Source organism: Sphingobacterium sp. CZ-UAM, assembly GCF_002000245.1.
Classification (GTDB): Bacteria; Bacteroidota; Bacteroidia; order Sphingobacteriales; family Sphingobacteriaceae; genus Sphingobacterium.
In genome coordinates this window covers 576,716-634,386 of sequence record NZ_MTCM01000002.1, presented here as the reverse complement: position 1 = coordinate 634,386, position 57,671 = coordinate 576,716, and the positions used below count along the sequence as shown (strand labels likewise).

Below are 57,671 nucleotides of genomic sequence, written 5' to 3'. Positions count from 1 at the left end.
TGTTGCAATGCTGTTATTTACAGTATATTACCTTTTCAAATATGACCTAAATATACGCATGAGCAAGGAAAATCATTTTGATGCCATAGTGATCGGTTCGGGCATCTCCGGTGGATGGGCCGCCAAAGAATTTTGCGAGAAAGGATTAAAAACCCTTGTTTTGGAACGGGGTAAAGATGCCAAACATATTCAGGATTACCCGACAGCATATACGGACCCTTGGGAGTTTAAGTATGGGGGGCAGGTGGATCTGCAGACCAGAAATGAGAATCCCATTGCTTCAAAATGTTATGTCTACCGCGAAGATGCCAAACACTTTTTTTTGCCCGATGCTGTACAGCCATATATCCAGGAAAAGCCATTTGACTGGATTCGGGCCGATCAGGTTGGGGGCAAATCGCTTCTTTGGGCCCGTCAGACCCAGCGATGGTCGCAGTACGATTTCGAAGGCCCGGCAAGGGATGGTTTTGCCGTGGATTGGCCTATTCGTTATGACGATATTGCGCCATGGTATTCCTACGTTGAGCACTTTGCTGGCATTTCGGGTAATAAGGATGGAATTGAGGCCATGCCAGATGGAGATTTTCTTCCGGCATGGGAGATGAATGTTGTCGAAAAAACGATACAACAACGTATTCAGTCGCAGTACAAAGATCGCCCGGTGATCCAGGGGCGCTGTGCTCACTTGACCCAGCCCCGGCAGATCCATATTGATCAGGGGCGTAGCCAGTGTCAGGCACGTAGCTTGTGTCATCGTGGATGTCCTTTTGGTGGATATTTCAGCTCCAATGCATCCACTTTACCCTGGGCGGCGAAAACAGGAAAGCTGACCGTTCGTCCGCAGGCAATTGTCGAATCTATACTTTATGACGATCGTTTACAAAAAGCAGTCGGTGTCCGGATTGTGGATACCCTGACTAAGACCAGTCAGGAATTTTTTGCGAAAGTCATCTTTGTGAATGCCTCAGCACTGGCAACAAATTTGATTCTGTTGAATTCCACTTCCGCCCGCTTTCCAAATGGCCTGGGGAATGATAGTGGGCTATTGGGAAAATACGTGGCCTTTCATAATTATTTGGGGACAATAAGCGGTACAATGGAGGGCTACGAAGATAAATATTACTATGGGCGTAGGCCCACCCAACCGATTATTCCCAATTTTAGAAATGTACATCGACAGGAAACCGATTTTTTACGGGGCTATGCATCATTCTTTGGAGCTTACCGTTCAAGAGGCGGGAGTTTTGATGGCCAGTCTGTTGGCGGAGCATACAAAGATAGTTTATCTGAGCTGGGAGGCTGGGGAGTCACCATGATGATGCAGGGGGAGACGATTCCACAGGAAAGCAATCATGTGCGTTTGAGTCCTGATAAGAAAGATCCTTATGGCATCCCACAATTGATTACTGCCGTTGGTTACGGGGAGAATGATTACAAATCCCGCGACGACTTCTTTCAGCAGGGGCAGGAGATGCTCGAGGTAGCAGGGGTCAAGAATCTCAACGTCAGTGACAGCGGGCAAAATCCGGGGCTGGATATCCACGAAATGGGCGGCGTACGCATGGGATTGGATCCAAAAACGTCCTTACTGAATAGGTGGAACCAGCTACACTTGGTAAAAAATGTATTTGTTACCGATGGCGCCTGTATGACCTCAACCGGAACACAAAATCCATCGCTGACCTATATGGCATTAACGGCGAGAGCCGTCGATTATGCCGTTGGTGAAATGAAAAAAGGTAACCTTTAACGCACAGTACGATACGATGATCACTACGATGTTTTTTCGCGCGAGCTTTTAATTCATTGGGACTATAATCAGCTAAGATTGCGTAACTTTGTGGGAGATAAGGATTATTATGAGTCAAAAAGTGGAGCATACTCCAAAAGAATATATTCAGATAAAAGGGGCCAGGGTCAATAATCTAAAGAATATTGATGTTGATATCCCCAAAAATAAATTAGTTGTCATTACCGGAATGTCGGGCTCGGGAAAATCCTCCCTCGCTTTCGACACCCTCTATGCTGAGGGGCAGCGGCGCTATGTGGAGAGTCTTTCTTCCTATGCACGGCAGTTTATGGGCCGGATGAACAAACCCGAGGTGGATTACATCAAAGGTATTGCCCCAGCAATTGCCATTGAGCAGCGTGTTATTACCAGTAATCCCCGGTCTACAGTAGGGACTTCTACCGAAATATATGACTACCTGAAATTACTCTATGCAAGGATCGGTAAGACGATTTCTCCTGTCTCGGGCAGGGAGGTGACCAAAGACAGTGTGAGTTCGGTGGTAGATTTTGCCCTGAAATTGGACGCGGGCGAATCCGTGACACTGTTGGCTCCCTTGGTACCTTCCCATGGGCGAAAGCTCAAGGAAGAGTTGTCCCTTTTGCTGCAAAAGGGATTTGTCCGTGTCGTCTATCAGGATAAAATGCAAAAAATCGAAAGCATTATTGACGATAAGGGCATGGCCAACGAAACCATTCAGGATGGCGAGGTATTGATCGTCGTGGACCGGATACGTATTGAACAGGATGATGATACCATGAATCGATTATCCGATTCCATTCAAACGGGGTTTTTTGAGGGTAAAGGGGAGCTATATATCGAAGAAAACGGTAAAAGACACCATTTTTCACATAAGTTTGAACTCGATGGAATTACCTTCGAAGAACCCAGTCCCAACTTCTTCAGTTTCAATAATCCCTATGGTGCCTGTCGTCGATGCGAAGGCTATGGGAAGATCATTGGTATAGATCCGGATCTTGTTATTCCGGACAAAAGCCGCTCTGTCTATGATGGGGCTATTGCTCCCTGGCGTGGGGAGAAAATGGGCGAATGGTTACAGGTGTTGGTAAAAAACTCTCTAAAGTTTGATTTTCCGATACACCGTGCTTATTCCGATCTGACTGCAGCGCAAAAGGAACTTCTGTGGACAGGAAATAGCTATTTTACTGGACTTAACAAGTTCTTTGAAGAACTCGAAGAGCAGACCTATAAAATTCAATACCGGGTGATGTTGTCCCGTTACCGTGGCAAGACGGACTGTCCGGATTGTCGGGGAACGAGGTTGCGCAAAGATGCGACTTATGTCAAAGTAGGGGGTAAGTCCATCACCGATATCGTATTGATGCCGCTTGAAGAGGCCCTGTCATTTTTTACGGATTTATCGTTGACAGGAAATGAAAAGGTGATCGCCAAACGTTTATTGGCCGAAATTAATAACCGCCTACAATTTTTATGTGATGTTGGTTTAAGTTATCTTACCCTAAACCGCCTGTCGAATACACTATCCGGCGGAGAATCGCAACGGATCAATTTGGCAACTTCACTTGGAAGTTCCCTGGTCGGCTCTATTTACGTGTTGGATGAGCCTAGTATTGGATTGCATCCGCGTGATACACAGCGCCTGATTTCGGTACTGAAATCCCTGCGTGATGTAGGCAATACGGTTGTCGTGGTCGAGCATGAGCAGGAAATGATGGAAGCCGCAGATTACCTGATTGATATCGGTCCCGAAGCCGGGATCAATGGCGGGGAAATGGTATTTGCAGGAACATACGGCGAGATCTTAAAGGACAGCAAGAGTTTGACCGGGCAATACCTGAGTGGCAAAAGCCAGATTGAAGTGCCCAAGAAAAGACGTAAGTGGTCCCATAGCATTACCGTGAAGGGCGCGCATGAGAATAACCTTCAAGGGATCGATGTACAGTTCCCTTTAAATACATTTACTGTTGTATCTGGGGTATCGGGCTCTGGAAAGACCTCCCTGGTAAAACGGATTCTTTATCCGGCATTGCAGAAGTCAATTGGCAATTATTCCGGTGAACAAACGGGCGTATATGATTCCATCGAAGGTGATATAGCACAGGTGGAGCAGATCGAAATGGTGGACCAGAATCCAATCGGTCGTTCTTCGCGGTCCAATCCCGTGACCTATGTGAAAGCCTGGGACGAAATCCGGGCATTGTATGCCAATCAGGCTGCTTCCAAAGCTGCTGGATTGAAACCTGCAGCATTTTCTTTTAATGTAGAGGGTGGCCGTTGTGATGTCTGTCAGGGTGAAGGAGAAGTGAAAATCGAAATGCAATTTATGGCCGATATTGTACTGCCCTGTGAGGCCTGTGGCGGAAAACGTTTCAAACAGTTTGTCCTTGATGTGCAGTATAAAGGTAAATCCGTAGCGGATATACTTGAGCTGAGCGTGGATGAAGCCATTGTATTCTTTGGCGATCAGCCTAAGATATTGGCTAAGTTACAGCCCCTACAGGACGTAGGTCTGGGCTATGTGAAGCTCGGGCAGTCTTCCAGTACACTTTCTGGCGGAGAGGCACAGCGGATTAAACTTGCTTCTTTCCTTATCAAAGGCAATAACAGCAAGAAAACCTTATTTATTTTTGACGAACCGACTACAGGTTTACATTTTCAGGATATCAAAAAGCTCTTAAAATCATTTGATGCGCTGATCGCTCTTGGGAATAGTATTTTGGTCATCGAACATAATATGGACATGATCAAGTCGGCCGATTGGGTGATTGATATTGGGCCTGAAGGAGGTAATAAAGGCGGTAAGTTGGTCTTTGCAGGACTTCCAGAAGATCTGGTACATTGTAAAGATTCTTATACAGGACAATTTTTAAAGGCACATTTAAAAGATTAAGTCCTACATTAGCATGCGTTATTAATGCGATATGCCCGTACTTTGGATAGCAACTAAAATTAAAGAGCAAGGAATGAAAGATCATGTTAGTAAACCAAAGGTTTGCCAAAACTAAAATCTAAATACTCAATACTAAATACTCAATACTATTATGATTAAAAGATTTTTTTTAAGTGTCGTATTTGGAATAGCAGCACTCTCCACCATGGCACAACAACCGGAAAGACCTAAATTGGTCGTCGGTCTGATGGTGGATCAGATGCGTTGGGATTATCTATACCGTTTTGCGGATCGATATGGAAATGATGGTTTCAAGCGACTTTTGAAAGAAGGCTTCTCCTGTGAGAATACCCTGATCAATTATATTCCGACCTATACCGCTATCGGGCACAGTTCGGTATATACCGGTTCTGTCCCGTCGATTCACGGTATTGCAGGGAATGATTGGATCGAAGAACTTACCGGCAAGAATATGTATTGTACCCAGGATGATAATGTTGTCGGCGTAGGTACAACAGAAAAGGAAGGACAACAATCCCCTCGGAATTTGCTGGCTTCTACCGTAACAGATCAATTGAAACTTGCTTCTAATTTCAAATCTAAGGTCATTGGTATTGCCATTAAGGATAGGGGCGGAATATTACCTGCGGGTCATTTTGCGGATGCTGCTTATTGGTTTGAAGCGAAGTCCGGAAATTGGATTACCTCTAATTTCTATATGGACCAATTGCCAAAATGGGTAGTTGACTTCAATAAGAAAAAATTAGCTGAAAAGTATCTTAAGGCAGACTGGAAGCCGATGTACGATGTAAGCACCTATGCAACCAACAGTATTGCGGATGATAATATCTATGAAGGGAAATACCCCGGTGAAGATAAACCGACCTTGCCGCGTGCGACATCTAAGCTGATGAAAGATGAAGGACTTGAATTGATCAAGACAACACCCATGGGCAACCAGTTTACCCTGGATCTGGCAATGGAAGCCATCAAGAATGAGCAGATGGGAAACAATCCGACTAAAAATACCGATTTCCTTTGTGTCAGTCTTTCCGCTACTGATTATGTGGGACACCGTTATTCCTTGACAGCAGTTGAAATTGAAGATATTTATCTGCAATTGGATAAACAGCTGGCAAATTTCTTCACCTACCTGGATAACACAGTTGGTAAAGGCAACTATACTTTCTTCCTGACAGCTGACCATGGTGCTTCTTACAATTCCCGATTCTACATGGACATGAAAGGAAATGGAGGCTATTTCTATTCCCGTCAGATTATCTCCGACCTTAATAAAAAGTTGAAGGAGAAATTTGGGCAGGAAAAAATTGTCAAGAGCATGATGAATTACCAGGTACATTTGAATAATCAACTAATTGATTCCCTTCAATTGGATCGCGATAAAATCAAAGAGACAATTATCCGCGAATTGCGCCACACCGAAGGTGTTGCCTATGTTGCAGATATGGAAAAGAGCGAAGGTCTGATGATTCCACAGCCTGTCCGTGAAAAAATGATCAATGGTTACAATTACAAACGAAGCGGTGCAATCCAGATTGTTTGTGAACCGCAGTGGTATGATGGTACCCCACGTTCTACAGGTACGACCCACGGTACCTGGTCGGGTTATGACTCCCATATTCCATTGGTATTTATGGGCTGGGGTATTAAGCCCGGCGTATCCAATACCGAGGTACACATTGTTGATATCGCACCTACAATTTCATCGCTATTGCATATTACCGAACCGAATGGCAGTATAGGCAAACCCATTACCGCAGTACTGGGCCAATAGCAATTAGGTTTTAAATCATATTCGCCCTTAGCACAAGGATATCCCGGCGATAAATTGTGCTAAGGGCTCTTCTTTTACAGGGCAGGTTTATGTGTTTTATTCTATTGAATAAAAAACGTAAATTTGCAATTCAACAGGGGGTTAACAAATTATGCTTTCCAAAAAGACAAAATATGCAATAAAGGCACTTATGGTGCTCGGTCGTAATTACGGAAATGAACCTATGCAGATCGTTAAGATCGCACAGGAAGAAAATATTCCAAAAAAATTCTTGGAACAGATTCTCCTTGAAATGCGCAACGCAGGGATTCTCTATAGTAAAAAAGGTGCCGGTGGTGGCTATAGTCTAAATAAAGCGCCCGAAGATGTATTTTTATCGCAGGTAATGCGTCTGATCGATGGGCCGATTGCCTTATTGCCTTGTGTCAGTCTAAATTTCTACCGTTCCTGTGAAGAGTGTACCGAGGAACATGCCTGTGGCATCCGTGATACCTTTGTGGAAGTGCGGAATGCGATGCTGCAAATTTTGAATGACACCAGCATTGCACATTTAATTAATAAAGAAAAAGAGTTGAATCTAAATGTAGACGACACCAAATAACATACTTGATTAGGAGCGGGGCTGTCCATTTTTTGGATAGCCCCGTTTTTTATGCAATGTTACATGTTATGCAATTTTATAGTTCGTCCCCGTAACCCCATTTTAGATACTCAATACTCAAAAGGATTTGATTTGACTTTTTGGCGGCCTTTTTTCTGTTTTATCCAAAAGAAAAAAATAGCGAAACTATATTTCTTTCTAAGTTAACAAAGCTGTTTTGTCGGGAAATGAAAGCCCCGCTAAGGCATGTTTTACTTCGTTATATTTTTCAATAAATTTTAATTATCTGTATTTTAGGTGTTTATCGTATATTTTTTAATTTGCCAATTATTTAACATTATTTTACGAATTTTCCGTAGCAACATTAATATCTTTATTGCGACAATATATAAACGGAAATTTTATGAAATTAGCCTATTCCTTAGTTCTGTTGCTTGTGCTTTCGGCTCTAAGTTCTATTTCCTATGCCCAGCATAGGCTTATAGGTACTGTCGTGGATGCCAAAGACCAAGCCAAGCTCCATCAAGCGTCTGTTGCTTTACTTAACCCAAAAGATTCTATTTTAATTAAATTTGATCGATCAAAAGAAAATGGAACTTTCCAAATTGCCAATCTGGATACAGGCAGGTATAAAATGGTCGTGTCCTATCCGCAATATGCCGACCTCGTGAAGGATATCCATATTACCTCGCAGGGGCTTGATCTTGGACCAATAGCGCTGTCAAAGGCGGCATTGCTTTTGGAAGAGGTACAGGTGAACGGAAGAATTCCGGTTGTTATCAAAGGGGATACCATAGAATACGATGCCGGGAGTTTTAAGGTCGAGAAAGATGCCAAAGTTGAGGATTTGCTCAAAGTGCTTCCGGGTATAACCATCGACGGGACGGGAAAGATCACAGCGCAGGGCAAAGAAGTGAAAAAGGTACTGCTTGATGGCGAGGAGTTTTTTGGGGACGATCCAACCCTGATCACCAAGAATATCCGGTCGGATATGGTGAGCAAGGTGCAGGTCTACGAGAAGAAGTCGGACCTGGCCGTGCGGACGGGCGTGGACGATGGCGAGCGCACACAGACCATTGATATCAAGCTGAAAGAAGATAAAAAGAAAGGAATGTTTGGTCAGGCCATTGCCGGTGCCGGAACCGATAGCTACTACGGCGGAAAAGCCATGCTCAATAAGTTTAAAGGTTCCCAAAAAATTGCCGCCTACGGTATTCTGGCCAATGATGGCATGGTAGGATTGGGCTTTGAAGATAGCCAGAAATATGGTGTGGGTGGGAGCAGCAATATCCAGGTGATGGATGGTGGCGGTATTATGATTTCTTCCAGTGGTGACGACACTGATGGCGGATGGGATGGACAATACAGGGGTGGAGGTATACCTAAAGCGCTGAATATGGGGGTGAGTTATTCCGATAAATCCAAAAATGACAAGCATAAAATTAATGTCAATTACAAACGGAGTCAGATCAATGTGGATAATACCAGTACCTATAATGCACAGAATAACCTGCCTGAGCGGGCACAAATAGATAGTAACATCACCCGGACGGAAAATGAAAACCGAACAAATGTCGCCAATTTGAGGTACGATTCTAAATTGGATTCATTGGCTGATTTGACCATTAATATGGGCTTTAATAAATCCAGCAGGGATAATAGCTCCGAAGCGGAAGCTTATCAGAAAACCCTGAATGGGGATCCGATTACAAGCACCAATTCACGGACTGATCGGGAGAGCGATCAGGATAAATTCAATGTGAATGCTATCCTAACGCGACGGTTTAAAAAAGAACGTCGCTCCATCACATTCAATGTCAACGCCAATACGGACCGGAACCTTTCGAATACACGGTATTTTTCGGAAAATTATTTTGAAAATAGCCGGCGTACCGACACCATCGATCAATTTAAAAAAGATGAATTCAGAAATAATACGTATGGCGCTTCGGTAACCTTTACAGAACCCCTTTCTAAAAAAATTACAGGATCAGTCGGCTACGCCTTTTCCAGCAATAAATCAGAGACGCTCAATCAATCCTTCAATCGAGATTCGATCACAGGCGAATACACGGTATTGGATCAGCGTATATTAAATGATTTTAACTTTTCCAGCTTAAAAAATAATATCAACACTTCACTGAATTATAAGAGCAATGCCTTGACAATCAATGTAAGCAATCAGACTGAGTTTGAGGCGGTAAAGAGAACGTATAATAATTTGAATACCGTATTGCAACGCGATCAGATCTCTTTAAGACCATCACTTTCGGTCAATTATAAAATCTCTAAAAGCAAGAGCTTATGGCTGAATTATAGCGGGCGCACCACTCAACCTTCATTGACGCAGATTGAGCCGCTCAAACAAAATGCCCAGCCCTTAGTGGAATATCTGGACAACCCGGACCTGAAGGCTGGATTTAACAACTATTATTCGATCAATTACAACTCATATAAGCAGCTCAAAGACCAAAGCTTCTATTTTTACGCTAGTGCCGATCAGGGGCGACGCAGCATCAATAATAGTATCCGTTACAATCTCGAAGATGGTACCCGACAAATTTCCTTCGTAAATATTGATAAAGACAATTGGCGTCTGTTTGCAAGTGGATCCTATGGCTTTATGTTGCAAAAAAAATGGGGATTAAGGATGAACATGGGTATGAATGCAAGCTATAATAGCCAATATAGCTACTTATCGTTGTTGAATGAGGAACCCAAGCTCAACCGGAATCAAAGTTGGAACCTTAATCCTCAGATTGGCTTTAGCAGGTATAAGGCCAATAAATTGGATTTTAATATCAATTTAAGCCCCGGTTTAGAAAAAATGGATTCCTATTTACAGCCCGAGCTGAATCAAACCACCTTTAAATTCGGTTCCTATTCGCAAGTCACTTATTACTTTCCCAAAGACTTTAAAATTTCGCTATCCATGCAACAGAATTATCAGGCAGCAACAAAGACATTGCAATCCATTAACATGATGAACATGAATGGTTATATCTCTAAAAAGTTCCTGAAGGATAAATCCTTGGAAGCACAACTATTTGTCAACGATATATTAAATAAAAATATTGGAGTGCGTCGCTACCAGGATGGTACTGCATTTATCCAGACAAGCAACGATGTATTGCGTCGTTACGGGATGTTAAAAGTGATCTATAATTTTACAACAATGAACCGTCCATGATTAAATTATCAATTTTATTGTCCAAGATTAAGGTGAATTTTAATCATGGTAAGCTCCATCTGGCCGATGGAAGAAAAAATTATTTACAGATGAAAGGAGATGCCAAATGAAAAAGCAAATACTAGTAATGATCGTGCTTTTATGCTTGTCCATCACAGCGATACAGGCACAGCACGCATACTTTCCGAGCAGTGGTACGGTTACTTTTGAACGAAAATTCCATGTGCAGAACTACTTGAAACGAAATTTTCTGAACAAACCCGATCTGGATACTTGGGACAAACTGAGTGTGGAAAATGCGGTCAAAAATGGGCCTGTTGAGGTGATCACACATCATACGTTGAAGTTTTACGATACCGAGACTTTATTTGAAACCGTGCAGGAAGACTATCCCGCTAATTATCGCAATGTTTCATGGTATAATCCAGCAGTGGCCGATTCAAAAACATATATGGATTTTAAGAATAAAGAATTCATCAAATTATTGCCTTTTGGCGACGAACAACTGCTGATGAAGGACTCGCTGCCTACAGTGAAATGGAAATATACAGATGAATATCGCAATATTGCAGGCTATGATTGCCGGCGTGCAAATGGCATTATACAAGATTCGATCTATGTTGTCGCATTTTTTGCCGGGCAGATCCCGATATCGGGTGGGCCCGAATTAATCCATGGCCTGCCAGGGCTGATCCTTGGCATTTCTGTTCCCGTTTTGAATATCAATATGTTTGCGACGAAGGTCGAGATCACGAATACGCCTGTGTCCAATGTGCTTACCAAAAAGAAAAAAGTTGTCGCCGAATCTAAAGCAGAGATTATCAAAAAGCTAAAAGATACCGTCTATGATTGGATGGATGAGAAAGATTTTAAAAAGCGGCTGCAAAGCGTCTTATTCTAACGCTTTACCCGCGTATATGTCGCTAAAATTACCCCAAAAGGAAATATCGCTACGGCAATCCCATGGAAACAAAAATGCCTGTCCAAATGTAGTGAACCCCAAAAGTTGGACAAAACTTTTGGGGTTCACTATTTATGGCAAAACACACATTTGAGGAGAAACTAGATATAGTTTCTCAAGTAAAAAACGGGAAGCCGATATTACGCATATCGCGCGAACGCCATATAGGCGAACGGATGATCTTGGATTGGGTTCGGAAGTATAATCTTTATGGTGAAAATGGGCTACTCAAGCGCCCTAATACCAGGACTACAACTGATTTCAGAGAAGAAATGGTAAGGACTGTTATAGAAAAAAAAGTATCTTTAGGACAAGTTGTTTTGCAATATGGCGTAAGCAGAACCGCTTTAGAGCGCTGGGTAAAATCAGTACGAATTGAGGGGTATGGTGCACTACACCAACAAAAAAAACGTGGACGACCACCTAAAGATATGAGTAGATCAAAGAAGCACGAGCCTGAAACAGAATTAGAAAAACTCCAGGCAGAGAATGCCCGTTTGCGAGCCGAGAACGCACTATTAAAAAAAGTCACGGCCTTAGTCAAGGAAAGAGAAGCCCGCGAACGAATGAGTGGGCGAAAGCCATCGAAGAGCTAAGGCCTGCACATGATGTTGCAATTCTATTGGATTGCAAACAGATGGCTCGTTCGGTATTTTATTATCATCTCAAACGCCTGAATAATAGAGATAAATACAAGAATGAAAAGGAAGAGATTATACGCATATATCACTTGCATAAGGGCAGATATGGGTATCGACGGGTAACGGCCGAAATGAAGAACTTGGGTTATCATATAAATCATAAGACTGTTCAAAGATTAATGGGAACATTGAACCTAAAATGTAATATCAGGAAAGTTCGCTATCGCTCATACAAAGGCGAAGTTGGTAGAATTGCCCCCAATGTACTTGAAAGGAATTTCAAGGCAAGTTTGCCTAATCAGAAATGGGCTACGGATGTCACTCAGGTAAACATCAAAGGTGAGAAGATCTACCTATCTCCAATACTTGACCTATTCAATGGAGAAGTTATCTCCTATAGTATCTCTAAAAGTCCGAATATGCAGATGATAGACGAAATGTTACATAAGGCTTTTGATAAAGTAAAGGACACAAAAGGGCTTATTTTTCATTCTGATCAAGGCTGGCAATATCAACATTATGGATATAGAGAGACTTTAGAGAAACAAGGAATTATACAGAGCATGTCCAGGAAGGGGAATTGCTTAGACAATGCAGTGGCTGAAAACTTTTTTGGAATCTTAAAGACAGAATTACTATACTCGCAAAGATTTGAGACAGCAGAAGAGTTTATCCTTTCCCTGGAAGAATACATTCACTACTACAACAATAAAAGAATAAAAAATAGATTAAATGGAAAGAGCCCGGTGGAATACCGAGCTCTCGTACAAAAAACTTAATTTTGTTAATCCGTCCAACTTTTTGGGGTCACATCAATCATGTACAGGCCTTCCTATTATTAATCGCTTGTCAGGCGCCGCTACTGTGCTTTGCGATTACATTAGCGAGCGGTGCTCCGTCCAGTTATCTGTGTAAATCAAAACGATCCAACTCCATCACTTTATTCCAGGCAGCGACAAAATCCTTAGCGAATTTCTCTTTCGCATCAGCACTACCATAGATTTCAGCAACAGCCCTTAATTCGGCGTTAGAACCAAATACCAGATCTGCGCGTCCAGCAACCCATTTCTTTGCGCCCGTTTTACGGTCTGTCCCTTCAAAGAGTTCCCGATCCTGCGAAATGGCTGCCCAAGCTGTTCCCATGTCCAATAGGTTCACAAAAAAGTCATTGGTCAACTGTCCAGGACGTTCGGTCAGCACACCCGTCTGAGAACCATCAAAATTAGCTTGTAGTACACGCATACCACCGATTAAAACTGTCAATTCCGGAACAGATAGAGTCAATAATTGCGCTTTATCAATCAATAATGATTCTGTGGAAACTGTGTAGGAACCCTTTCGGTAGTTTCTAAAGCCATCAGCAATAGGTTCGAGATAACCCATTGATTCTACATCCGTCTGTTCTTGGGAAGCATCCATACGTCCCGGATTAAACGGAACCTTTAGCGTGTGTCCACCAGCTCTTGCCCCCTGTTCGATCGCTGCTGCTCCGGCAAGGACAATTAAATCGGCTAGAGATATTTTTTTACCCCCCTGTTGCTTACCATTAAAGTCCTGTTGGATCTGTTCGAGCACAGTTAGCACTTTTTGTAATTGCGTTGGATTATTAACCTGCCAATAACGTTGTGGCGCTAACCGAATTCGAGCTCCATTTGCTCCACCACGCATATCAGATCCCCGGAATGTTGAAGCCGAAGCCCATGCCGTCGTCACCAACTCAGCGATACTAAGCCCTGAAGCCAAAATAGTGGTTTTTAAATCTTCGACATCGTGTTCGTCGACCAATACATGATCTACGGCTGGAATGGGGTCTTGCCATAACAATTCTTCGCTAGGTACTTCAGCTCCAAGATAACGTTCACGCGGACCTAGATCACGGTGTGTCAATTTGAACCATGCACGGGCGAAAGCATCGGCGAAAGCATCCTGATCCTCATAGAATTTACGCGAAATCTTCTCGTAAACAGGATCAAAGCGCAGTGACAGATCTGTTGTCAACATCGTCGGTCTACGTTTTTTATTTGGGTCAAAAGGATCGGGAACAGTGGCTTCCACTCCCTTGGCTACCCATTGATGTGCGCCAGCGGGACTTTTTGTAAGCTCCCATTCATTTTCAAAAAGATTTTTAAAGAAAAGGTTCGTCCATTCTGTGGGTTTCTGGGTCCAGATAACTTCCAGACCACTGGTAATGGCATCTGTACCGACCCCAGTACCGTAACTGCTTTTCCATCCGAGCCCTTGCTGTTCAATCCCAGCAGCTTCAGGTTCCTTACCAACATTATCGGCTGGTCCGGCACCATGTGTTTTTCCAAAAGTATGTCCTCCGGCTATTAGCGCAACAGTTTCCTCATCATCCATCGCCATACGACCAAATGTATCCCTGATATCCTTTGCCGCTGCAATAGGATCAGGATTTCCATCCGGTCCTTCTGGATTCACATAGATCAATCCCATCTGGACGGCTGCCAAAGGTTTTTCGAGATTGCGGGAATGTTGTTTGCCATCTGCGTCATCATCGGCCGATAAAACACCATGCGATTCAACCACACCTTCAGAGCCATGTGCATAACGGATATCACCACCTAACCAGGTCTTTTCTGATCCCCAGTATACATCCAATTCCGGTTCAAAAGCATCCACACGTCCCCCCGAAAAACCAAAGGTTTTAAATCCCATTGATTCGAGTGCAACATTTCCCGTTAGGATCAATAAGTCTGCCCAGGAAATATTCTTACCATATTTTTGTTTGATCGGCCACAATAGTCGACGTGCCTTATCCAAGCTCACATTGTCTGGCCAACTATTTAAAGGAGCAAAACGCTGCTGTCCGGTACTAGCACCACCACGGCCATCGCTTACACGATAGGTTCCTGCGCTGTGCCAGGCCATCCGAATAAATAAGGGGCCATAATGTCCAAAATCTGCGGGCCACCAATCCTGTGAATCTGTCATCAATGTATGCAAATCTCTCTTAACGGCTTCCAGATCCAACTGCTTGAAAGCTTCAGCATAATCAAAACCTTCATCCATTGGATTTGATTTTGTCGCATGTTGTCTCAAAAGATCCACACGAAGTCTATTTGGCCACCAATCTTGATTTTGGGTTCCCCCTCCCGCAACGGAGTTGCGCATCGTTCCATTGTGAAATGGGCATTTGCTAATGTCTTTTTCGTTGTTGTCCATATGAAAAGAAAGTTTATTTATATAATACCTTAAATCATCAAATTGTTTGACTTTTACTTTCATAAAATTAAACAAATACAGTATCCACTGCTCATCGAATGATTCGATACAATATAATCAAAATCTATAAATAGAGCTAAACATTATAAAAAACAAACATTTACAACGCACACGAGACGCCATCTATTCCGACCGTTCACAATAATTTTAAAAACAAAAAACACTCTTTTTTTATTCTACTAATAGATAGAACTAAGCATCCATTTGTCATGGGGGAATTATCCACATATCTGGTCAGTGCATTTATTGGCATTAGTCTGGCTGCGGCAACAGGTTTCCGAATTTTTATGCCCTTGTTTTTGCTCAGCCTGGGCTGTCGTCTGGAATTATTTCAGGTGGGTAATGAATGGGCTTGGGCAGGTTCCAACTTGGTACTGATCACCACAAGCATCGCGATGGTTATCGAAGTTGCCGCTTACTACATACCCGTTGTTGACAATATTCTGGATACCATTTCCATTCCTTTGGCAACGATTGCGGGAACATTGCTGTTTGCGGTGCAGTTTACAGATATTTCCCCATTTTTCCGCTGGTCAGCGGCCATTATCGCCGGAGGGGGAACTGCAGCGACGATCAGTACAGTGCTAGCTGGTACAAGAGCCGCTTCGTCCATCGGTACCGCGGGTCTTGGCAATTTTATTATTTCGACCATGGAGACCATTGGTTCCTCCGTCTTAACAATTCTAGCCATATTCGTTCCTTTTATGGCTGTTTTGGTCGTTTTCGCCTTATTCTATTTCTTCGGGAAGTTTGGAAGAAAACAACTGCAAAAGAAGCTCAGAAAGACCTAAGATCGAACTATATGCAAAAGGTCGTGTTTCTTGGCAAATCGGACCTTACTTGCGGCCGTTATCAGCCCGTTACACCATATTCATTCACCTAGTCAATGATAACTTCTTGTGGTCTTTTTACCTTGTCAGGTTTCTGTTTTGAATGCAGATCTCATTAATTCTTGTTCAGCTCTCGAAATACCTATTTCTTTCGCTAAAACTTCCCATTTTTTTACAGAAGCTAATACTTCTGCTATGATATTATTCATTTGACTTTCATTCAGCCTAAAATGTTCACCGACAGTCTTCGCTAGATCATAATCTAAAGCATTATTATGCATATCGATATTCAAAGCTAATCCATCTTTATCAATAGAAGGATTAAGATCATAAGCTGGAGATAATTTCCATCCTTCTTTATCCAAAATAAATCCGTGATTACGAAGATGGTCATCGGTATTCGAAACTGCGATATTAAATATCATTCTTCGCCACAATTGTGCTAGATTTTCATCAACCTGAAATCCGTTATCCTGTATGAATTCGACGATGTCTAAATAGCTCGCTGGATTGTCCTTTATTGTATCTTCATTATTTCCTGTCATGGTCATGGCTGATGAAAAATGAATTCGATCAGCTCCAACTCTATCAAAACGCTTAGTAAAAAATGTATGATAATGACCATTAACATTCTCCAATCGACATTCAGCCATTTCTATACCTGCATTAATGGCTAATTTATAGGTTAAATATTCCCATGCAGCCTTATCAATGGTATCATTCTTAGAAGGAACCTTCGCTATCCATAATTCATTGTTTTCATCCAAAATATTAGCTTTTGGTCTTGCTCCTCCTAGAGAAGAGCCTGGGGCAATAAGTAATTTCAACCATTTATTAATAGCTTCATCATCCTTATCGTTCTCATAATGAACAACGGCTTGTTGTAATTCACGGATAGTCGACCATGGAGGAGTTGATTTTTCTATATTGTTATCCAAAAAATCCCCATTAATATTAAGTTTGAATCGAAAAGCCCCCATTCTGGTTTCATCAAACACACCTAATAAGAAATCAATATCGTATAAGGTTTTGGCTTTTGTCCCACTAGTTTTGGCAAGGTGGGCTTCTCTACGTTTCATCAGTGTACGTCCCCAAGTATCAGGCATACTATCTAAAAAAACACCAAAATTCTCTTTATTATTTGGGAATTGTTGTCCAGAATAAAACTGAATATCAGGATCGATTAAACGTTGTTCCTTAGTCTTCAACCATTCTTTATTATATTCAAAGCTAAAAGCTTTACGACCCTTTGCTTGATGGGCAGATAATATACCGATAAAAGTTGGCTGTGGTAAACCAAACCAATCGGCATAAACATATATATCAATTTTATTAACCGCCATCCTACAATAAATCTAAATCTTGAAGCTTACGTCCAAAAACGTCATCTGATGCTAATTTCAAGAAATCATCCTGCAAACCTAGGACCCGTAGCACATTAAAATATGCTCCCATTGCGACACTAGCATCACCTTTTTCAACGAGGTATAAAGTAGAGCGAGCAATACCAGCACGTTCAGCCACCTGTACAGCTGTTAGTTTTCTCCTTTTACGAGCAAGTTTAATATTCTCTCCCATTTGTTCCAATAACATCTGGAACTTAGGTAAAACAGATTGCTTTTTCATATAACGTCTGTTATTTCAAACAAAAATAATAAATATGTATGAAATAACGAACATAATTACCTAATACACATTTCACCCTTCCCATTATCTATCTTTCCAAGTACCAAAATCTTTATCAGCTAGAATTTGGAAGAAAACAACTGCAAAAGAAGCTCAAAAAAACATAAAAAAGAAAAGCCTCCAAAAAGAAAAGCCCCCCCTTAGCATTGAAACTATGGGGAGGGCGCGAGCTATAACCGCACTGCAATCCGTCAAACCTAGTCTATAATAACTTCTTGTGGTCTTTTTACCTTGTCAAGGTCCTTGGGAAGAATGACGGTTAGTACACCATCTTCAAAACTGGCATGTACGTTATCTGTAAGCACTTGTTCGCTTAATTGAAACTCACGCTCAAATGCAGTACCCAAATGCTCCTTATAGATATAGGCTGTCGCATCGTTTGTATTTTCTGTACAGGAAATCGTTAAGATTCCTTCATTTATACTCACCTGAAATTGCTCTTTCTTTCGGCCGGCAGCAAATACCTGCACTTCGTAGAACTCAGAATTTTCAGAAATATTTACAGGAACAAATTGCTGTCCCTCTCCGCGCTGTCCTGCTTCGCCTTCAAAAAAATGCTGTTGAAATTTTTCAAAGCGGTCTTTGAAATGTTGACCGCAAAATCTATTTTGATTTGAATGTCCGTTGGAATAATGATCTCTTTTAAACATGTCTTTATTTTTTTAGTAATGAATATTGTGTATTGCGCAATGAGCAGTCCAAGGGACTTCACTATTGCCGCTATTTATGTTATTTGGTTTTCTACCAAGTCCTGCTATTAATATACCGGAACAATTGTTGCATTCTTAACCCGTTGTTGTTTGTGTAAAGGAACGATTGCACTATTCGTCCTCGAAGCACTGTACATTCCGGGATGGTCCGGAGCCTTGTCCATTTTAAATGAACGCATTTCTCTCCTGCGCATTTTGGACATTGCAAAGCTTCCTATTCCGAATAAGATCGTTGCAACCAACAACAGCTTAAAGATCGCTCCCATAATCAAGCTGGCTAAACCCACTATTACCGTCAATGCGATCAAGCGGGGTAATATAAATCGAATTTTATTTTTCATTTTTTCTTTAATTAAATTGTTCTTCAAAACCAAAATCTGTCAATCCACTTATTGGTAATCCTATTCGATATACTTTTTTCGTTGTCAATTTCTCAACCCATATAATTGTTGTATATCGCTAGTAACAGATCATCGCGTCCTGTCATTCCCTTTACAGTGTTTCTTCAGCTCTTGGCATAAAAAAAGGCGCCTTTATAGAAGAAGACGCCTGTATCAGGTTTTTACTTTATTTTTTTTAAAAAATTTCTGATTTAAAAATAGTTTTGCATAAATGTTTACCATCCTTTTCCGACTCTGCACAAATTTAAGGGGTATGAAACGTCCGTCTCTTTGAAGATTTGTACGTTAAAAAATGAGGATTTTTTTTTGCTATCATCGTTATACAAGCAATACCTAAGGAAATGAATTTTGAAAAATTAGCTTTCTGTATACAACAAACCAACGAGCTTTTACAACAAAATGCTGTAAAAGCTGTAAACATACATATCACATTAAGAAATTGGCTTACGGGGTTTTATCACACCTACCCTCAGATTTTTGGGTTGATAACCCAAGAATTTAAAACAATAGCTACTTAAAATGAAGTGGTAATCACATATTTTTACTTTTTTTTCAGAATCCGCATCGTCCACTGAAACGACGTTTCCATTCCTCACGCAAACGCTCCCTTTCCTCCTCTGAAAGATCTTCATGGCGGCCCATATCAGGGGGAAAATTTTTGCGGAACCCGCCTCTTCCCGGCTTACCAAACCCACGTCCAAATAGAATACGTGATAGCACAAACAGTCCAAACGCCTGCCAATACGTGATTGCCTTCAAACTGAAAATATCACACATCAATGTATTCCACAGATATTGCAACAAGGCTACCAGCAAGAAAACTCCAATGATAATAGCAACAAACACAAAAGCAAATTTACCTTTTCCCTGTCTTCTCATTCTTCTATTCATAGCTATATTTTTAAAATTTTAATTCTTCATACAAGTTCCGCAAACGTAAACGCAGATGTTTTACAGCATAGCCCTTTCTGCTTATGATCGTTTTCAGATTTTCATTTTCCATGTCGGCAATCTCCTGCAAGGTTTTATCTTCAATTTCATTGAGCATAAAAACCCGACGTTGTTTTTCGGGCAATTCTTCGAGGGCTTTCATCAATTCATCCCAAAAAATGTCTTTGAATAATTTAAGTTCAGGATTGTTCGAATCATCGGCCAGTAGAAACTGACGTATCGGAAAGGCTGTATCAACTTCCTCTCCATCCGCCATTAAATCATCAAGTGACTCATCTTTCTTTTTTCGATAACTATCCGTAATCTTGTTTCGCGTAACAGCATACAACCATGCCCCAGCATTTTCCAGTTCGTCCATATTGGTCAAACGACTGAATTGATACCAGACTTCCTGCAAGATATCCTCGGCATCTTCCGTCTTTTTGACCTTTCCTTTTACAAAACGCAGCAATTGACTCCCATAGGTCTTGACGATGTCTGTAAATGATCTGGAGTTTTTTTCTGCCATATGATTTTGGTATGCAATGTCCATAATTACATAGACGAACCAACAACGCTTTTACTCTAAATTATTTGCATCTGCCTAATTTTTTATTCATGAATCAATTTTCTCCTTAAGGCCTTCATGCTACTTATGGCGGTTGCATCTGTAATGCAGCTATCTGATTTATTCATCTGTTGTAAGTTTTAAACCACATTCATGGGTCGTTCGGTTCATCCAGCGTAAAGAAATCATGCTGGTTACATAAACATACAGGTTGTTGTTTAATAGGATTACTTGCGTTTATCCCGGACAACCTTTCCTTTGTCTGTAATAAAGATAAAACGATATTTTGGGAAATTACGGATTAATTTCTTTCCTTCTTTTTCCCCCAGCACCATAATGGAAGTGCTCAGTGCATTAGCTATTTCTGCCGACGGTCCATAGATTGTTACCGAAGTCAGTCCCGTAGCTGGATATCCGGTGATGGGATTAATAATATGGGAATAACGTTTTCCATTGATTTCGGCATATTTTTCATAGCTGCCTGAGGTAGCGACAGCCATTTCATTCAAGCGAAGAACCCGAACCATCTGATGTGATTTGAAGGGGTTATTCACCCCAATCTTCCAGGGGTCACCATCTGGTTGGCTACCCCAGGTAGATAGATCCCCGGAAGCATTGACGATTCCAGCAGTGATTCCACGGGCTTTCATGATTTCCCTTCCCCGATCGGCGGCATAGCCCTTCCCGATCGAGCCAAAGCCAATTTTCATGCCCGGAAGTTCCAAGAAAATAGTCGAAGCAGCACTATCCAAAACAATATGTTTATAGCCAACTTTGGCAACCGAATTCCGGATCGCATCGGCAGAAGGCATTGTATCCATACTGCCATCAAACTTCCATATTTTATCTAAAGCGACAATGCTAATATCAAAGGCTCCTTCTGAATTCCGGCTATATTGAATTGCCCTTTTGGTCAGGTCAAATACTTCGCGGTCAACTTGAACAGGTTTAATCCCTGCATTGCGGTTGACCTCCGAAATCTGCGTATATGGACGCCACTCCGAAATCAGGTTTTCGATACGTTCAATCTCTGCAATGACTTCGACAATATGCTGGTTAGCCTGTACGCTATCCTGATCAACCAGGGTGATCTCAAAAACAGAGCCCATAAGGGTCACCTGTTTTTTTAGCAATACCTGTGAAAAACCGTTAGCGACGGCTATCAACCAAAATATTGAAATCAGTAGATACTGCTTATAATAATTCATCACACATTGTCAAAATAAATGATAGCATAAGATCGTCGTGTTTAATAACAATCTGTCAGGATCTGACCATTTTCTTTGTAGATGCTGATCGATTTACCTGTACTTACCAGCAGTATCTCGTTTAAGGTTGCTTCGACATCCTGTTGCATTCGGAGTGAACCACACAATAAGATACAGCCCTGTTGTTCGAGCAATTCAACAAAGTACGTACCATCCTGACGGATCAGATCCATCACATACTGCCCCTGCTGTTCCCGTGAAAAAGCCAGCTGTACATCGTTCAGTTGTCCCAGTTTTTTTTGTTCATCGGTAAATTCCAAATATTGTGCCGTCATCTCATTGTTCTTGCGGAAGCCTGCATAGAGTTTGACAGGTATTTTATGCTGATTTTCTGCAATCATACCCAAAAACGGTGCAATACCGGTTCCATTTGCAATCAAGGCCACAGCAGGTGCTGCCTTTGGAAAATGAAAACTTGGATTGGCCATGACACGTGCCTCCAGAACCTGATCAGCTTTTAGTTGGTATAGAAATCCCGAGCCAAAACCATCAGGAAATAGCTTGACGACCAATTGAACCATTCCATCTTTGCATCCAATGGAATAGAAACGTTCCCGTTGATCCTGCGCCGGATAGATGGCCAACAAATCTCCGGACTGTACTTTCATTTTTCCAAGTGGTTTCAATAAAAGTGTAAAGGTGCTGTTGCTCTCTGAAACAGTTGATCTGGCCATCACTTTAAATTTCTTCAATCCAACAACTTTGGAACTGTATATCGCTGGAGCAGAAGCCAAGGCAATATTGGTATGTTCACTCCAATGATGTACCCATGAAATCAGATCATCAACACTTTTGTCATTTACCGTATGTGGGTCTATCAGTCGGGAGGCCCATGCTTGCTCACTGAGCAACTTGTCTATCGCATACGCATAAGCACAAAAATCAGGGTATGCTTTCGATCCAAAACCGAGAACAGAGAAATTAATCAACTGCTGCTGTGGATAGGCCAACAGCTTTTTCTCAAACTGAGTCGCATTGGAAGGCGCTGTTCCCAGACCGTAGGTGGACGTAAACAGCAAAAGATGTTTTGCTTTTGGAAAATACTGATAGTGGTTCATGCCAAGCAAAAGTGATTTTTTACCGTCCGCCAACAGCTGTTTGTGAATCTGATTGGCAAAAAACAAGGTACTTCCATTTTCAGTACCTACCAGAATAACAATTTCGGCATCGGCTGCCTTATACTTATTCCTGATCTTTGTTCGCGTACGTTTGAAGGTAATGACAAAACCTGTATAAATAAAAAACACAATATTCAATGATGCAAGCCCCAAAATGATGGCCCATATCATATTGGTTTTACCGGTGTGAAGATCGAGTGAAAATTGCTCTGCAAGTGCAGTAAAGGGATACTTGACTTCTTTATGTACGGCACCGTTCAATTGATTTACTGTCAACTCACGGTCTTTCAGTTTGAGGACATAATATTCGTCAGGATCTCCTTCCATAAAAGGAAACTCCACCTTCACGACATCGTTAAGCTTCGTTTTTTTGAAGATCGAAAAATCCGCTATCGTCCGTTCCTCGGTCTCATTTTCTTTCACTGGATATTCAACCGTTTGGTTTGTCTTCTTCAACAGTTCGATTCGGACCATAAATAAATAGGTCCCCGTCAAAGCCAAAATTAAAATGGGTATCAGAAACAAGCGCCCTGAAACAACATGAAAATATTGTGCGAAGAAATCCCGATTGATCTTGGCAAAGAAATGTCGAACGCCTTGTTGACGTTTGATAATCAGCACCAAACCTGAAATTGTAATCAAAAATAGTAGAAAAGAAGCGATGCCAATAATAATTCGGCCTGTCACCTTTAAGAATAGGGAACGATGCAGGGCCGTAGTCCATTGAACAAACTGTGTTTTGTTCTTTTGCGCACCCAGATATTTGCCGGTTTGCGGGTCAATATATCCTTTTACAGTATTTCCCTCAGCATCTATGGCATCAATGCTCACAAATTCATTGTGGTCAACCGAAATTTCAATAATTTCGGGATAAACCTTTCGCAGACCAGTAATAGTCTGCGAAAGATTCAAAGAATCTATATTTTCTATTCGATAGGGTGGTATTTTTTCATTGACGGCGTCAATGGCTAAAATTACTCCGGTGACCGATAATAATAGTAAAAAAACAGAAGAAACAAGAGCTAAGGCTAAATGTGCATACCTCCAGACAGATACCAACATTTTTTCTTATTGTACTTTATTTAATTTGACAAGCTTAATGTATCCCTTACCATTTGCTTTTTCAGTGATAGCCTCTTTTGTTAATGGGATTTCTACATCTGCAGTATGATATTTCTGTTCTTCGACAGCGGATTCAAAGCGAAGTTTATACCCTTTGTTGAATTTAGACTCATCTATTTCCAATGTACGCATCGCACGGTCACCTCCACCAACGGAAGCACCGGTCACTGCACTCAGCTTTTCTTTGGTTTTAGCCTGAAATTTATACCATTCTTTCAATGTATTATACCATTGTTTATCCGGCCCCAATACAGCAAGTGTTTTTTCGTATGCTCCCTTCGGGTTTATGAGTGAAATAACAACATAAGCTCCCTCCCCTTGATAAGCATTCATTTGGATCATACATTTATACTTACCCGTTTGGGCAAATGTGCTAACAGAAATTGCAGAAAACAAAAGTGTGATTAGCGCGATCTTAATTATAGTATTCATCTTATTATTTTAAAAAGTCCAACTGTACATTTCCTTTTGACAAAAAGTCATTTTCTTTTGCCAAATCGTATGCGGTTTCATCAAATTCGGTTTTCAGTTCTTTTTTTGCGCCCAAAGCAAGCAGTGTTTTCAATAAAGAATCGTTTTTGGCAATCAAAGCGGCTTTATGTAATGCAGTAGTGCCCTCTTTATCCTGAGCATTGATATCTACTCCCAGTTCACTTGCTTTCTGAATGAGGTTTGTGCTTTCTTTAGCAACGGCAAGATGATAGAGTGTGCTACCGTTTTTCTGTGGTGCGACCACATCCAGTCCACCCGCTTTAAGCACAGCTAATTTTTCTTTAAAATCATCTACCTGTGGGCTATTAGATTGCGTAGCCTGTTGCGGACGTCCACCCTGCGGAGCCTCCCTAAAAGAATTGAACCAGTAAACAGCTAAGTTGTTACCATCCTTGTCCAATAATTTGGCATCCGCACCGTTTTTAATCAAGAGTGCTGCGATCTCAGCTGTACCATTACCCACCGCCTTGGTCATTGCAGATTCACCTTTTTCATTCACAGCATTCACATTCTTTGCTTTGGAAAGTAGCAATTCCACTAATTTTACGTCTTTGCCATTCGCCGCAACCATAAGCGCTGTATTGCCTTCATTATCCGCTTTTGCAACATCAACTCCCTTATTTAAAAAGTAATCGATCACCGCCATATCTGGACGGCGTACAAGCGCATGTAATAAAGTCGCACCGTCTTTATTGATATATTTAGGGTCCAATTTAAGTTTCTCCACCAAATAGGTATAAGTCTCCAGTCCATTTGATGCTTGTCTAGATCCTTGTGTAGCAAAAAACAAGGCATTATTTGTCGGTTTTACACCACGGGCGATAAATTTTTCGACCAACGGCATGTTACCTAATTTCGCTGCATAATCCGTAACGACACGGCCGTACTCATCTTTATCTTGAATAGAAAGTCCCTTCTTGATAAAGTAATCAGTCAATGCAAGATCTTTATCCGCAGAAGCCGCCAGCATCATTAACGTAGCTCCACCTTCATATTTTTGTTTTGGGTCTACTCCAGCTTTAAATAAAGCATCATAAACAGCAGTATTGGTATTTCCTGTCGACGCAGCATAGGCAATGATCGGGTAGCCATGGCTATCTTGGTAGTTGACATCTGAACCTTTTGCAATGAGATAATCCACCAACTCAACATTACCACTTGAAGCAGCCCAGTGTAGATAGCTCCGGCTATGGTGTGTTTTCTTCGTTACACTGTTCCCTTCCTGTTCAATCATGAATTTGACAACATCTGTCGGAGCTCCATTTAGGATTGCCATCGTTACGGGATCAAAAGATGCCGCATTGGGTTGTGAAGGGCTATTTCCTTTTGTAATTTCCTCCTTAACGGTAGCCAAAGTAGGTTTACCTTTCCAAAACTCACCATTCATCAATGAGTTTGTTTGTGCTTGGGCATAAGATGCCGCTAAAAGTAAAGCTGCTAAAAGTGTCTTTTTCATTAGAACGTATTTTTTATTGATAATGAAGTCATCGTGAACGATCGCTATTCTTGCTAGCTGTTTGTGAATATCGTATGGCTCTTGCTAACCTCAGCTGAATACAAATATTAAACCGAAGAACTAATTGCTTATTTAAATTAATTCTAAATTACTGCAAATCTAAAAAATATTCTGATACTAAAAAATTAATACGGACTAAATTTGCTCATTATACCCCTCTTTAGAATTTTTTATCCAAACCCCACAAGCCCGGCTTGCAAATCCAACAAAATTATCTTAGTTTACACTAATACTAAGGAAGCGGCATAATGAATACGGTATCGTCCAATCTTTTTCCAATAAATTCTTTTGAAGGTAAACCAGCCCATAAACTCTTCTACACTATATTTAAACCTGTGAACCAAAAGGTATTAGCGACAATATTGATTGTTCATGGCATGCAGGAACATAGTGGCCGGTATCAAATGCTTGCCAATCATCTGGCTGACCGTGGTTTTGCTGTACTCAGCTATGATCAGTTGGGACATGGGAAGACGGCCGTTAATACAGATGGATTAGGGTATTTTCAACAATCTGATCCAGCGGAACAATTGGTACAGGATGCCTTAACAATGAGCTCTGTCTTGCAACAAGGCTATCCCGATCAACCCCATTTTATCTTAGGACATTCAATGGGATCTTTTGTTACCCGTTGTGCTTTACAACAGGCAGGAGATCGTTTTAAAGGGGCAATAATCATTGGTACGGGCGCACGGCAAAAAGGATCCACCGCTTTTCGTATGCTATTGGCTGTGCTCAACTCCTTTGCACCTAAAAAACGAAGCCGATTGATTAACAGCATATTTGATCAGCGTAATAATGCCGGATTTAAAAATGAACCCAATCAAAATAATAGCAATTGGCTGAGTGTCAACAAAGCCAACCGCATTGCTTTTATCGAAGATCCTTTATGTGGTGGTTTATTTACAAACAATGGATTTTATACCGTATTGAGTTTATCGCTACGCGCGACAGATAAAGAACTCACAAAACGCATTCCGAAAGGTTTACCGCTATTATTTATTAGTGGACAAGATGACCCCATCGGAGACTTCGGGAAGGGAGTGGAAGATACTGCCGCCCAATTACGTATGCAGGGACAGGCCGATATTACTGTAAAACTGTACGAAGGCATGCGTCACGAAATACTCAACGAAGATTGCAAGGAAGAAGTCTTTCAGTTCATTGATCATTGGCTTGACGAGCATTTAAGCTAATCGTCGACCAAAGTATCTGCGTATTGGTCCATCGACATATTTTAGCAGCAAATACGAAAAAATAATCAGGTTAACAATATCCTTGCATTTGATTCAGCATGTATATTTTCTGAGGGAAACTGCAATGGGGACGAAGTCTTTGCCCAATTACGGTTATAAGGTTAATCAACTATTACTTTAAGATCTATTTAAATATCGGAGCCTTTTTCGCGATGACACTGCTTGTCTCGCCTTCAATCATCGGCCAATCTTCTTTCCAAATTACCTGATCCAATAATAGCATGCGACGATTACCCCCTGTTGAAACGCGTGGTCGTTTAGGGTCCATAGCATGATACAGCAACCAGTCATTCCCCTTATCATCGGTTATAATCCTGGAGGTATGCCCTGTCCCAACAAACTTATCATTTCCCTTGAGCAATAAGGTTCCATTTCCTCTCTGGCCTAAATCACGGCCTTCCCGATCCAAATAAGGTCCCGTTAATTGTTTCGATCGGCCAACGAGTACGTGGTAACTACTTTTTTCACCTTCGCAACAGGAGCCCTTCGAACCGATAAAGTAATAATAGTTTTTTCTTTTATGGATCACCACAGCTTCAAAATCGCCAGCCGCAACTTTAAATTTCTTATTCAAATCTGGTACTTGCGTTCCATCGTTATCCAGAGGTACTCCATAAGTTCCTTGTGTAGCGGCATCGCTAAAACTTCCCCAGAAGAGGTAGTTATGGTTCTTTTCCCTAAAAAAATAGGGATCGATCGAATTAGGCACATCGATCGATTTACTATCGAACAGTTTGCCCCTATCTATAAATGGACCTTCGGGTTTGTCCGCTACAGCTACTCCGATACCTGGATTAGGATCACCCCAGGTGGAGTACGCATAGTACATTACATATTTTCCATTCAATAATACCACATCAGGTGCCCAGATCCCACCTGCTGGCTTCCAGTTTGGTTTGGCCGAAAATGCTGTCCCGATCCAGGTCCAATGCGCCAAATCTTTGGATTGCAAAATAGAAACTAGACGCTGCCCTTTGCCATCACCCCAGTTGTCCGCTGTTCCATAAGCATAAAATAATTTATTCTGCGGATTACATACCACCGTGGGATCTGCAAGTATCGGTTCAAAAACAGGATTTATGTAGGTTGTCTTCTCTACGGATGCCCCTGTAGTCTTTACAGCTTGTGCACCTGAACCTGAAGAACTTCTGCAGGAGTTCAACAGGCACAGGCACAAAACTCCACTCCAATATTTTAGCAACATTGACTGCAACATTTTATTATTTTTATTTTAACCTGATACTTCCACACATTGTATCCAGAAAATTATTTCTAAGCCGCTACAGTCTCCATTAATGGAATTGATGGAGTACAAGCATTGACTGACTTACTTCGTTGGCGCTTGATATAAGGCCTGATGGGCAGTATTTAATTCCGCTTCGGGCATTTTTACCACCTTACGATCATAAGTCATTAAACCATTGGTCTCCACTTCCACATCTGTCGTCTGTGTATAAACTGCAGCTGACAGTCCCATTGGAATAAGTCGTGTCAGATCACGGATGAGTTGCTTATATCGTTCGAGAAGTTCTTTTTTATTTTTAAAGCTCTGGTAGCCCCAGTTATCTTTTTGCTGCCAGGAATGGCCATCGATCGGCAGCCCCAGTCCACCAAATTCACCCAGTGCCAACACCTGGTTTGCACCAAATATTTTTGGATCCGGCATCGCTGCATCCGGGTAATTGTGTATATCCAGTATATGACCTGTTTCCATAAAATTACCACCACTGGCACTGTTTACCAATCGGGAAGGATCATTGGCCATTGTCCATTCGGTAATCTCCTTTGTCTTAAACTGACCCCAGGCTTCATTAAAAGGTACCCAGATCACAATGCTCGGGTAATTGTGCAGCACGTCCATAATGGTCTTCCATTCTTTTCTGTAGTATCCTTCTGACTCCTGCGAACGTGTTTTATCCCGATTTCCACCTGATATTTTTCCAGGTTGCATATCCCAATGATTTCCTCCCAGGTCACCACTTGGCATATCCTGCCACACAAGCATACCGATACTATCACAATAGCGATACCAGCGTGCAGGCTCAACCTTGATATGCTTACGGATCATATTGAAACCCATTTCCTTTGTCTTGATCACATCAAATTTTAAAGCTTCATCCGTAGGAGCAGTATGCAGGCCATCAGGCCACCAGCCCTGATCAAGTGGCCCATATTGAAAGGTAAACTTGTTGTTCAACAGCATACGCTGTATCCCATTTTCGTCTTTTTCCATTGAAATCTTTCGCATGGCAAAATAGCTTTTTGCCTGATCAATGACCTTACCCTTACGAAGTAACTGAATTTCCAGGTCATAAAGTTTTGGATTACTTGGTGACCAGGCTTCTAAATTGGGGACAGAAAGTTCAAAATCTGCATTTGGTTGGCCCACTTGCTCTTTAATCACTTGCGTTCCATTTAATGCGCGAACTTTAATTTCATCACCCGCTTGACTACCTGCTACTGTGGCCTGAAAAGCAAGTACACCTTCATCTAATTTTGGCGTCTGTTTTGTTTTCACAATGTAAGCCTTCGGTACGCTTTCTAACCATACCGTTTGCCATATCCCTGTAACCGGTGTATACCAGATACCATTGGGACGGTTAACCTGTTTACCGCGTGGTTGTGGCCCATCATCGGTAGGATCCCATACGCGAAGGGCAATTTCCTGCTTGGCTCCTTTTTTGAGATAAGAGGTCACATCCATCGTAAAAGGATCGAAACCACCTTCATGTCTTCCGACCAGTTGATTATTTACGTAGACATCACATTGCCAATCCACCGCGCCAAAATGGAGCAACACATTGTTTTTGTTGACAGACTTGTCCAAGGTAATCGTATTCGTATACCAAAGGGCCTTATCCTTGCCAACTTCTTTACCTACCCCAGAAAGCGCCGATTCTATGGCATAAGGAACCAGGATACTTCCATCCCACTGCTGAGGAATTTCTTTTGTATTTACTGGGGTAATGGCATATTTCCATAAGCCATTTAAATTTTGCCAGTTATTGCTTCTCACCAGCTGTGGTCTTGGGTATTCTGGATGGGGCTTTTCAGCTGTTACTTTTTCACCCCAAGGCGTCAGAATGCGCGAACCAACAGGTTTCCACTCCTGCGCAAAATTCAGTTGAGCAGCCATCATCAGACTGGTAAAAAATAAGGTTTTCTTCATCATAAAAATCGTTATGTCATTTATATCTTTAATTACTTTACTGTTGGAAACGCCGCAATACGTAAACGGGCGGCACCCATAGGAATCAATTCTACTTCCTGTACCGCAGCTTGACTCGCTACAGGGCTCAATGGCAATACCCCTGTCAATCCATTTTCATCTATTTTCCAACCATCAATTTTTTTTGCTTTGACCATAATGGAAATCGGTACTGCGTCCGCTTCGAACGGGAAGGCATCTTTAGGCCAAGCCCGCTTGACCACCTTCAATTGATCCGGTGCTGTTAACTGATTTTGAACAAGACCATAATTCCAATCACTTGCCGGAAGGATCTCATAGGAAGGCCATTTTGTCGGATCAGCTGTTTCCTGCCATTTTGAGTCTCCAATGGCAGAAGCTTTACTATCCTTCTGCACATAATTCTCCTTGATTTTCAAAGCGTAGGTCAATGGTCCCCTCTGGATACTCACCGCATTTTTATTCGCTGTCCAGTTATTCAATACAATGGACATCGGCAGCGAAAGTTCAACCTGATCGTTATCTTTCCATTTTCGATCAATCCGGATATACTTTGCCCCCGATTCAACCTTTTCTATCTTTCCATTAATTTTGATCTGCGCCTGTTTTGCCCAAGCCGGAATCCGTAAGTAAAATGGGAAATCGATTGTCTTTCCATTTGTTCCGATGACAAAACGAATAGACTCTTCAAATGGGTAATTAGAGCTTTGTTGAATTCGGATCTTCTGATTATTTCCGACCTTAACATCCGCGTTGGATGCAGCATATAATACCGCGGCAACACCATTATCGTTTGTTGCCATATAGAGATGCTCCGCATAATACGGCCACCCCTGACTATGGTTGTGCTGGCAACAACGTGAACTAAAGGGATTCATCATCAAAAATGGACCATTGTTATCAATGCCCGGAGCATGATTATGACTATCGCTAATGCTCATATTGGGGCTGGTGATATAGCGTAGAGCCTTAAAATCTGCCGTTACGGCTGCTGGATATGTATTGAAGGCCACATCTTCGGCATGATCCGCCCAAAAAGGGTCTCCTGTTATTTCTAGCAGGATCTCATTGGAAGCCATTTGTTCAACCATACCACAGGTTTCGACACCCTGCCGTGGATCGGTATACCCTGGGCGGGCATTTTCATCAGCACCAAACATGCCTCCCGGCACCTGGCCGAATACCTGTCTGACAAATTGAAAATTAGCGTAGGTCGCCTTCAGGTCGTCACTTGATTGGCTCTTAAGATAGTAGGTAGCCGGCTCCCTGAAACACTGTGCGATATTGACATTGTGCCAATTGGGTAAATCATCCTTCTGTCGCCAATTTGCTGTATTGCGATGGATTTTATCGGCCAAATCCATCAACCATTCATTCCCTTGCGTTCTATTATAAAGCCAATAGACTGACAATAAATTGTCTCCACCACGACTGTTCTCCCAATAATCTTTTAGAAAAAAACTATCCGGTAAACTTGCCTGCCACTTGAAATAATTGGTCATTAAGGTCAGGACACGCGGATCAGCGCTATATTCGTAATACGATTGCAGACACCAAAGCATAATCATATTACCCCATAAATCCGGTTTATTGTTGCGCAAGATCAGGGGGCCAAAGTAGCCATCCGGCCGCTGGCTTTTAATTGCTGCTTCCAACCATATTTTTGATTCAGCTATTATTTTAGGATCTTTCAGAATATAGCCTAGGTTTGCATAACCTTTCAACCAATAGGGAACTTCCTCCCAGCCATAGTCTCCTTTTCCATCTGAACTCAACCAAGCATTATTTTTTTTGGATAACCAGGCGCTAATCTCTCCCAAATGTCCCGTAAGGCCATTTTTCTGTAATTCCAAATATTTCCCCAACCAACCTTGAGGAACAATGCTACCGACAGGCAGTTTCAGCAGCGCATTCTGTTTTAGCGGTAAACGGTTATTAATATAATTTAGATTCTTCCCTTCAACCGGCAACTGATCAACAGCGATTACAGCATTGTTTTGTGCCGAACTCAGAAAACAAATTCCAATTAAATAAGATAATAGACCTATTTTTTTTGTCATTATTGGCTTGATTAGTTTTATAACTGATTATCCAAATTTAAGTTTTAATCAATGAGTTGGATGATTGATTTTTCTCAAAACACTGCCTATTTGTATCAATAGAAGAAAGCACATCCCTATCGAGATGTACTTCCAAAACCAATCATTATTAATATGTATTATTTTACCGAAAAACGATACAGGGATTTCGTTTGATAAACCTGTCCGGGACTTACAACTGTTGTTGGAAAGCTGGATTGATTTGGTGCATCTGGAAAATGCTGTGGTTCGAGACAGAAAGCTGTTCGGAATGAATCCTTTTTCCCATTTTTCAACTGCACTTGCTCGTTCATAAAATTGCCACTATAAAATTGGATCCCCGGTTCACTCGTCAAAATATCCATGACAATACCGGACTTATCGCCTACAACATGTGCGGCTTTATACCATTCACCCTCTTTGTCTTTGTTCAATACAAAATTATGGTCATAACCTTTTCCATAACTGAGTTGCTGATCATTGGTATTGATATCTTTTCCGATCGCCTTGGGCGCAGTAAAATCGAAAGGAGTCCCTTTCACTGCTACCAATTGGCCAGTAGGTATCAATGTACTGTCAACAGGTGTATATTGATTGGCAAACAATTGAAGTTGATGGTCGAGTATTGTACCGCTTCCCTCACCATTCAGATTAAAGTAAGCGTGATTTGTTAAGTTAATGACTGTTTTTTTATCGGTTTCGGCACGATAAGCAATCATCAATTCATTATTGTCATTCAGCGAATAGGTCACTTCCATCTGAATATTACCCGGAAACCCTTCTTGACCATCCGGCAATGTATAGGTGAAAGTAAGGGATGACTGATCGGCCTTCTTTAAGATCCAATGCGCAAAATGTACGCCCTTAAAACCGCCATGTAATGTATTCGGACCATTATTCACAGCCAATGTATAGCTCTTGTCGTCCAATTTAAATTTTCCTTTTGCAATCCGATTCCCAAAAGGCCCTACAATTGTTCCAAAAAATGGTTCTTTCGGATTATTATAATCGCTGGCTTTCGAGAACCCCAAAACCACATCACACAATTTCCCCTTGTTATCGGGCACCCAAAGACCAACTAGACGCGCTCCATAATTCGTAAAATAGGCCTGTACACCATTCTTATTGGTCAATTCGTATAAATAGACTTTTTTCGTGTCAATCGTTGTGCGAAATGATGAAGTGTCCATCAAGGCTGCGACAGTGTCGTTTGGGCTGGTTTTTGAACTATTCGTTTGCTGACAAGACAGGCAACAATAGCTAAGTATACCAGAAATACCCAGCAACATCAATTTTCCTTTCATTTGTTATGGTTTAATAGTTTATAATCTTTATTGAATGACAACCCTGTTGTTTTCTATATTTTTTATAATTTTATTGGTTACAATACAAATACTAAAATCCTATTTTTTTTATTTTTTTGGGGATTAAATTGTTTCAATTTTAAGCTATTTTGTATCAATAACCAAATGATCATGATCAACCTAAAGCCGGTCCGTTTTATATTTTTCTTGTTGCTGTTTCCTTTTCTGATCCAGGCACAGCCCTATTACTTCAACCATTATCAGATTAATGAAGGGCTTTCAAATAATGCAGTGATCTGTAGTATGCAAGATAGCTATGGTTTTCTCTGGTTTGGCACAAAGGACGGCCTAAATCGCTTTGATGGAAATAGTTTCAAACATTTTGATGCCTCGGTCTCTGGCAAGAATAGTTTAGGAGGCAATAATATCATCTCCCTGAAAGAGGATTTCAAAAAAAGAATCTGGATTGGCACCGATCAGGGGATCTATTGTTACAATCCTGTCGACGAACAGTTTAAGTTATTAGACAAACAGTTTGAGCATGCAGATGTACCCGTTATCATTACGGACCAAAGAAAAAGGATCTGGTTTATATCCAATGGGATGCTCTACTACCACAATCTGATCAACAATGAAATCAAACAGATTACCACATCTGATCTTTATATTACTGCTGTAAGCTGCACAAAAAATGGAACCATCTTCTATGGTACTCCAGAAGGTAAAATCTTTCAGATCAATCGTGCGGACAAGTCCTCACTCCTATTGGATTTTCAGGTAAAATATGGTTCAAAAGATTGGTTCAGCATAGAAAAAATCACGGAGAACCGTAAGGGGGAGCTCATGATCGGCACCTCCAAATCTGGCGTTTACGTTTACGATTTTAAGGGAAAAACTTTAAAATCTATGCTAGGTCCGGACCGACTCAAGCAATTTCTTTATGTCCGCGATATCCTCCAACCGAATGATACTGAATATTGGTTTGCGACCGAATCAGGATTATTTATTTACCAAATTGCTGACCAGAGCTTTATCAATATTCAAAAAGAACAGGAAAATCCATGGGGTATTTCCGACAACGCGGTTTACAATATCCTGCAGGACAAAGATCAAGGAATCTGGATCGGCACGTACTTTGGTGGAGTCAACTACTATCACAAGAACAACAGCATTATCGAAAAGTTTTTACCTCAGGACAAACCCGGTAGCTTAAAAGGTTCTGTTGTACGTATCATTACCAAAGATCCGACAGGCAAGATCTGGATCGGAACCGAAAACGGTGGTTTGTCCAAGCTAGATCCCAGTTCGGGACAGATTCAAAATTTCTCTGAGAAAAAGGGAAATCTGGCAAACAATAATATTCATGGCATCCTACCCTTTGACAATAAATTATTGGTCGGTACTTTCGTCAATGGCTTAGATATTTTCGATCCGATACAGGAAAAAGTTGTTTACCATATCGATCGAAATAGTTCTCCGAATCCCGATCTACAGAGTAATTTTCTCTTTTACCTGTATAAAACTACAAAGGGCGAAATTCTGGCAGCTTCCACCCGAGGTTTATATCGTTTTGATTTCGCCAATAAATCCTTTCATTTGATACGGAACGTTCCGGAATATATGTTTTATACGACCGTGCTTGAAGATAAACAGGGAAATATCTGGCTGGGTACCTGGCGAGATGGCTTATATTGCTATAATCCCAATAATGGAGATCTCAAGCATTATACGCATCAAAAGGACAATCCGAGCTCTCTACCCAACAACCGCATCAATAGTCTATTTGAAGATTCTAAAAAACAGATCTGGATTGCCACAGAAGGAGGTATGGCAAAAAAACTTCCCACAGGTGAAGGTTTTGAAAAGATTGGTATAAAAGAAGGAATGCCCAGTAATGTGATCTTGGCGATTCTAGAAGACCAGCAAAACAATCTTTGGGTAAGTACTTCCAAAGGGCTCGTCCGTTATCATTTATCGAATGGAAAAAAAAGGATTTTCAACCTGGAATCTGGCCTACCTTCCATTCAATTTAATTACAATTCTGCATTTGACGATGGCGAAGGTCGTTTTTACTTTGGCACAATCAATGGTTTGATCCGTTTCGATCCAAAAAAACTCAATCAGATCAATTACAATACCCGGATCCCGATCTATGTCACCAACCTTTACATCAATAACAGAGCAATCAATCAGTATACAGACGGGCATATCCTTTCGAAATCCATTTTATTTACGGATAAGATTCAATTGAAACATGATGAATCGTCGTTTAGTCTCGATGTGGCGGCACTTCATTATCAGGCCCCCCATTCTGTCCATTACAGCTATAAGATGGAAGGTCTTGATAACAATTGGGTTGATATCACCGGTAATCAACGGGTGTATTTCACTAAGCTTGCACCGGGAAGTTATGTTTTTACCGTCAAAGCTGAAGATCCCAATGGAAATGTCATCCCCACTGCTGCAAGTCTTAAAATTGTTATTCTGCCGCCTATCTGGGCAAGCATACCAGCGTATATCTGTTATGCGCTCATTCTCATTGGCCTGATTATATTTATTATTTATCATTTTAATGAAAAGATAAAACAACGTAACCGACAACATTTGCTCACGGTGCAGAATCTTCGGGAACAGGAGCTCTATCGAGCGAAAATCAATTTTTATACGGATGTAGTCCATGAGATACGTACACCATTAACATTGATTAAAGCACCTTTGGAAAAACTCATGGACAAAGTCGAACACAATCCGGTAACAGATAAGCTGCTTTTGACCATGCAGAACAATACGGAAAAACTAATTGCACTCAGTAATGAGTTACTGGATTTTAGACAGGTCGAAACCGAAGGTTTTAAATTACATTTTGAGCTGGCAAATATTAGCCAGACGGTGCAAAAAATCAGCAACGATTTTGGCGTCACCATTCAGGCGCAAGGAAAAAGTATGCAGGTTTTCATTACTCCTGACATCATTGGATCCGTTGCGATAGATGCTTTCGAAAAGATCTGTTATAACCTGTTCAATAACGCCCTAAAATACTCATCACAGGTCATTGAAGTGAATTTAGAGCTGGATAAACAGAAAAATATTGCTATATTGACGGTGAAAAACGACGGTGGATTAATTCCTTCGGAGGAAAGGGAAAGAATTTTCGAACCATTCAATCGCTTAAAACAAAACAAGAACATTCCAGGAAGTGGTTTAGGCCTGGCGTTAACAAGATCCCTGGTCTTAAAACATCAGGGTAGTTTAGTGTATGATGTTGAAAATTTTCAATGGAATGTATTCCGCCTAACTTTACCGCTAAACCACAACTCAAACCAATAATTATGAATGCAAAAGCCAATTTATTAGTGGTAGATGACCATGCTGAATTACTTGAATTTATTGCAGACGACCTCAATGAAGATTACCATATCACCACCAGTACAAATGGAAATGAGGCCTTGGATCTACTTGCATCTGAATACTTTGATTTGATCATAAGCGACGTGATGATGCCCGAGATGGATGGCTATGAACTCTGCCAAAAAATTAAAGAAAATATCGCTTACGCACATATTCCTGTTATTCTATTAACAGCAAAAAACAGCATCGAATCAAAGATTCAAGGATTAGAATATGGCGCTGATGCGTACATCGAAAAACCCTTTTCGCCTGCATTTTTACGGGCACAAATTGCCAGCTTGCTAAAAAACAGGATTAAAGTCAAGGAATTTTTCATCAAGAATCCGATGTCTCAAATCCAGCAAATCGGACAGAACCAAAACGATCAGGATTTCCTGCTCAAGATAGAGGAAATCATTATGCAACATTTGGACGACCCGCAATTTAATGTCGATAGAATGGCGGATATACTCTGCATGAGTAGACCAACACTGTATCGAAAAATCAATATGGTGTCGAGCCTTTCGCCAAATGAGCTAATCAATCTTACCCGGCTCCGCAAAGCGGCGGAACTGCTTAGTTTACGACAATACAAGGTCTACGAAATTTCCAATTTATTAGGCTATAGCTCGGCGACACATTTTTCCCGAAATTTCCAAAAACAATTTGGACTAAGCCCAACAGAATTCCAGGAATCGCAATCGAAATAATATTCTTTTCGGATGATAGCTCCGGTTAGAATCTCGATTTCCGTTAAAGATGTACTCTCCTTCGAACTTAAAATTTTAACCGCGGATCATTGTAGCTATCTGATTGAAACAATCGCAAAGAACCTGCCTTGAAAAAGGTTCAGACTGGTATTCTGAATTCAGTTGTTCACAAAAAAACCAGATTAGAGTGAATCTGGTTTTTTTGAAATCTAATATGGGAACTAAGGCTTATTTCGTCCCAAGTTTACCGCATCGCGTTTTATATCCTCCTTTTTAAATGGACAGCACACGCTCTTTCATCATACTAAAATTCAAGCGATCTAACATGCTACCATTTGATATCCACGTATACACCCTCGGGGCTATTTTCAAATTCCAGCAGATAGGTTTTTGTTTTCGTATCCCAATTTGCTTCTGCAAAAACTTCCTTTTTATCCACGACAAGACTCTTGGGTTTGCCGGGTAATAATATCCGCGAAATGTTTGTAGTATTGATGGGGCTTTTGGCTGTAAATGAGTATTGATGGCCGCTCGATTTTTCATCGTAAATACGACTTGCCGATGCCAATACCTGCGGTTTTTGTTTATTTGCAACACGATCTATATTGACAAACAGGCACTGTTCATTCGGTTGGATATTTTTGGAAGTAACAATCGGTAGAGTCGGATCAAAAAGATCGATTAAATTCCCCTTTACCTGATAAGGCTGATTGCTTACACTCTCATCCAATACAGCGATCAGGTCATAAATACCTCTTGTCAACGTAAAATAGTTTTTAAATTGAAGTTTCCCGGAGTTGCCCTTAGCTTCGTAAAGACTTTTAGTCAGGTTCAACAGCTTCTGACTGTTGCTCGGCTTGACAACAAATTCTTTGGGATCTGAACGCAAAACATAGAAAGTGCCTTTCCCGTAGTTATATTGCCCCTCCTTAGCCATTCCGTCCCGCAAGCCCATTTTTTCAAATAAATGATCTGATGGTCTTTGATATTGGTTGCGATTTGTATTCCACCATTCCTGTACAGATTGAAAGGGATCGAGATCCGTCGCACAATATATAAGTACGCCCCCATTTTTTACCCAATCCGCAAGATACTGATGGGCCTCGGGAGCCAAGGGCTTCATGTTAGAATACGACATCAACAGCACCTTTGTCTCAGCTAAGGCATTTTTGACAGCCAAATTCTCCAGGTGAACTGTTTTAACGGGAACACCACGTTTTAAGAAAGGAAGAGCAAGTCCGTAAAAATTGGCCAATTGTGGATCGTCGTATCCGGCATGTGTCGGGAAACGCTGGAACATCAGTGAATTTGCCAACAGGACACTTATCCCTGTCGACCCAGACACTTTACTGGTCGTTTTGGGCATGCTGTTCAGACTATTGATCATCACCTGCATCTGGGTCGAATAATGTCGTGGTATTTTTTCTTTTTGGTCACTCTTGGCACTTGTTTTATACAATCCCTCATAGATACGTTCCGGCCAGGGCATGACTTCATAATCGGCAATATTCGGATATAAAAGCTGCGCGGTAAAAGTCGCTTGGTAATTTTTCTTGTAATCTGCCCAGTCACGAGGCCAATCTTCGATCGGATCCGTCAGAAAAAACATCTTTCTTCCGGTCGGTGCGGTCATGGATTCCATTGCGCCGTACTCTAAAAATGCCGTTTCGAAAACACGTTCTTTCGCCACACCATTAAAATAATTGGGTTCACGTGAAGTCCCCGTCCATACCTGTGCGATATATCCATCGACACAGGGTAGCGAGGCCAAGCTTGCCTCAGGACTGACAATCATCCATTGTGAATAATTGATCAACGAGTGTGTGGGCACATAACATTTTACATCCATCCCTTTGGTTTTCCCATAGGCTTTGGCGTAAGTAAAGACTTCATTCAGTGCATTGAGGTACAAAGCGTACTTTAATTTATTGGATAAGTAGGTATTCTCAGGCGATTCGTGCTGTGGGCGCCAATCAAAACCGTAATACTTTTTCCATTCCTTCTTAAATGATTCGCTATAACCTGCCCTTGCCCAGAATTCGGGTTCCTCCATAAAAATGGCATCAATTCCCGCATCAATAACACGTTTGACATGCATCTCCTTGATGTATTTCAAATAATTTTCAGTCGGGACAATATAGGGAACCATGTGACCATGCCAGATGGTATCACCTTTTACATCAACTTGTCCCTCATCCAGGTGCATTTTTCCATCCCATTTTCCCGTAAAATAATCCTGATACTCCCCCCAGGCAATACCCGTCATAAAATGTGTAATATATCCCCTATCACGCCAGGATTTTACCCGTTCCTCAAACGGAATTTTTCGGGATTTGTCGGAAGGGTTTCCCCCTGTTCCATATATCATGACAGCATCTGCACGGTTGTCAATTGTCGGACGCCATTCTCGGGAGCTCTGAAAGGTCGTCTTTACAGGATCTCCTTTTTGGGCGGTCGCTGTGAACGTTGCCAGCAACAATAAAGCGAGTATATTCGTTTTTATCATAATCTATTGTTTATTTTTCACCTAGAAATAATTATTGATTGAGCATCCGTAATTGTTATTTTAAATAAGCGGATTGGTTCCTTTTATGATTTGCTCAAATGGAGCCGTCCTTGTTTAAGATTCATTTTCATCCATGAGGCCTTAAACAGGACGGTTCAACATGTGTATTGATTCTCTTATGGGATATCCACCCGTTTGGCTGCATTGTAGTTCCACCTACGATTGCCCGTTCCACGCGGAGTATCATAGTTGATACGGGAGGCTGCACGAACAAAGACCGTACGTCCTTTCGGAATTTCGCCAGTGGACACAATATCAATAACCTGCCCTAACTTAGTCTTAAAGCTGTCGCCATTGTATTCGATTTTGCTTGACCAGCGTTCATCTCGTGCGCGATACCCAACCGTAGCGGAATAGCTAACAAAGAGCTGTATATCTGTAACATTTAAAAAATCTGGATTGTAATTTCCCAGTGGCTCGATCTTATCGCGGAAAAACTGCTCAGTTACGGCACGGGTAACCTTGACTTTCGCTTTTATCTTTCCATTTTCAACCACTGGATCACCCACCCATTCCACTTTAAGAAAAGGGTGAACTTCCATTTTTATGTCATGTGAACCATTCAGCTCCATATTTTTGCTATCGTCTGACAGTACCTTACCGTCTCCGTCTGTGCGTACCAAAGGAATAAATGGACCATCTACGGTGATATTATAATTCCCCTTAAACAATTTTGTATTTTGGAATGTTCCATCGGGCATGCAATAGAAGTCAGGATTGTGCTCCACATTATCTCCCCAACTAAGCTCGGTCAATCGAACACGGATACCTTCACTTCCCTGATCTGTCAATACAGGTTCGCCCGTTTGCGCGTTGACTACTATACCCTTCAATTCAACAGAGGGGGCTTCGTAGTTATCTGCCTCAAAAAGACTACACGAACTCAACATACTTAGTATGCCCAGTGCGCTTAAAATGCTATTTTTCATTTATTATACGTTTAGTGGTGGCCCGGACTTTTGGGATTTATTTCCACCTCCGATACTTTCGTTTTTTCCACCAGTTATTGTTTTATTAAATTTCACTCCTTCCCGACAAGCTGTGCTGGGACATTAATATGCTCAGCACAATTTCTTGTCTATCGATTAGGCTGCTGATCTATTACCTGACTTTTAGCCACTTCGTCGCCTGGTATTTCAAAATAATAGTCTACAGGTGTGTATCGAAATGTTTTGGTACTTACCCATTGGAAGCGTGCATCAAAGAAGTATTTCCCTGTTGCTGTGGAAAAAAACGGATACAGTCCCCTGAACCTAAAGTTCTCGTTGTTACTATATAGATTTTTATCCTTTTGTGTTCCCCAGAAACCGTCGCGTCCTTCAAAATGCAGTACGCGCCAACGGCGCAAATCCCATTTCGCTTTATGTTCAAATGCTAGTTCCTTGCGACGTTCTTTTCGAACAATATCTCGGCCTGTATTATCTCCTGAAATCGTACCTACCAAAAGATCTGCTCCTGCACGAGTACGAATTTCATTGACCGCAGTCGTCGCTGTTTGCAGCAGGTCGCTTCCATCTGCCGGACTAGCGCCCAACATTTTGAGTTCAACGGCTGCTTCGGCGGCATTCAATAATACCTCCGCGTAACGCATCAAAATAAAAGGTTGGTCAGATTTTCCTTCTCCAACTTCTTTGGCTGGATTTGTATTGAGCCATTTACGTACATAAAAGCCTGTTAAGGTTGCTTCACCATTATCAAAGAATGGTCCTTCGTTGCCAGCGGCATTCATTTTTTGTCCATTGTAATCCACTGTTTGTTGTCCGCTACCATCTCTTGGGCTCAGATACAAGTTTTTTGGTGATCCTGTGTAGGCCCCCAACTGTTGATAGCGCGTGTCAGCTGTTGCATAAGAATAATCTGTAAACAGAGGCTTTATAGGAGTTTGACCAGTATAAACCCCTGCTCGTATATCCATTTTTCTTTGCTTGAAGATATCATCCGGGAAAATAACATAGGCACGTAATCTAGGCTCCGCATTTTTAAAGAAATCCATTGGTTTGTCATACAGCTTATATTCCCCTTCCCTGTTGCTTTGTCCAGTAGTCACTTTGACTGTTCCATCCGGATACTTGTCAAATCCATCAAACAACTCCATAAAATCTACGGTAGGACAGGTACCCGCAGAAAGTGGAGATCTGAATGTGAAAGGTGAGCTAAAGGCATCAAAACTATGTGTCAACGTTGGATAGACATATTCTTTGACGTAGATATTTTCAGGACTACTGAGATCACTAAACATATCCACCATATTTTGATATTGTGCTTCTTTATCGTTCGCTGCCCATTTCTTTTTATAAAGTGAATAGCCCCCTGCTGTCATCACCTGCCGTGCAGCCGAATAAGCTTCTGCAAAATACTTTTGCGAAGCTGTTTTTGCTCTAGCGGCATCGAAACCGATAACCCGTACACCAGTTTTTCTTCCGAGGCCTGTCAAGCGACCAGAAACAGTTTCGTTGTATTTGGCCACACTTCCTGCGTAGAGCATAGCTTCGGATTTAAAAGAAAGGGCTACGAACTTATTGGAATATCCTGTTTTGGGACTCTTTGCCATGAGTAACTTAATGGCTTCATCATAATCTTTCAAGATCTGATTCCAGGTGTCTTCCTCACTGGAACGAGGTATTTCCAGATTATCCAAGGTATTCGGATATTGTAGTTCTTTCGTCACCAAAGGTATCCCTCCAAAACGTCGCGCCATGGCGTAAAATACTGTTGCCCGAACGTAATATCCTTCGCCCAGATAATGATTATAAAGTTCTTCTGAAAATTTATCCTTGTAATTGGGCAGGGTTTCAATTAGATGATTTGCATCGCGAAGTAATTCGAATGCTCTTCCCCAATAAGCAGTCCTTTCACCTGTAAAAGATGTACTAATGCCATCCCTGGTCACAGCTTCTCCCGTTCCTTCAATGCCAATGGCAGCCAGCCAGCCGTTGAATTCAATCCCCCATTGTGCCATGTATTTGAAATCTTCAAAAGGCATTAAACTGTACATCCTGGCCATATAAATATCCATACCTGCTGGTGTATTCAATAGGTCTTGATCCGTTACAATATTTTTAGGTGTAATATCTAGATCAGCGCAACCTGTAAATCCGATTGAGCCAACTAATGATAGTATAATGAGTATTTTTTTCATTGTAATAGTTTTTAATGAATGCTAAAAAGTAAGTGATAAACCCAGTGAATAAGTCTTATTCAATGGATACATACGACCTAGGTTATCATCCGGATGCTCCGGGTCTACAAATCGCACACCTGTAATCGTGAATAAATTATAGGCATTGGCATAAACACGGAGACGCATGGATGACGAAGGTTTTAAATTTGAAAAGGTATAGCCCAATTCGATACTTTTTAAGCGCAAATACGCTGTACTGACGCGATTGAATTCAGAATTTGATTTTGGATATCTACCCGTAAATCCATAGTAGCCTTTCACCCATTCTGTCGCTGGATCATAAGGATCAGCCATGGGATTTACAGGATGCCAACGATCAAGGTACTGCTCTAAGGTTCCGCCACCATTGGATCCCCAGATCGCATAAAGCGGTTCTTTGTATTCCATCGAACCCAAAGCCGATCCCTGAAACAATATATTCATATCGAAATTCTTATAAGCTGTTTCGAGATTCATGCTATAGTTAAGCCATGGAGTCTGATCAAAGGCAAAAGGATGTTCATCTTGACCATTTATTTCGCCATCACCATTCCAGTCCAGGTATTTATAGTCTCCGGGTAACACATCACGTTCCTTATAAATCGGATAGCTCCAGATATCTTCCCAATTCTCAAATCTTCCAGCCGATTCATAACCAAATTGAATCCCTTGATATCTATTGTTGAAATTGTCATTGCGCCAACGGTCGTACGAATTTCTATAGGGGCCATTTTGAACAGCAGTCAAGTACTTATTTCTGGTCACAGTAGCTATAGCTCGAACATTATATGAGAAATCATTGATTTTATTGCGATGTTTCAATTCCAATTCCAATCCCATGTGGCGATCACTATTGGCATTTTCCATCGGAGCCGTAGCGCCAATTACGGTTGGAAATTCACTCGTACGACGTTGAAATAGTCCCGATCGCGTGCGTTCAAAATAATCCAATGTAAAACCAAACAGTCCATTCCATCCTTCGAAATCTAAACCAACATTGAAGGTTTTCGCTTTATACCAAGTAATTAATTCATTGGCAATGGCTTTTCGACTTACCCCGGTAATGTATTTATCCCCGAAAATGTATCCTGGCGCATATTGATTATTGTAGCCATTTTCAGCATTTCCGCTCGTCGCAGGATAAACATAGCCGGGTACCCAACCAAAATCCCAAGAAGAGGATAAGTCATCCCCTAGCACACCATAGCTACCTCGAAATTTTAGTTGATTGACAAAGGAAAGCGCCTCAATAGATTTGAAAAATGGTTCCTCGGATATCCGCCACCCCAAAGAAGCCGAGGGAAAAAATCCCCATTGGTGCCCTTTAGCAAAACGGGAGGAGCCGTCATATCTAAATTGGAATTCGGCAATATATCTGCCTGCAAAATCATAATTAACCCGTCCGAATAGCGCTGACTTGGCTTCATTGTAATAGTCACTGATACCACCATACATGGAAGTCATCTGACCATCTTCTACACCAGCGAGCAATTGATCGGAACCGAAGGCAAGATTTTTCAGCCCATAAAAGTTATCGCCATCGTTCTTTTGTGATTCCCATCCCACAAGTCCTGATACTTTATGCTGATCGCCAAAGGTGCGATCGTAATTCAATATCAATTGACCTAAAACCTGTTGTTTATCAAAAAACTCCCGTTTCATTTGATTTGGGCTACTCAAATTATAGAGTTTCTGATCATATTTATTGGTCGTTTTATTGAAGGCATATTGATAATATTCCTTTCTGAACATGGAATTGTTATCTGCACGGTAATCATAACCAATCAATGCCTTTGCCGAAAACCCTTGAAGAATCGGAGATAAATTACTCAGGTCATAATTCAATGCAGCTGAGGACTGAAAGGTTTTCTTTTTGAATTTGCGATAACCAGAAATATCCGCGTCCATCATCGCTACGGTATTTTGCTCCAAATCCAACCCTTCATAATTTAACAGGGTATTTTCGGGATCAGCATACGCGGCAAACAACATGCCCTGTTTCCAATAGTTTCTAATAATGTCAACCGAACTTGTGTAAGGGCTATTTTGCTGATCGGCCATCCCACTGATGTTCAGATCCAATTTCAATCCCTTGGCCAATTCTGCTGAGATATTCGAACGCAAATTGTATTTATTGTAGTTGAGATCACCCGATTTAAAGAAGCCTTGTTGATAGGAATAGCCACCACCAATGTAGTACTGCACCTTATTGCTTCCCCCCGAAAAACTGACGTCATGTTGTGTCTGCGGCGCATATTTTGAAAAGACCAATGAGGTCCAATCCGACGAGCGTCTTGTTCCATTTCTAAAATCTTCAAAATCTTTTTCGGTATACACGGGACTTCCTCCATTAATGTTGTTCATGGATTTCTCATTGTAAATCGTCATAGCACTAATCGCATCGGCCAATACCGGCATACCGGAAGGCTTTTGGAAAGTATAGGAGCCATTATAGCTGACTGTGGTCTTCCCTTCTTTTCCCTTTTTGGTTGTAACCAATACCACACCATTTGCGGATCGTACACCATAGATGGCAGCTGAAGCATCTTTTAATACCGAAACATCTTCAATATCGCTGGGATTCAGGCGCTGAAAATCTTCGCTTGTCCGTGGTACGCCGTCGATCACGACCAATGGAGCGCCAAGCCCACGAATGTCGAAATTTGCACTATAGGTACCTGGTTCTGCACTTTTCTGCCATACGCGTACACCAGCCACACGGCCAGTCAGCATATTTTGTGGATTTTCATTCTTTGTCTGCCTCATTTCAGTTCCCTTTACGGATGCAATAGCACCAGTCAGCGATTGCTTCCGCTGTGTACCGTAACCGACGACAACAACAGTCTCCAATTGTGTATCATCGTTTTCAAGAACAACATTAATTGTGGTTTTCCCATCTGTAATCTCTTCCTTCGCACTAAAACCTAACGATTTAAATAAAAGCTTCTTCCCTTCCGGAACTACGATCGTATAACTACCATCTGCGTTGGTTGTGGTTTCTATACGTGTGCCCGCATTCTGAACAGAAACCGTCACCCCAGCGATAGGCTTATTGTTACTATCCAGCACTTTTCCGCTGACATTTTTCTGCTGCGCCCAACTTATGGACGGAATACCCAGCGCCATCAGCACAAGCAGTGTGCTCAGTCGCCGCCTTGATTTCCCTAAATCCTTTTTCATCTTTATAATTTGGTTTTAAATAGTGATTAAGCTATCTGATGTATTTTTTAGGCTCGCAAGCCTGGTTTTATTGGTATTTTTTTTGGTATCACAATTGTTGACGTCGATCTCGCTATTTTTCGATCTGGTATTGGGACAACATTGCATACTGTGCCGCATAAGTGAACATGAACATTCCCTCCAGGTTATTTTTGTCTTTGTCTATATGCCATCCACCAAGAAGATCTGGCGGCAATAAACCGGAACGTAAAAAATGGGCATATCCGTAATCCAAATTCTGCTGGAATGAGTCCATATAATGTCCAGCTTTGTCGAAGACTGGAGAAATCTGAAAAAATCCTCTTAGTAATACGCCGTTAAACCAATTATTGAACCCATCGGAAGCATAAGTGTAATGTGCCGGTACCTGTGAACCTAATTTGGCAAAGTATTGAAAACTGGCATCGCTCAGCTTCTTTCCATCCTCCAAATAGACCTTAGATCGGGTCGCCCGGTACAGATCAGCGGCGCCAGAAATCATGGTTCCACTGTTATAGGAAAATGAGGTTCCAACGGCTTTCTTTAATTGGGTATTTTTGCGATACTTTATACCATTGACGATTTCATAGACAATACTGCAATCGGGATAACAGTCCCCCATCATATCATCGTAAACACCTTTACTGTTCAATAAATGATCTTTTTGCCAATCATAAATCCTTTTAGCAAAATCCAAATAAAAATCAGCTTTTTGCAGCATTTTAGAACGACGCGACTGCCTATCTCCGGCATCAATATAGTTGTATGTGATCTGATCGTTCTTTTTCTTATAGATTTCATGTAGCCACACCAATGAACTGATCATGGGCGCATTGCTACAGGCATGTTTGGTCACGTAGCCTGGTCCCCAGGGAATTCCACCATTTTCATTGCCCTGATCATCTAGTGTGCAGTCCCAGCCATCCAATACATAGGTGGTTAGGTATTCTGCCTCCTTTAAATAGCGCTCTTTTCCTGTCAGGTGATAGGCTTCAATCAGTTCCCGAATTAGCCACATTTGATCGTCATAAACATTTAATACCCCAGTTACATTTGCGGCCCCCTTTGCCTTAGCACGATCCACAGCATAAACTGTCCAGTCTCTGGTCTGTGTAAAAGAAACAAGATTAAATGTTCCTAAATAATAAGCGGCATTTTCGTGAAGCTGGACCAATAAATCTGCGTAACGCTTGTAATGTTTGTCAAATAGGTTATGATTTCCTCTTTCCTTTTGAGCTTTAAGTCCATGTAAGATTGCATTGACAGCCTCTATCGAAGCAGAGTACATCCACACACTTGCCTTTTCCTCCGAGCGCACCTCCGTATCGGGATTGTAGAAACGATGCATAGACTTTCCGTCTGCGGAGAAATAAACTTCCATTGACCGGTCCAAGAGCGCCATCGCACGCACCAGGTTTTGCACCTGCAGAGCTTGATCGCTTTTGATATTGTCAACGGAAAAAGGAATTTGGGTTTCAGCTTGAACCTGCCGTACCATTACCATGGTTACGGAAGCAACAAAAATAAATTGCAGCTTTTTAAAGACTTTCATAAGTAAGATTTCGATTTATAATTAGTTCGAATCTCTACCGAAAATATCGGCAGGAATTCTAACGCAAGGTAAAGCTGACTGATTAATTTTTGGGTTAAAATTGGGTTAAAATGCAAAAATAAAACGATAACCCGCTACTTTATTTCCTCAGTTCCCATTGTTTGTGAAATCAATACAGACAGCAATTGTAACACAGCTTTTATTTTACTGAGCGCTTTTTTTTGCATACTTTTAAGTCCTGTAAGATATTTGATAAGGGATATACTAACCGTTACTATATTTCATAAAAAGCCGGCAGCTGACAAATTATTGTGAATAGGTCTTTGTCGATAACTATTGGTTTAAGTTTTTTGATTGCGCTATGCGACCCTGTATATTATATATTATTTTTTTGCTTTTAATTCCTCGACTTTCCCAATCCCAGGGTCTCAAATTTAGAGGTGGACATGAGCCTATAGACAAACGCAGCTCCTACGAGTTATTTGACAAAAGGGCAATTTCGTTTGAACAGGAGTTTACGCTAAAATTTCAGCTTTCTATTTATTCATCAAATTCGTTAGGCAATATTTTCCGTGTCAAGAATAAAGACAATAACACAGTTTACAATTTATTTTACGATGAGGAGGCCGGTAATTGTATTTTCCGTCTGAATGAAGAAGGTAAAAGCAGTCTAATCATCGCAAAAATAAATCAACAGCAATTATTCAAGGAGGAATGGATCACGATTCAGTTGACTTTTGACCTGCAAAAGGAATTATTTAAGCTTCAGATACAAAACCAGATTTTTCAATCGCCAAAAGTGAAACTGCCCTCTCAGTATAGTCCTCAAGTGATTTTTGGAAAAAGTGACTATCTGATCGATGTTCCGGCCATGTCTATCAAAAATGTACAGATTGGAAATACAGCTAAAAGCTATTTATTCCCATTAAAAGAAAGCAAAGGTAATGTCGTACATGATGAAAATGGGGTTGCTTATGGTTCCGCTACAAACCCTAACTGGCTCATTGTGGATTCTTACAAATGGAAAAATCTCTTTGCAAGCAGTTCCTTCTCACAAGCTGGTTCCAACTACAATCAACAGACCAAAGAGATCTATTATTTCAATCAGGATTCCATAACCATATACAACATAAAGACGAATCAGACAAACAAACGAGCATTTCAGAAACCATGTCCCGTAAAATTGGTTTTAGCAAACAATTTTATAGACGCTACGACAAATAAACTGTATGTCTATGAACTTTTCTATACCCAGCCCTATCAAGGTCCTACGGTAGCCAGCCTTGATCTGGAAACTTTCGAATGGACGGTGGAAAGTGACGAGCTGATGAAGAAAGAACTGAATCATCACGGTTCTTTTTATGATGCACAACAGCGACAACTCTATATTTTCGGTGGCTATGGAAACATGGCCTATAGTGGGCAGTTTAATAGATACGATTTAGATTCCGGCAAATGGCAAATCGTTGACGGATGGAAAGGCGATAAAATTTTGCCACGCTATTTTCTTTCGGCTGGCCAAGGGAGCAATAATCGAATCGCTTATATCTTTGGAGGTATGGGAAATGAATCCGGGGAGCATATTGTAGGCCGAAAATACCTCTATGATTTCTACCAGATAAATTTGGACACCAAGGAAATTACAAAAAAATGGGATGTTCTTTGGAAGGATAAGCATATCGTACCTGCCCGTGGTTTGGTGTTCGCCGATAGCAGCCACTTTTACGCCTTATGTTATCCGGAATATCTAACCAAGTCCAATATTCAATTGTATCGCTTTTCTGTCAAAGATGGAAGTTTTGATATCCTAGGGGACTCTGTTCCGATCTATTCAGATAAAATAAGTACCCATGCCCAACTTTATTATGATCAACAATTAGGTAGGCTTCTGGTACTGGTACAAGAATCAAAGGATGATATACAGTCGACATTAAAGGTTTATTCCTTAAATATGATACCAGTAAGTTCTGATGATTTAAATAGCTTCCCTTCATCCGGACCAAACCGCAGACTATTATTTATACTATTGGCATCTGCTACCTGTGGAATCGGTATATATTTCTTTTGGCAGCGAGGCAGGCAAAAGCGAAAAATAGCAAGCATAACTGAAAAAGGAGCCCTCGAGGTTCCAGCGATAGCAGATACTGGAATCCTACAAACAATACAAAAAGACGAGTTTGTACATGCCAACGCTATTTTTCTATTTGGTGAATTCCGCGCTTTTGACCGCAACAAACGTGATATCTCCCATTTGTTCAGTACAAAACTGAAACAGGCATTTTGTCTTATTCTGTCGAACAGTGCCGGTATTAGTTCACCATATTTCAGTCAGATCATGTGGCCCGACAAATCAGAAGATAAGGTAAAGAACTCAAGAGGTGTCACTATCAATCATTTACGAAAAGTATTGAGTGAATTTGCTGGAATTGAACTCGTATACAAGCAGGGAAGATTCCTTATTGAACATAGCGATGAATTTTATTGTGATTATGTAGATTATATACAGTTGCTGGCAAACCCTTCGACTGCTTATGAAAGTAGGTTAATTCAGATTATTCAAAGGGGTAAATTCTTACAGGGGCTGGATCTGCCTGTGTTTGATACATTGAAGACTGAGGTTGAACAGAATTTATTACCCATTTTACTGACGGAACTTCATAAGGCTGACCTCTTACACCTGCATAAAAAAAGCATTGAGATCGCGCATACGATATTCTTATTGGATCCGCTGAATGAGCAAGCATTATTCTCCGAAATGAGAGCGATGTTTGCTTTAAATCTGCACAACGAAGCCCGCATTAAATTTCAGCAGTTTTGTCTGAACTATAGACAGCTGATGGACGAGGACTTCCCCTACAACCTGGATAAAATGATATAAATAAGCCCCACCATAACAGCGTATGGTGGGGCTTGTTTTATTATCGTCAAGAGAGTTAGGCAACCAACTCCTCGCGATGACGTTTTACAAATTGTTTTTTAAGCAGATATAGTTTATAATGATCATATAAACCTATGATAAGCAAAACAAAACAAACTACATAAAATGTTTTATTAGACAAGTAATTAAAGGATATTCCACTGAGTAGTCCTCCCATTAAATAACTTGTGACAATGGTCAGTAACAAATGAAACTTATCCACTAAATCTTTATTGCTTCTATTGGCTTCTTTTGTGAACATGGATATTAGTATCGCTAGATCGGTCGTCAATCCAGTCAAATGGGTGGTTTTCACAACAGAATTGGATATACTTGCAGTAAGTCCATTTTGTAAGCCCATCGCAAATAATAATGCCCCAACCAATATTTCAGTCTCCTTAAGTGAATCTTCGTAGAACACGTCGAGATATATCCCGACAAACAAAATACTTAATATCTCCAGCACCAAGGGTATAGAATGGGTCAGGTATGCGCTGAACTTTCCCTTACCATGAATGATAATCAGGTTGGAAAACATGCTTCCAATGAGGAACAACAATATCCAAAACAAAACGACAGCACCTTGATACCAGTTTCCTTTCGCGATCTCCTGTGCAAAAACAGCATAATATCCTGTTACATTAGATGTAAAGGAAAAAAATACAATAACTGAAGCGACGTTGACCATACCGGCAGAAAATGCCGTTAGTCCGCCTAGTTTTATATTGTCTTGAATTGTCCTATGATTGCTATATTTTCTTAGCATATTCTTCCTTTCCTCCTTTTTTCAGTACGATACGTGCTATTCCCTTGGTCTGCATATCCAGATTGAGATGTAGAACCAGCTGATTTTTGTTCAGTTTCTGTATAACAAAACTTTCCACGAGTTCATTATTTTTTCGCAGCTCAAGGATATGTCCCCTTCCTTTCAAAAACCAGTTATACTGCTTATCCTTGTGGTGGGCCACCAAATTCTTTTGGCCCAATTTTTCAAAATGCCATAGGCCATCCTGTAATGGCGGCAAATGCGCGATGGCGGCATCTTTGATCCCTTCATGGATAATCGCCTGTTTTTTAAAGGTTGGCGATTTCTCCACCTTTTCAAAGTACCAGCCCTGTTCTTCCCACTCTCCTTCCAAAAGTCGTTCGGGGTTTTCATAAAACATGACCATCGCTGATGCCCCAAAAAGCAACAATGCTAAAAAGACAAAGTTGAATCTTGCCAGTATTTTTCTTTTAATAGTTAACATCCCATTGTTTGTTAAAAAATAAATCCGCTAAGACATTTCCTCCTGTTTTGTGCGTTGCCGGTTTTTCAACAATGGCTACATGCCTACGTTTACTTTCGTTGAGGTCCAACAAAGCCTGTCCAACATCAAAAAAATGTCTTGTTCTTTTTTCAAATTGATAATCTGTTGGAATCTTGACCTCGTCAATTCGCGCTCCACGCAGATAATGATGTAAATAATTGGGATTGTCGGCACCGATAATATCTGCATAGATATTCAGTTTACGGTTTTCATATCGGTGGCAGATCATTTGGCAAGCTTTCAAAAAATCCTCTGACTGAAGGTCATTGAGTTGATCCTCTAGTGTGATTCCCAATAATTCACTGATTGAAGTGCTACTTTTATTTCCATAAACCAAAATGACGTCAAGCTGCTCAGCTGTTGATTGCTCAATACTATGGATTACAAAAAAAAGTGAATCAATTGTAAAATCACTTGGAATCAATATTCGTGTCGCTTTTGCCATGCCCAATTATTTTTTTAACAAAGTTAATGGGCACACATGGCAAAGGAATGAAGCTAGAATTAGCTTTTCATTAGAATTTTAAGAGACTTATTAAAATGGGATTAAAAATAACAAGGAAATTAAAATGGGATTAAAACCGAATGTAGGTTGGCAATTCAATCTCTACCGTTGTGCCTTCCCCAACGACGGAATTGACTTTCAATGTCCCACCGTGGAGCTTAATAATATTTCTTGCTAAGGGCAGGCCAATGCCGTATCCATCTATTCCATTGGTATTGGAGGCTCGAAAATAAGGATCATAAATATATCCCAATTCTTTTGACGGGATCCCAATACCTTTATCTTTTATAAGGATAAACACTTTATTGTTTAATGCGCCCAAGGCAATATATGCAGTCCTATTGGAGGAATACTTACAGGCATTACTAATAATGTTGGATAATGCAAGCTGGAGTAAAATAGCATTTCCATTGACTTTGAGTCGCATACTGTCATCGGGCAGCAAACTAAAATCTGTCGTAATTTTAAATTTGTCATTGATGGCTTTAACAGTCAACTCAGCATCCATAACAATCTGGTCTATACGAACAGGATTAAATGTTGTCGAATTACTTACAAAACCAGTTCGGGCCAACATCAAAAGCGCCTTGGTCTTTTTTTCTAAATGTTCCGCAGATTCTATAATTTTACATAAGGTACGTTGATATTCCTCAACTGTTCTTTCTTTGGACAGCGCTAAATCAGCCTGTCCTATAATTGAGGTCAGGGGAGTATTCAATTCGTGTGAAGCATTGCTGATAAAATTTTTCTGGGTTTCAAAAGAGGTTTCTAAACGTGTCAACATGCTGTTGAATGTAAACGCAAGATCATGAAGTTCACCCTTATATTTTTCTTCATCCAGGCGTTTATCGAGATTCTCAGAACCAATCTGTTGAACCTCCTTCATCATGGTCAGAATAGGTTTTAGAAATGAACGTTTCATAAAGACAGAAACCACCAAAATAAAAAGAATACCCAAAATCAGACTAATAATAAGCAGATTACGCAAATAGGCCAGATGATGGGTATAGAAATAATTTTCCGCCGATGCACCGACGATATAATGCTTGTTGTTTTTTGTAAAATACTTTGTCGAATAAAATTGGTGACCTGCTTTAAAATTTGATGTTCCGGTCTTGTTTATTTTATCCCACAATTCAGTATAGAACCCCTGGCTCTGAACAATTTTTCCATTCTTATCAAATTCAACCAAAAATTCATGCTGATTGTTCAGATTTTCTATAAAATCCAGGCTCCATTGATCTGTTTGCGAAGCAGATTTGCTATTAAGGAACTTTTCTGCTGCAATATTTCTTCGCAGATCCAGCCGTTTATAAAAATCGGTGAATGCAAAGTTTGTGATGGAGTAAAAGATAAAGCCTACGAAACAGCTGACATATATTACTAAAATTGTTATGAGATAGATGAGCTTCCTATTGTAATTATTCATTTTAACCTATTCAGTATTCTTAATCTATTCAATCTTCGATTTTTAACACATAACCCATTCCAATAACGGTATGAATGGCTTTTTTGCTCGTTACCTTCTCGATCTTCTTCCGCAGGTAATTAACATATACATCAACGACATTTGATCCGATATCAAAATTAATTCCCCATATTTTATCCAATAATTCACTGCGCTCAAATACTTTCTTGGGGCTTTGGATAAATAATAAAAGTAACCGATACTCCGTGCTGGTCAGGTTAAGTTCCTCACCTTCACAATAGGCAACTTTCTTATAATCATCAATGGCTAGAAATCCATAACTGAATGTATCTTTTGGAGGTTGTGCTTCACGTTGGGCCGCCTGAACAATGGATTGCTGTCTACGGATCAATGAACGTATTCTGGCTTTGAGTTCGATTAATTTAAATGGTTTAGAAAGGTAATCATCAGCGCCATTGTCAAGACCAAGAACAACGTTTTCAGGGGTTCCGAGTGCAGTAAGCATCATAACAGGTAGATCAGTATAGCCCCATTGTCTGATCTGTTTACAGATGTCTAGTCCATTGGTCCCGGGCAAAAGAATATCCAAAAGAACAAGCGCTACATCTTGTTTGGCCAATAGTTGCTCAAGTCCTTCGGCACGCCCCAAATGAATGACCTTATAACCCTCTTCGCCCAATCCCTGTAAGATCAAATCCGCAACGTCTTGCTCATCTTCAACCAGAATAATTTTATGCTCCTCCATATTCATCATAATGTGTATTTCCCGTTATCGCGCATCGCCAAAGCATAAAAATACTGTTTTGATCCTACAGACACAAATCTCCGGTCTACGATAAACAGAATATATGCCAGATAAATCCGGATATCATAGGGGTCATGCAGGTCGGATAAACTAGCTGTATGTCTTTTTTAATTTACTTGGTGGAAATCCAAATTTCCGCCTAAAAGCATCTGAAAAATGACGCTGATTTTTATACCCAATGGCATCAGAGACTTCACCAATGGTCATGTTTTTGTCTAAAATGAGTTTTTTGGCATGTTCCATTTTTGCATCATTCCAAAAACCGAAAACTGTCGTACCAAACAACTCCTTAAAACCCTTCTTTAATGTAAACTCATTTGTTCCGACCAGATGGGCCAGGTTGACAAGCGTATTGTTTGAATCCATATTATCCAATAAAAATTCACGGACCGCATAGATTTTATCAACATCAGGCTTTCTGAGGGTCGTGTTCGAAACGCTATTGTCAGCTAACTGCTCCAACTGAAGCAGCAATAACTCCATGATCTTGGCTTCAAGATATATTTTTTTAAAAACACCCTTCCGTTCACAATGCATGATACTATCAATAAGAGCATACATTTCGGGGGTAATTCTTCTATTACTTTCCGCCATTAGGCCAGATTTCCCCTTTTCAATACTATTTCTAAAGTCATTAAATAAGATGAAATTATCGGGTAGAAATTTCTTAAAAAAATCTGGTGATAAATTGATCTCACATAACTGGAATTCTTCACGTTCCCATTGCATCTGGCCACAGATCGAATTGCCATAAAGGATATTGTGCTGGCAAGTTTCAAAATCTATGGTAGCGGCTAATGTCTCCCCAGCTGCCCGGCTTCTACCCTTCAATGCAAAATGCATTTCGACCGTCTCAAAGTCACTTTCAAAACGAAACAGTATCCGTTCATACAGATTTGCATGACCAAAGCCAATATGAATTCCATCAAAAAAGATCTCTTTGTAATAGCCATCACCAAATGGAGCACCCAACTGTGTGACACATTCCTGGATACCGGCATCGATTGAAAAGAAAGTCTGTGGATAGTTTTTTTCCAACAATAAACTAGCCGAATCAATATCATAAAGTCTTAATCCCATTCCATATTTCTTTAAGGTTCAACTATTCCTTTTCACGGACTTTTTACTCCTTATTACATACCCAACAATGGCACGATAGCTATTATCTTTGGCTAAATTACAAATTTATTTAGAATGATTCTTAATTATTTAAATAAGCACATGCAAAAGAAAAAAACTGAAACCAAGCTGTCATTAATTCAGGATATAGACAGCCACTTGCTCCCAGATAGCATTTATAATAATATCAAAATGGGCAATCCCCTCGCCAGTAAGTTGGATATTATACTCGCCGCAGAGAAAGCCATGGTACTGGACTTTGCTTGGGAGTTTCCGCATGGTATGGACACCTTTGTTCATGATGAGCGTTACCCACTTTCGGACGATCAAAAGCAACGTATCAATTTGGCCCGCATAATTTTAAGAAATATACGAAACACGACATCTGAAGCTAATATTTCGAGTTCTGATGTATTGCAGTGATCTAGCCGTTAGGAATCGAAAAGGATCTTACAACAAAACTAAACAGACTGGTTTTAGACCGTGGTTTGGGTTTCCTATAAATTAAAAAAAGCACATAAACGCAAGCACATTCAAACTCGTATAAAAGCCTCCTTATATGCCATTATTATACTCATAAAGCACATTTCGTTTTGTAACAAATTAGTACTTTATCTGTGCTTTATCTGTACTTAGCTCGTACTATATCTGTACTGGGGAATTGCTTCGTCAAACAGGGAATAATTTGATAACTTAGAAAATATTACAATAACTATAAGAACTATTTTTTTACCAAAATAGAACAGCAAAATTTAGCCCTATTTGAAAAGTCAAATGGGGTTAAATAAACCCTTTAAAGCTCAGGTCTATTCGGAGATTTTTAGCGGGAAGCGACGGCCAACCTACGACGACAGTCCATCTTATGATTCTTAATTACATTAAGCGCCTGTAGGCACTACCGAGGCAGGCTTTCGGGACGGCGCATTCGAAAAGATGTCGCTGTGATGGCATGTAAAAATGCTTCGATATCTTTTATTTCCTCTTTACTAAGATTCAAAGGGCGCATTAATGGATCTGTAACTGGATAAAGTGGATCTTTGGCCTTCTGATCTGGCTTCGCAGAGTTCATTTGCATCCCACTGTTATACATGTTCAACAATCCCGTCATATTCCAGAATAATCCATTGTGCATCCACGGATCGGTATTCATTACGTCCCGCAGTGATGGCGTCCTAAAACGTCCTACGTCAGCTGGATCTTTGGTAACCTCATACCTACCCAGATCTTGATATTTACGCTTGTAATAAGTCAGTCCGATGTTATGATACGCATCATCCGTAAAAAACTGGCCATTGTGACAATTCATACATCTCGCTTTTGTACGGAAGAGATGCAGTCCGCGTACCTCCTGCTCGGACAACACCTTATAATTACCATCCAAAAACTCGTCAAAGCGGCTACGTCTACTTGTCAAAGTCCGTTGGAAAGCACCTAAAGCCTTTAAAACTTCCGGCA

At 40.9% G+C, this 57,671-nt stretch carries 41 protein-coding genes (1 of these 41 cut by a window edge); 14 read left to right on the top strand and 27 right to left on the bottom strand.

All coding sequences use genetic code 11. The features are described 5' to 3' along the window. The first annotated feature begins 58 nt into the window (after positions 1–58). The 8 genes from BWD42_RS12705 (at position 59) to BWD42_RS12670 (ending at position 12,628) form a co-directional block, all read left to right on the top strand. Positions 59–1,750, top strand: coding sequence for a GMC oxidoreductase (locus BWD42_RS12705; protein WP_077437012.1), 1,692 nt, complete (start codon positions 59–61; stop codon positions 1,748–1,750). A 109-nt stretch (positions 1,751–1,859) separates the two neighbouring features. Further along, complete coding sequence (uvrA, locus tag BWD42_RS12700) at positions 1,860–4,661, top strand: excinuclease ABC subunit UvrA (RefSeq protein ID WP_077436752.1); 2,802 nt, start codon at positions 1,860–1,862, stop codon at positions 4,659–4,661. Positions 4,662–4,812: 151 nt separating this feature from the next. After that, positions 4,813–6,456 (top strand): alkaline phosphatase PafA, encoded by a 1,644-nt coding sequence (gene pafA, locus BWD42_RS12695; RefSeq protein ID WP_139351146.1) that lies wholly within the window; start codon positions 4,813–4,815, stop codon positions 6,454–6,456. Positions 6,457–6,607: 151 nt separating this feature from the next. Next, on the top strand, positions 6,608–7,057 hold the full coding sequence (locus BWD42_RS12690; protein WP_077436750.1) for an RrF2 family transcriptional regulator: 450 nt from the start codon (positions 6,608–6,610) through the stop codon (positions 7,055–7,057). Positions 7,058–7,460: 403 nt separating this feature from the next. Continuing rightward, positions 7,461–10,247, top strand: a complete 2,787-nt coding sequence (locus tag BWD42_RS12685) for an outer membrane beta-barrel protein (protein ID WP_077436749.1) — start codon at positions 7,461–7,463, stop codon at positions 10,245–10,247. A gap of 106 nt (positions 10,248–10,353) precedes the next feature. Further along, complete coding sequence (locus BWD42_RS12680; RefSeq protein ID WP_077436748.1) at positions 10,354–11,148, top strand: GLPGLI family protein; 795 nt, start codon at positions 10,354–10,356, stop codon at positions 11,146–11,148. Positions 11,149–11,282: 134 nt separating this feature from the next. Beyond that, on the top strand, positions 11,283–11,804 hold the full coding sequence (locus tag BWD42_RS12675; protein WP_077436747.1) for a helix-turn-helix domain-containing protein: 522 nt from the start codon (positions 11,283–11,285) through the stop codon (positions 11,802–11,804). After that, complete coding sequence (locus BWD42_RS12670) at positions 11,726–12,628, top strand: IS3 family transposase (protein ID WP_254846236.1); 903 nt, start codon at positions 11,726–11,728, stop codon at positions 12,626–12,628. The genes BWD42_RS12675 and BWD42_RS12670 overlap by 79 nt, the downstream gene beginning before the upstream one ends. 124 nt (positions 12,629–12,752) lie before the next feature. Here the strand turns inward: BWD42_RS12670 and katG are convergent, their stop codons facing one another. After that, positions 12,753–15,032 carry a catalase/peroxidase HPI gene (gene katG / locus BWD42_RS12665; RefSeq protein WP_077437011.1) on the bottom strand — a complete coding sequence of 760 codons (2,280 nt, stop codon included), beginning with the start codon at positions 15,030–15,032 and terminating at the stop codon, positions 12,753–12,755. Positions 15,033–15,301: 269 nt separating this feature from the next. On the opposite strand from katG, the gene BWD42_RS12660 reads away from it, so the two are divergent. Next, on the top strand, positions 15,302–15,883 hold the full coding sequence (locus BWD42_RS12660) for a DUF4126 domain-containing protein (protein WP_077436745.1): 582 nt from the start codon (positions 15,302–15,304) through the stop codon (positions 15,881–15,883). A gap of 125 nt (positions 15,884–16,008) precedes the next feature. Here BWD42_RS12660 and BWD42_RS12655 read toward each other — a convergent pair whose 3' ends face one another. From BWD42_RS12655 to BWD42_RS12610, 10 genes are all read right to left on the bottom strand, one after another. Further along, the gene (locus tag BWD42_RS12655) at positions 16,009–17,265 is read right to left on the bottom strand and encodes a type II toxin-antitoxin system HipA family toxin (protein WP_077436744.1); all 1,257 of its coding nucleotides are present in this window, start codon (positions 17,263–17,265) and stop codon (positions 16,009–16,011) included. Between the two features lies 1 nt (position 17,266). Then, positions 17,267–17,548, bottom strand: a complete 282-nt coding sequence (locus BWD42_RS12650) for a helix-turn-helix domain-containing protein (RefSeq protein WP_077436743.1) — start codon at positions 17,546–17,548, stop codon at positions 17,267–17,269. A 257-nt stretch (positions 17,549–17,805) separates the two neighbouring features. After that, complete coding sequence (locus tag BWD42_RS12645; protein WP_077436742.1) at positions 17,806–18,258, bottom strand: Hsp20/alpha crystallin family protein; 453 nt, start codon at positions 18,256–18,258, stop codon at positions 17,806–17,808. Between the two features lie 107 nt (positions 18,259–18,365). Then, on the bottom strand, positions 18,366–18,659 hold the full coding sequence (locus BWD42_RS12640) for a hypothetical protein (protein WP_077436741.1): 294 nt from the start codon (positions 18,657–18,659) through the stop codon (positions 18,366–18,368). A gap of 612 nt (positions 18,660–19,271) precedes the next feature. Beyond that, on the bottom strand, positions 19,272–19,610 hold the full coding sequence (locus tag BWD42_RS12635; protein WP_077436740.1) for a hypothetical protein: 339 nt from the start codon (positions 19,608–19,610) through the stop codon (positions 19,272–19,274). Between the two features lie 10 nt (positions 19,611–19,620). Continuing rightward, positions 19,621–20,178, bottom strand: a complete 558-nt coding sequence (locus BWD42_RS12630) for an RNA polymerase sigma factor (RefSeq protein WP_199768592.1) — start codon at positions 20,176–20,178, stop codon at positions 19,621–19,623. A gap of 266 nt (positions 20,179–20,444) precedes the next feature. Further along, entirely contained in the window at positions 20,445–21,425 is a 981-nt protein-coding gene (locus tag BWD42_RS12625; protein ID WP_077436738.1) for an FAD:protein FMN transferase, read from the bottom strand. A gap of 41 nt (positions 21,426–21,466) precedes the next feature. Beyond that, a complete protein-coding gene (locus BWD42_RS12620; protein WP_077436737.1) occupies positions 21,467–23,665 on the bottom strand; it encodes a PepSY domain-containing protein in 2,199 nt (732 codons plus the stop codon). 6 nt (positions 23,666–23,671) lie between these two features. Continuing rightward, entirely contained in the window at positions 23,672–24,157 is a 486-nt protein-coding gene (locus tag BWD42_RS12615) for a DUF2271 domain-containing protein (RefSeq protein ID WP_077436736.1), read from the bottom strand. A 4-nt stretch (positions 24,158–24,161) separates the two neighbouring features. Further along, positions 24,162–25,673, bottom strand: a complete 1,512-nt coding sequence (locus BWD42_RS12610) for an ankyrin repeat domain-containing protein (RefSeq protein ID WP_077436735.1) — start codon at positions 25,671–25,673, stop codon at positions 24,162–24,164. 308 nt (positions 25,674–25,981) lie between these two features. On the opposite strand from BWD42_RS12610, the gene BWD42_RS12605 reads away from it, so the two are divergent. Then, positions 25,982–26,929: an alpha/beta fold hydrolase gene (locus BWD42_RS12605; protein ID WP_077436734.1), complete on the top strand. Its 948-nt coding sequence runs from the start codon at positions 25,982–25,984 to the stop codon at positions 26,927–26,929. A gap of 184 nt (positions 26,930–27,113) precedes the next feature. Here the strand turns inward: BWD42_RS12605 and BWD42_RS12600 are convergent, their stop codons facing one another. The 4 genes from BWD42_RS12600 to BWD42_RS12585 form a co-directional block, all read right to left on the bottom strand. Next, entirely contained in the window at positions 27,114–28,193 is a 1,080-nt protein-coding gene (locus tag BWD42_RS12600) for a family 43 glycosylhydrolase (protein ID WP_077436733.1), read from the bottom strand. A gap of 123 nt (positions 28,194–28,316) precedes the next feature. Then, positions 28,317–30,161: a glycoside hydrolase family 2 protein gene (locus tag BWD42_RS12595; protein WP_139351144.1), complete on the bottom strand. Its 1,845-nt coding sequence runs from the start codon at positions 30,159–30,161 to the stop codon at positions 28,317–28,319. Positions 30,162–30,190: 29 nt separating this feature from the next. Further along, positions 30,191–32,236 carry a beta-L-arabinofuranosidase domain-containing protein gene (locus BWD42_RS12590; protein ID WP_077436731.1) on the bottom strand — a complete coding sequence of 682 codons (2,046 nt, stop codon included), beginning with the start codon at positions 32,234–32,236 and terminating at the stop codon, positions 30,191–30,193. A 158-nt stretch (positions 32,237–32,394) separates the two neighbouring features. Then, on the bottom strand, positions 32,395–33,558 hold the full coding sequence (locus BWD42_RS12585; protein ID WP_077436730.1) for an aldose epimerase family protein: 1,164 nt from the start codon (positions 33,556–33,558) through the stop codon (positions 32,395–32,397). 171 nt (positions 33,559–33,729) lie between these two features. On the opposite strand from BWD42_RS12585, the gene BWD42_RS12580 reads away from it, so the two are divergent. Beyond that, on the top strand, positions 33,730–36,885 hold the full coding sequence (locus BWD42_RS12580) for a two-component regulator propeller domain-containing protein (protein ID WP_175992051.1): 3,156 nt from the start codon (positions 33,730–33,732) through the stop codon (positions 36,883–36,885). Positions 36,886–36,887: 2 nt separating this feature from the next. After that, positions 36,888–37,655 carry a response regulator gene (locus tag BWD42_RS12575; RefSeq protein WP_139351142.1) on the top strand — a complete coding sequence of 256 codons (768 nt, stop codon included), beginning with the start codon at positions 36,888–36,890 and terminating at the stop codon, positions 37,653–37,655. Between the two features lie 328 nt (positions 37,656–37,983). Here the strand turns inward: BWD42_RS12575 and BWD42_RS12570 are convergent, their stop codons facing one another. The 5 genes from BWD42_RS12570 to BWD42_RS12550 form a co-directional block, all read right to left on the bottom strand. Continuing rightward, positions 37,984–40,161 carry a hypothetical protein gene (locus BWD42_RS12570; protein ID WP_139351141.1) on the bottom strand — a complete coding sequence of 726 codons (2,178 nt, stop codon included), beginning with the start codon at positions 40,159–40,161 and terminating at the stop codon, positions 37,984–37,986. Positions 40,162–40,337: 176 nt separating this feature from the next. Beyond that, positions 40,338–41,150, bottom strand: a complete 813-nt coding sequence (locus BWD42_RS12565; RefSeq protein ID WP_077436727.1) for a DUF3823 domain-containing protein — start codon at positions 41,148–41,150, stop codon at positions 40,338–40,340. 149 nt (positions 41,151–41,299) lie between these two features. Then, positions 41,300–43,360 (bottom strand): RagB/SusD family nutrient uptake outer membrane protein, encoded by a 2,061-nt coding sequence (locus BWD42_RS12560; RefSeq protein ID WP_077436726.1) that lies wholly within the window; start codon positions 43,358–43,360, stop codon positions 41,300–41,302. 21 nt (positions 43,361–43,381) lie between these two features. Beyond that, the gene (locus tag BWD42_RS12555) at positions 43,382–46,561 is read right to left on the bottom strand and encodes a SusC/RagA family TonB-linked outer membrane protein (protein WP_077436725.1); all 3,180 of its coding nucleotides are present in this window, start codon (positions 46,559–46,561) and stop codon (positions 43,382–43,384) included. 112 nt (positions 46,562–46,673) lie between these two features. Then, entirely contained in the window at positions 46,674–48,131 is a 1,458-nt protein-coding gene (locus BWD42_RS12550; protein ID WP_217700071.1) for a glycoside hydrolase family 76 protein, read from the bottom strand. 391 nt (positions 48,132–48,522) lie between these two features. On the opposite strand from BWD42_RS12550, the gene BWD42_RS12545 reads away from it, so the two are divergent. After that, positions 48,523–51,009 (top strand): kelch repeat-containing protein, encoded by a 2,487-nt coding sequence (locus BWD42_RS12545; protein WP_139351140.1) that lies wholly within the window; start codon positions 48,523–48,525, stop codon positions 51,007–51,009. A gap of 55 nt (positions 51,010–51,064) precedes the next feature. Here the strand turns inward: BWD42_RS12545 and BWD42_RS12540 are convergent, their stop codons facing one another. The 6 genes from BWD42_RS12540 to BWD42_RS12515 form a co-directional block, all read right to left on the bottom strand. Next, positions 51,065–51,814, bottom strand: coding sequence for a YoaK family protein (locus BWD42_RS12540; RefSeq protein ID WP_077436723.1), 750 nt, complete (start codon positions 51,812–51,814; stop codon positions 51,065–51,067). Continuing rightward, a complete protein-coding gene (locus tag BWD42_RS12535) occupies positions 51,798–52,298 on the bottom strand; it encodes a hypothetical protein (RefSeq protein ID WP_077436722.1) in 501 nt (166 codons plus the stop codon). The genes BWD42_RS12540 and BWD42_RS12535 overlap by 17 nt, the downstream gene beginning before the upstream one ends. Continuing rightward, positions 52,285–52,803, bottom strand: a complete 519-nt coding sequence (locus BWD42_RS12530; RefSeq protein WP_077436721.1) for a hypothetical protein — start codon at positions 52,801–52,803, stop codon at positions 52,285–52,287. Before BWD42_RS12530 ends, BWD42_RS12535 begins: the two co-directional genes overlap by 14 nt. A 130-nt stretch (positions 52,804–52,933) precedes the next feature. Continuing rightward, positions 52,934–54,292, bottom strand: coding sequence for a sensor histidine kinase (locus BWD42_RS12525; protein ID WP_077436720.1), 1,359 nt, complete (start codon positions 54,290–54,292; stop codon positions 52,934–52,936). A 28-nt stretch (positions 54,293–54,320) separates the two neighbouring features. Next, positions 54,321–55,037 carry a response regulator transcription factor gene (locus tag BWD42_RS12520; protein ID WP_217700070.1) on the bottom strand — a complete coding sequence of 239 codons (717 nt, stop codon included), beginning with the start codon at positions 55,035–55,037 and terminating at the stop codon, positions 54,321–54,323. Between the two features lie 150 nt (positions 55,038–55,187). Further along, positions 55,188–56,177 carry a helix-turn-helix transcriptional regulator gene (locus tag BWD42_RS12515; protein WP_077436719.1) on the bottom strand — a complete coding sequence of 330 codons (990 nt, stop codon included), beginning with the start codon at positions 56,175–56,177 and terminating at the stop codon, positions 55,188–55,190. 141 nt (positions 56,178–56,318) lie between these two features. Between BWD42_RS12515 and BWD42_RS12510 the strand changes: the two genes are divergently transcribed. Continuing rightward, positions 56,319–56,639, top strand: coding sequence for an ABC transporter ATP-binding protein/permease (locus BWD42_RS12510; protein WP_077436718.1), 321 nt, complete (start codon positions 56,319–56,321; stop codon positions 56,637–56,639). Between the two features lie 472 nt (positions 56,640–57,111). Here the strand turns inward: BWD42_RS12510 and BWD42_RS12505 are convergent, their stop codons facing one another. Continuing rightward, positions 57,112–57,671: the end of a cytochrome-c peroxidase gene (locus BWD42_RS12505; RefSeq protein WP_139351139.1), read on the bottom strand. It continues 571 nt past the right edge of the window; the window shows 560 of its 1,131 coding nt (coding positions 572–1,131); the start codon falls outside the window, past its right edge — the gene reads right to left on this strand; the stop codon is at positions 57,112–57,114.

Excerpts from the sequence above, each read along its gene's own strand:
- BWD42_RS12705 (WP_077437012.1), top strand. The coding sequence starts at position 59 with ATGAGCAAGGAAAATCATTTTGATGCCATAGTGATCGGTTCGGGCATC.
- uvrA (WP_077436752.1), top strand. The coding sequence starts at position 1,860 with ATGAGTCAAAAAGTGGAGCATACTCCAAAAGAATATATTCAGATAAAA.
- pafA (WP_139351146.1), top strand. The coding sequence starts at position 4,813 with ATGATTAAAAGATTTTTTTTAAGTGTCGTATTTGGAATAGCAGCACTC.
- BWD42_RS12690 (WP_077436750.1), top strand. The coding sequence starts at position 6,608 with ATGCTTTCCAAAAAGACAAAATATGCAATAAAGGCACTTATGGTGCTC.
- BWD42_RS12685 (WP_077436749.1), top strand. The coding sequence starts at position 7,461 with ATGAAATTAGCCTATTCCTTAGTTCTGTTGCTTGTGCTTTCGGCTCTA.
- BWD42_RS12680 (WP_077436748.1), top strand. The coding sequence starts at position 10,354 with ATGAAAAAGCAAATACTAGTAATGATCGTGCTTTTATGCTTGTCCATC.
- BWD42_RS12675 (WP_077436747.1), top strand. The coding sequence starts at position 11,283 with ATGGCAAAACACACATTTGAGGAGAAACTAGATATAGTTTCTCAAGTA.
- katG (WP_077437011.1), bottom strand. The coding sequence starts at position 15,032 with ATGGACAACAACGAAAAAGACATTAGCAAATGCCCATTTCACAATGGA.
- BWD42_RS12660 (WP_077436745.1), top strand. The coding sequence starts at position 15,302 with ATGGGGGAATTATCCACATATCTGGTCAGTGCATTTATTGGCATTAGT.
- BWD42_RS12655 (WP_077436744.1), bottom strand. The coding sequence starts at position 17,265 with ATGGCGGTTAATAAAATTGATATATATGTTTATGCCGATTGGTTTGGT.
- BWD42_RS12650 (WP_077436743.1), bottom strand. The coding sequence starts at position 17,548 with ATGAAAAAGCAATCTGTTTTACCTAAGTTCCAGATGTTATTGGAACAA.
- BWD42_RS12645 (WP_077436742.1), bottom strand. The coding sequence starts at position 18,258 with ATGTTTAAAAGAGATCATTATTCCAACGGACATTCAAATCAAAATAGA.
- BWD42_RS12640 (WP_077436741.1), bottom strand. The coding sequence starts at position 18,659 with ATGAAAAATAAAATTCGATTTATATTACCCCGCTTGATCGCATTGACG.
- BWD42_RS12635 (WP_077436740.1), bottom strand. The coding sequence starts at position 19,610 with ATGAATAGAAGAATGAGAAGACAGGGAAAAGGTAAATTTGCTTTTGTG.
- BWD42_RS12630 (WP_199768592.1), bottom strand. The coding sequence starts at position 20,178 with ATGGCAGAAAAAAACTCCAGATCATTTACAGACATCGTCAAGACCTAT.
- BWD42_RS12625 (WP_077436738.1), bottom strand. The coding sequence starts at position 21,425 with ATGAATTATTATAAGCAGTATCTACTGATTTCAATATTTTGGTTGATA.
- BWD42_RS12620 (WP_077436737.1), bottom strand. The coding sequence starts at position 23,665 with ATGTTGGTATCTGTCTGGAGGTATGCACATTTAGCCTTAGCTCTTGTT.
- BWD42_RS12615 (WP_077436736.1), bottom strand. The coding sequence starts at position 24,157 with ATGAATACTATAATTAAGATCGCGCTAATCACACTTTTGTTTTCTGCA.
- BWD42_RS12610 (WP_077436735.1), bottom strand. The coding sequence starts at position 25,673 with ATGAAAAAGACACTTTTAGCAGCTTTACTTTTAGCGGCATCTTATGCC.
- BWD42_RS12605 (WP_077436734.1), top strand. The coding sequence starts at position 25,982 with ATGAATACGGTATCGTCCAATCTTTTTCCAATAAATTCTTTTGAAGGT.
- BWD42_RS12600 (WP_077436733.1), bottom strand. The coding sequence starts at position 28,193 with ATGTTGCTAAAATATTGGAGTGGAGTTTTGTGCCTGTGCCTGTTGAAC.
- BWD42_RS12595 (WP_139351144.1), bottom strand. The coding sequence starts at position 30,161 with ATGATGAAGAAAACCTTATTTTTTACCAGTCTGATGATGGCTGCTCAA.
- BWD42_RS12590 (WP_077436731.1), bottom strand. The coding sequence starts at position 32,236 with ATGACAAAAAAAATAGGTCTATTATCTTATTTAATTGGAATTTGTTTT.
- BWD42_RS12585 (WP_077436730.1), bottom strand. The coding sequence starts at position 33,558 with ATGAAAGGAAAATTGATGTTGCTGGGTATTTCTGGTATACTTAGCTAT.
- BWD42_RS12580 (WP_175992051.1), top strand. The coding sequence starts at position 33,730 with ATGATCAACCTAAAGCCGGTCCGTTTTATATTTTTCTTGTTGCTGTTT.
- BWD42_RS12575 (WP_139351142.1), top strand. The coding sequence starts at position 36,888 with ATGAATGCAAAAGCCAATTTATTAGTGGTAGATGACCATGCTGAATTA.
- BWD42_RS12570 (WP_139351141.1), bottom strand. The coding sequence starts at position 40,161 with ATGATAAAAACGAATATACTCGCTTTATTGTTGCTGGCAACGTTCACA.
- BWD42_RS12565 (WP_077436727.1), bottom strand. The coding sequence starts at position 41,150 with ATGAAAAATAGCATTTTAAGCGCACTGGGCATACTAAGTATGTTGAGT.
- BWD42_RS12560 (WP_077436726.1), bottom strand. The coding sequence starts at position 43,360 with ATGAAAAAAATACTCATTATACTATCATTAGTTGGCTCAATCGGATTT.
- BWD42_RS12555 (WP_077436725.1), bottom strand. The coding sequence starts at position 46,561 with ATGAAAAAGGATTTAGGGAAATCAAGGCGGCGACTGAGCACACTGCTT.
- BWD42_RS12550 (WP_217700071.1), bottom strand. The coding sequence starts at position 48,131 with ATGAAAGTCTTTAAAAAGCTGCAATTTATTTTTGTTGCTTCCGTAACC.
- BWD42_RS12540 (WP_077436723.1), bottom strand. The coding sequence starts at position 51,814 with ATGCTAAGAAAATATAGCAATCATAGGACAATTCAAGACAATATAAAA.
- BWD42_RS12535 (WP_077436722.1), bottom strand. The coding sequence starts at position 52,298 with ATGTTAACTATTAAAAGAAAAATACTGGCAAGATTCAACTTTGTCTTT.
- BWD42_RS12530 (WP_077436721.1), bottom strand. The coding sequence starts at position 52,803 with ATGGCAAAAGCGACACGAATATTGATTCCAAGTGATTTTACAATTGAT.
- BWD42_RS12525 (WP_077436720.1), bottom strand. The coding sequence starts at position 54,292 with ATGAATAATTACAATAGGAAGCTCATCTATCTCATAACAATTTTAGTA.
- BWD42_RS12520 (WP_217700070.1), bottom strand. The coding sequence starts at position 55,037 with ATGGAGGAGCATAAAATTATTCTGGTTGAAGATGAGCAAGACGTTGCG.
- BWD42_RS12515 (WP_077436719.1), bottom strand. The coding sequence starts at position 56,177 with ATGGGATTAAGACTTTATGATATTGATTCGGCTAGTTTATTGTTGGAA.
- BWD42_RS12510 (WP_077436718.1), top strand. The coding sequence starts at position 56,319 with ATGCAAAAGAAAAAAACTGAAACCAAGCTGTCATTAATTCAGGATATA.